Raw genomic sequence first — 57,671 nt, forward strand, 5'->3', positions numbered from 1 at the left:
ACAGCAAGGTTAGATGTTGATATGGTTAATATCAATGACGACCGTGAAACAATTTTGAAAGAGATTTTTGAAAATCCTCATTCACGATTAGTCGTGACTGATAATGCGTCGATTGATGAACCTTTAGGCATTATTCAAGTTAACGACCTGTTAAAAGATGTTTTGCAAAATAAAGAGCCAATCGATATTAACGCTTTAATTAAGCAACCGCTAATCTTTCCCGAAACGGTATCGTTACTTGTTGCGTTAGAACAATTTAAAAAAGCCAAAACCCATTTTGCTTTTGTAGTTGATGAATTTGGTTCCATGCAAGGCGTGGTTTCAGTCACCGACATCATCGAAACTATCGCTGGCGATTTTCCGACCGAAGAGGAAGAAATTGACGCCAAACATGATATTCAATGTCTGGATGATAATACGTGGATTGCCAATGGCTATATCCCGGTTGAAGAGTTGGTTCGATTTGTCCCAATCCCAATTGATGATAAACGTGAATACCATACTCTTGCAGGATTATTGATGGAAAAAGCACAGCATTTACTTGAAGTCGGTGAGACCATGCAAATAGGTGATTACCTATTTGAAATAGCTGAAATTGAAAGCCATCGTATTTTAAAAGTTAAAATTACTCTGAACAAACTTGATTCAATTTAATGAACCAAGGGCATACTCAATCGTAACTCATTATTAATGAGTTACGATATCTTAAAAACCATTCAATATTCTTTATCCTCATTAAAAATCCAACATTAGATGTTGAACAATTGGTTTTAAGGATTATTTTCGTCTTCTAACAAAACAATAACAAGTGATTAGATTTGTCTCCATTACACTATAAACAGATGAGTTAGCCCAAAACAGGTAAACACCTATCCTACTATCTATTTAAAGATGCTATAAAATACGCAGATAAATTATGATTAATTTAATCAGGATTTACTATTTCATCATCGCAACTTAATGACTATATGAAATTTACTATTAAAGTCAGTTTTTAATACAGGTATTTATCAATAAAGACTGAGCAGAATAATGCTTGACCTGTTAAAAGAAGCGGTAATAATAATGCAGTGAATTTTGTACTGTATAAGCAAGCCAATCACCACAATTGTCATGCTTGACTAATGATAAGCAAAAATGTGGTTATGGCATTATACAAATATTCATTATTATTAACCTAAACTAGGCCTTAACTTATGAATTCAATATTCGAAAAAATATTTCAATTGAAAGCAAAAAAAACCACCATTGGTACTGAAGTGATTGCAGGATGTACGACATTTCTTACAATGGTCTATATCATCTTTGTTAATCCTTCCATTTTGTCGGCAACAGGCATGGACACCTCAGCAGTATTTGTATTAACCTGTTTAGTAACAGCCTTTGCATCGATTTTAATGGGTATGTTTGCTAATTTACCGATAGCGTTGGCGCCGGCTATGGGACTCAATGTATTTTTTGCCTATGGCATGTGTGGCGCAATGGGCTATTCTTGGCAAGTGGGAATGGGCGCTATATTTTGGGGATCGTTAATCTTTTTTGCACTATCTCTTTTTAAAGTTCGCCATTGGCTAATAGAACATATTCCACAATGTTTACGTGTTGGTATCAGTGCGGGTATTGGACTGTTTATTGCATTTATGGGCTTTCAAAATATGGGGATTGTGGTTAGTTCTCCATCAACATTATTAACCTTAGGCAATATTCTATCTCTTAAAGTCTTATTAGGTTCTCTGGGTTTTTTCATTATTATTATTTTAGCTGCGCGCAACTTCCATGCAGCGGTTTTAATCTCTATTCTCGTGGTCACATTGCTTGCTCTGTGGCTGGATCCTAATATTCATTATGAAGGCGTCGCCTCTATTCCACCAAGTGTTTCAAGCGTAGTCGGTCATGTTGATTTAGCCGGTTCGCTTAATATCGGTATAATGGGCGTGATATTTTCCGTCATGATCGTCAGCTTATTTGATTCATCAGGTACGATTTTAGCCTTGACCGACAAAGCTGGCATTTCAGACGAAAAAGGACGCTTTCCTAAAATGCGTCAAGCATTATTAATTGATAGTTTCAGCTCTTCACTTGGTGGGCTTTTTGGGACTTCATCAGTTCTCACTTACATTGAAAGTTCAGCGGGTATTTCCGTAGGTGGTCGCACAGGTTTAACTGCTGTTGTCGTTGGGATTTTATTTTTAATGATGACATTCTTATCACCTTTAGCGCATTTAGTCCCGACTTATGCAACATCTGGCGCACTAATATTTGTGGGAATATTAATGGTATCAAGTTTAGTGAAAGTTAACTGGTCTGATTTAACTGACGCAACACCTGCCTTTATTACTGCCTTAATGATGCCTTTTGCTTTCGCCATTACTGAAGGGGTTGCACTTGGTTTTATCTCTTATGTGGTATTAAAAACCTTTACCGGTAAATTTAAAGAACTCAATCTTTGTGTCATCATTTTTGCTGTACTATTTGCACTTAAATTTATCTTTATTGATCATCATTAATCGTCATTCCTCATCAATGCTATTGATGAGGACCCCCCTCAATCTTTAACTAATATATCCCCCTTTCAGTTGGCGTACACTTAAAAAGTGAAACTTTTTATTACTCATTTATTGGGCATTTTCTTACCAATGAATAAAGTCTATGTTCGATAGTTAAATGCGAGCAAAAACTTGACATTATCCTTGTTGAGGTCTAGAATCTTGCGACCCAAAACTTATATATTTAGGTTTTGGTCTACAGTTATTAATTACGTATCTAAAATGCAATTTTAAATTTATTTTAATTAATCAGGAGCTTATTAATGGCAACAATTAATCAGCTGGTACGCAAACCGAGAGCACTTAAGGAAGTTAAAAGTAACGTTCCTGCACTTGAAGCATGCCCGCAAAAACGCGGTGTTTGTACTCGTGTTTACACGACTACACCGAAAAAACCTAACTCAGCATTACGTAAAGTATGCCGTGTACGTTTAACCAACGGTTTTGAAGTTACTTCTTACATCGGTGGTGAAGGTCATAACTTGCAAGAACATAGCGTGATTTTAATCCGCGGTGGTCGTGTTAAAGATTTACCTGGTGTTCGTTATCACACTGTTCGTGGTGCATTAGACTGCGCAGGTGTTAAAGATCGCAAACAAAGCCGTTCTAAATACGGTGTAAAACGACCTAAAGCTTAATGGAACTCCGTTAAGTAAGGCCAAACTATATAATTCCATTTAACTCATTTGAGTTTTGGGTAAACCTGAAAATTTATAACATATAAACGGAGTATTCCAATGCCACGTCGTCATGTTGTCGGTCAAAGAAAAATTCTACCTGATCCGAAATTCGGTTCAGATTTGCTGGCGAAATTTGTAAATATTTTAATGATAGATGGTAAAAAATCTATCGCAGAATCAATCGTATATTCAGCTCTTGATAAATTAGCTGAGCGTAGTGGAAAAGACCACTTAGCAGCTTTCGAAGTTGCACTAGATAACGTAAGACCAACTGTAGAAGTTAAGTCTCGTCGCGTTGGTGGTTCTACATACCAAGTTCCTGTTGAAGTGCGCCCTGTTCGTCGTAATGCACTTGCAATGCGTTGGATTGTAGAAGCTGCTCGTAAACGTGGCGATAAATCAATGGCTCTACGCCTTGCGAATGAACTTATGGATGCTTTTGAAAATAAAGGCACTGCTGTGAAAAAACGCGAAGATGTTCATCGTATGGCTGAGGCTAATAGAGCGTTTGCACACTATCGTTGGTAATCTTTCCACTTGTATTAAGTGGCTTGAAATTAGACTGACAGCACATATCTACTGTCAGTCAACCTAAATGATATTTTATTAAGCAAACGATTCTAAATAGAGGATTAATATGGCTCGTACAACCCCTATAGCACGCTACCGTAATATCGGTATCAGTGCACATATTGACGCAGGTAAAACGACAACTACTGAACGTATTTTGTTTTACACTGGCGTAAGTCACAAAATTGGTGAGGTTCATGATGGCGCAGCTACCATGGACTGGATGGAACAAGAACAAGAACGTGGTATTACTATCACGTCTGCGGCTACAACTGCATTCTGGTCTGGTATGGGACAACAATTTGAACCACACCGTATCAATATCATCGACACCCCGGGACACGTTGACTTCACCATCGAAGTAGAACGTTCTATGCGTGTTCTTGATGGTGCAGTTATGGTTTACTGTGCGGTTGGTGGTGTTCAACCTCAATCAGAAACAGTATGGCGCCAAGCTAACAAATATAAAGTTCCGCGTATCGCATTTGTAAACAAAATGGACCGTATGGGCGCTAACTTCTTACGTGTGGTTGAGCAAATCAAAACACGTTTAGCGGCAGTGCCTGTTCCATTAGTATTACCAATCGGTGCAGAAGAAGGCTTTACTGGTGTTGTTGATTTACTTAAACGTAAAGCAATTAACTGGAATGATGCAGACCAAGGTACAACCTTTACTTATGAAGATGTACCAGCTGACATGGTTGAGCAAGTCGAAGAATGGCGTGCAAACTTAATCGAAGCTGCAGCAGAAGCTAACGAAGAGTTAATGGAAAAATACCTAGGTGGTGATGAGTTAACTGAAGAAGAAGTTAAAAAAGCACTACGTGAACGCGTACTTGCTAACGAAATCATCTTGGTAACATGTGGTAGTGCATTTAAAAATAAAGGCGTTCAGTTCATGCTTGACGCAGTTATTGAGTATTTACCTGCACCAACCGATGTTCCTGCGATTAAAGGTGAATTACAAAATGGTGAACCAGCAGAACGTCATTCAAGTGATGATGAACCATTTGCTGCACTTGCATTTAAAATTGCAACTGACCCATTTGTTGGTAACTTAACCTTCTTCCGCGTTTACTCTGGTGTAGTTAACTCTGGTGACTCAGTGCTTAACTCAGTTAAAGATCGTAAAGAACGCTTTGGTCGTATCGTACAGATGCATGCGAACAAACGTGAAGAAATCAAAGAAGTTCGTGCAGGTGACATTGCAGCAGCAATCGGTCTTAAAGATGTCACAACTGGTGATACGCTTTGTGCTGAAAATTCACCAATTATTCTTGAAAGAATGGAATTCCCTGAGCCGGTTATCTCGGTTGCAGTTGAACCAAAAACTAAAGCTGACCAAGAAAAAATGGGTATTGCTTTAGGTCGTTTGGCAAAAGAAGATCCATCATTCCGTGTCTGGACTGATGAAGAATCAAACCAAACTATCATTGCTGGTATGGGTGAATTGCATCTTGAAATCATCGTAGACCGTATGAAACGTGAATTTAACGTTGAAGCGAATGTCGGTAAACCTCAAGTTGCTTACCGTGAAACAATTCGTACAACAGTTAAAGACATCGAAGGAAAACATGCAAAACAATCTGGTGGTCGTGGTCAATACGGTCATGTTGTTATCGACATGTATCCATTAGAAGCGGGTGGTGCTGGTTACGAATTTGTTAACGAAATCAAAGGTGGGGTAATTCCGGGTGAATTTATTCCTGCAGTAGATAAAGGTATCCAAGAGCAATTGAAATCAGGGCCTTTAGCTGGTTATCCAGTTGTGGATCTCGGTGTGCGTTTACATTTTGGTTCTTACCATGATGTCGACTCATCTGAAATTGCCTTTAAACTTGCCGCATCAATGGCATTTAAAGAAGGCTTCATGAAAGCTAAACCTGTGCTTTTAGAACCAATTATGAAAGTAGAAGTTGAAACCCCTGAAGATTATATGGGTGACGTTATCGGTGACTTAAACCGTCGTCGTGGTATGATCGAAGGCATGGATGATACTGCAACAGGTAAAACTGTTCGTGCGCAAGTACCTCTTTCAGAAATGTTTGGCTATGCGACAGACCTTCGTTCACAAACACAAGGTCGTGCTTCTTACTCTATGGAGTTCTTGAAGTATAACGAAGCACCTTCAAACATCGTAACAGCAATTATTGAAGCTCGTAAAGCGAAATAATTATTTATATAAATAAAGTAACACTTCCCTACAAAATGAGGGAAGTGATTTAATAAAGGAACATTAAGATGTCTAAAGAAAAATTTGAACGTACAAAACCCCACGTTAACGTTGGTACAATCGGCCACGTTGACCATGGTAAAACAACTTTAACTGCTGCAATTACTTCTGTACTTGCTAAAAAATACGGCGGACAAGCTCGTGCATTCGATCAAATCGATAACGCACCAGAAGAAAAAGCACGTGGTATTACCATCAATACTTCACACGTTGAATACGATACACCAACTCGTCACTACGCACACGTAGACTGCCCAGGCCATGCTGACTATGTTAAAAACATGATCACCGGTGCAGCGCAAATGGACGGTGCTATTTTAGTAGTAGCAGCAACTGATGGTCCAATGCCACAAACTCGTGAGCACATCCTTTTAGGTCGTCAAGTAGGTGTTCCTTACATCATCGTATTCTTAAACAAATGTGATATGGTTGATGATGAAGAGTTATTAGAATTAGTTGAAATGGAAGTACGTGAACTTCTATCTCAATACGACTTCCCAGGTGATGATACACCAGTTATTCGTGGTTCAGCGTTAAAAGCGTTAGAAGGCGATGCAGCATGGGAAGACAAAATTGTTGAATTAGCGGAAGCATTAGACACTTATATCCCAGAGCCACAACGTGACATCGACAAACCATTCCTATTACCAATTGAAGACGTGTTCTCAATTTCAGGTCGTGGTACAGTGGTAACAGGTCGTGTAGAAAGCGGTATTATCAAAGTTGGTGAAGATGTTGAAATCGTTGGTATCAAACCAACAGCAAAAACAACTTGTACTGGTGTTGAAATGTTCCGTAAATTACTAGACGAAGGTCGTGCTGGTGAAAACGTAGGTGTATTACTTCGTGGTACTAAACGTGAAGAAATCGAACGTGGTCAAGTATTAGCAAAACCAGGTTCAATCACCCCACATACTGATTTCGAATCAGAAGTGTATATCTTAAGTAAAGATGAAGGTGGTCGTCACACTCCATTCTTCAAAGGTTACCGTCCACAGTTCTACTTCCGTACAACTGACGTGACTGGTACAATCGAATTACCGGAAGGCGTAGAAATGGTAATGCCAGGCGATAACATCAAAATGTCAGTATCATTAATTCACCCAATCGCGATGGCAGAAGGTTTACGTTTTGCGATTCGTGAAGGTGGTCGTACTGTTGGTGCGGGTGTTGTTGCTAAGGTTATTAAATAATTTAAAACCTTCTATTGCATCACCGATGCAAACAAGTAAGAAAGGCGTACATTGTACGCCTTTTTTATTTAAAAATATTAATACCACAATACTAAACCACACTAGCCAAAACTAACATGGTTTTATCAAAATTATACTTTAAACGTAATCCACGGTTTAAATTTAACCACTGTTTGAATCAAACCGGCGTTTTGCTGTGCTTCAATTACAGGTGTGATAGGTTTATAGGCCGTGGGAGCCTCTTCACGTAGCCGCTCTTCTTTTAAAGTAATACATTGCCAAGGTAAGTTAACCTTATCATATTCGACTTTTTTGCTACGCATAGCTTGTCGTCTTTCTGCTCGACCAGTACCGTGTAAACAAGACCATAACCAATCAGCATGACCTTTATCCACTGCTACATAAGAGTGATCACCCATTGAGCCAAGGATTAAAGCTATCTGACCAGCATAAGCAGGCGTTGCCCCTTTACGATGAATATTCATCTCATGTTCAGGCAAAATGATATTGTGCGAAATGTCGACCACGAGTTGACTATTATCTTGATGAAAAATAGTTGCAAGTGATTTACGTATCAATTCGGTAATCACAATTCGATTAATCCAAGCATAAAGCGCAGCAACGCCCATAGCTTGTAAATAGGCTTGTTCGTGACTATCTGTTAAACCAAACAATCCTGATTTTGGTTGTTTTTCATTAGTCGACCATAAAACTTTTGCTTTATCTTGCAAACTCAAACTAAATTAAGACAAATATTTTTTAAGCTATAGGCATCATTACCGCGTTGTTTTCTGTTCTCGAAACAAAAAAATGTATATTCATTATGTCATGTTCTATGTCTGAAAAGAAAAGCCCTTTTTTCTAATATATATCGTTCTATTCAATTGATAAGTGTAATTAATTAAAAAATTTTATATTACTATTAGTTTGTTATTTAATTATCAACAGTATTGCATTTTTATTTTATCAGTAGTCTTTATTTTATATTGAGCCATGTATAATAAAAGTTAAAATTGAACTTATTTTTAATATCTACATTTGAGAGGATGAAAAATAAAATATGAAAGATTTTGAATATTATTTCATGATGTGTAAAGAAGATCAGGCTTTTCCAATGATTGATCTCTTAGATCAAAGAAAAGAAATAATCAAGGCTCAATTGGGAGATCCTTTACCTCGTCATCCTGTATTAGCCGATTACTTAACAGGCTCTAAAGATTTTGTTACTAAAAAAATTGCCAACATAATGTTAGCTATGAATATGGAAGGGGTGCGTATTGTACCGATAGAGCTTTCAGACCGGAAAGGTGGCTACATTGATGATTATTACTGTATTTACGTTGATGATAATACGTTTGAAGCATTGGACAAAGAAAAATCAGATTATAAATACGACGAAAAATGTGATATGTACTTTATTAACAAATATGTCTTAGACAGAGAAGTTTTAAAAAAAATTCCATTAAACAAACGTTTGGGATGGAGATTATTAGAAGAGCCCGGAATTTATTTATATCATAAATCAGTAATTGATGAAATCAAAAAACTAAATCCAACCGGTGTTGAATTTATAAATATTGAAGAATATGAGGGAATGTATAATTAAAGTTTAATAAATCTATGATAATTTATGAATTAGGTATAGATGGAAATAACCCAACCTAATTAGGATTTCCTTTACTTGTAGCCATTAATGCACCTAGATGGTTGCACGGGCGCACATGGGATGCATCTTCCAATAATCTTAAAGTTGAAGAACGCATACCTAACGATGTGATTCATTCCCTCAAATTACGTGGACATGATGTGCAAATTGTTGATGATTACACCGATACCATGGGTCATACCGTGCCATTCTTATCGATGCAAATCATCATCTACTAATGGGCGCAAACGACCCTAGAGAGGATGGTTTAGCGACTGGATATTAATATTATTTGGGTAGTGAGTTTATATTTATAATATGATATGACTGCCGAATACCACAAACAAGGTAGTACTTAAGATATGATGATAAAAACAAAGGCTATATGATTTAACATAGCAAAGTGATTAATGAAATAGGTTTTTTGTGTTTTGAATAATAAAGAACTACATTACAATAATTTAAAGTTGAACTATTAATTTAAATGAAATTTCAATCTGTTAAGAAGGAAGCTGTTCCTCAGTTGGATCTGACTTTATTAAGAGGAACTTTCCTTTCTATAATAGTTGTAAATTACTACTAAAGATAAAACTAGAGTTAATAAAACAAACTTCTAGTTTTGTCGTTTTAGTAATTATAGTTTTGTGAAAATTTTAAATTTATGGCATTTGATTTATTTTCGGTGATTTTAGTATGCAAACTAAATCAACTATCCACCAAATAAAAAGCCCAATTAATATAAAAATACCAATTATTATAGGGAGAGTAATAAAGCCAATTATTGTTAAAACAAGCATTAAAATACCAGTTCCGACTTTACCTAAATACATCCTATAAACACCAAATGTACCGAGGAAAAACCACAATAAAAGAGTTACAACGACAGAACGGTTATTCCCAACAAACTCAGATTTAGTTTCCATGAAAACTCCTTTTTTTAATTAGATGATTAAAAAATTTAAATAAAATAAATCCTTATTACAAATAAAAGAATAAAAATTTATTGATTGTATAGCGTAAAAATAACTACGCAACAATTTTATTTTTAATGCTGTAAACAGTTAATATTATGAAAAATATTCGATTTTATTGTAATTTTAAACTCTATTTCATTATTTTCCTGTAATAGTATATTCAGGAAAGCGGGGATATTGTATAGAACGGAGGTTTTATTGTAAAGTATCAACATATTATTTTACTTTTAGTTAAAAATTAAGTTAATGGCAATATAAATAAAATTTGTTTTTGTCATATCTTCACAATCCTAAAAAGAGCTGTTAGAGCGTTTTTGAGATCGCTATAAGATTATTTATGATAGTGATTGGTCAATAAATATCAATTAACGTGTTATTCATTTTTCTAACAATACCATCTTTTTACTCAACTATGAGATAGTTTTTCTTTATCTCCTGAAATGTCGTTTCAACCTAGGAAAAATGACGCATGATAAGATCTGCTATTGAGTAAGTATTGAGTTTAAAACTAAATGGTATCAATATATTCACTATTGGTTAATTTGCTCTACATACAGAGATTTACATAAAATAGGGAGTCGTAGCAGAAATATTTGCTATATATAGATATTATTCTGCTAATTTTGGTCGAAGAATAGCATAGGTGACTATAATAAAAATTGAATTAAATAAAATTAAATTAAGTCGTTAATCTCTTACCAAACAAAAAATGTTCAAGAGCTAGTAATTATTGATGATGAACACTCGATTAAACAACCAAATTTACAGTATCGGTCTACGCTGTTGGTGTGATAAAAAATAGTTATCATTTTTCTTTATAAAAAGCATTTTGTGTTAAAATTTAATACGTTGATAAAATAAGAAATTATTGCACAAAATGCTATTTCGAATGTTACACCTTAAACGTAACCCACGGTTTAAGTTTGACCACTGTTTGAATCAAACCGGCGTTTTGTTGTGCTTTAATCACTGGTGTGATAGGTTTATAGGCTGTAGGGGCCTCTTCACGTAGGCGTTCTTCTTTTAAAGTAATACATTGCCATGGCAAATTAACCTTATCATATTCGACTTTTTTGCTACGCATAGCCTGTCGTCTTTCTGCTCGACCAGCACCGTGTGAACAAGACCATAACCAATCAGCATGGCCTTTACCCACTGCTACATAAGAGTGATCACCCATTGAACCTGGGATTAAAGCTATCTGACCAGCATAAGCAGGCGTCGCCCCTTTACGATGAATATTCATCTCATGTTCAGGCAAAATGATATTGTGCGAAATATCGACCACGAGTTGACTATCATCTTGATGAAAAATAGTTGAAAGCGATTTACGTATCAATTCGGTAATCACAATTCGATTAATCCAAGCATAACGCGCAGCAACGCCCATAGCTTGAATAGGCTTGTTCGTGACTATCTGTTAAACCAAACAATCCTGATTTTGGTTGTTTTTCATTAGTCGGCCATAAAGCTTTTGCTTTAACTTGCAAACTCAAACTAAATTATGACAATTACTTTTTAAGCGACAGGTATTATTTCTGCTTTGTTTTTTTTAAATATTCGATTGAAAAAATTATCAATATTGTTGCATATATTTTTATGTGTTGAAATTTAAATCTATTGTATAATTATACAGTGTTTTATGTGTAAACGATAACTTGTTATAAGAAGGTTTGGATTATGGGATTTTTAACAACAACAATATTATCTGGAGCTATTTACGATATATTCAAAGGTGGTTTGTCAATAACTAAAAATGCATTAGCTAGTCGATTAAAAAATTGGTTAATTGATGATACAACGCTAGAGAATTTAGCAGACAAACTACAAAAATTAAATTTAAATGATGAGATGAGTGAAAAAGCGATAGAAAATAAAATAAATTCTTCGAATGAATTGAAGAATTTGTTAGGCAATATTTCTGCGCGTAATGTTAATATTCAAATTCACTCAGGAACTGGCGATAATATCATTGGCAATAAAATTACTAACGGGAATAATAATGAATAAAAATGAATCGTCTATTCCACATCAAATTCATAAAGGTTCTGGTGATAATGTTTATGGTAATAAATATGTAAATAATATAAGTACTAATAATTTATTTATATATGCTGACATTGTTCCAGAAAATCTTCGAAAGATTGTTTTAGATATTCTTAATGACTTACGAGATTATAAAGCAGATGAGGCAAAAATAAAACTTACTGTTTTAAAGTCCTTTAATAATATAGATGAAGAAAGTTCAGCAATAATTGAAACACTTTCAATACATAGTAATTTAATTGAAAAAGAAAATTTAGAAAATGCCTTATTTGTTATCAATACTTATTTGACCAAATATGAAAATTCATTAATTAAGGATCTATGTTTATCTGCTTTGATTGAATTACTTCATAAGCAAAATAAACATCACGAAGCATTGGAACGTTACAAACATGAAAGCAAACCTGGAGAATTTGCTAAAAAATCTTATTTCTATTTTTTAGCCGATTCAGAAGAGTTAGAAACAATCTTTAATTTTGAAAAATTTTCTCTAACAGAACATGAATTAGAAGGAATTGTTTGTGGGGCTTTGCGTCATAATAAAGGAGATATCGCGTACGCGGTCGCTGATTTTTTAAATCTTAATTTTAACTCTTATAATAGCAAGTTTTTACTTTTATTCGCCAGAGCTGTCAAATTAAATCCAATCATAAGCGTAGTCCATTATTGGCTTTGTACTTCAGAACAACGAAATGAAATATTGGATATTTCTAATCAGATAATACACTTATTTGAAGAATCTGGATGTAAAGATTATCGTATTTTTAATATTGCAACACCTATTATTCATTATATACGCGGTGATCATGATGGCTTATTATCATTATGTAGAAAATATAAAAATGAAGTAGAAAAAGTAGATGAATTTGTAGCTCAATGTATCGATAAAAATGTTGTTACTAGGAGTTCTGATACGTCAGAAATAGATTTTAATAAAGTATTTGATGATGATAATTATCAAAAAGAAGTATTAGACAATGTATTAAGGAAAAACCAGATTTCGCCAAAAGAAGTTTTTCTTTTAAGTCGCGTAGCTTCTCCACAACAAATAAGAAATTGGCTTAAAGAGTATGGACAGTTTGCCACAGAGGATAAAATAGAATCCGACTTCAATTCATTTTATTTAGAAATATTATCTGTGCTTAATAATAAAGATTTCAAACAAATTCGTAAAATTCAAAGCGTTTTTTATACTTTTATAAATAAATATTCTGAAATAATAAATGAATTAAACCCTGAATATATTCTAGAGATGGCTGAAAGATTACTTAATATAGATTTAGCTTATGAAGCAAGCAAATTGCTTAAGTTTTTAATTATATCTCATGATGATTTTTGGAATTCATGGTTGATTTATATATACATTAATAGTTTATATAAAGGACAACAATATTTACAGCTATCTCAATTTTTAGATAAAGTTCAAAAAGAAACATGGAATAGCGATATTTATATTATAAAATCGGCAATTACCTCATTTGTTGGGAATTTTATTGAAGCTGAAAAAATAATTAAAGAAGGACTTAATTTTAACAGATTAAGCCTAACTTCTTGGGAATGCTTAGTTCATTTAAATATAAAATTAAAAAAAAATAAAATTGAATGTGTTTTGAATGATATTCCAGAAGAACTCTTTAATGAACCAAGTCGAGTAGGAACTCGCTTATTAATATTGATGGCTAACAATAATCTTTTTAATAAAGCTGAAAAGATTATTGTTTCATGGTTTATCCAATCCCCAAATAGAACAACAGCTACTTATCTTACCGATTTTAGTTTTAGTATCAATGATGTGGAATTTGGTTCAAAAGTTAATACCGAAATATTAGTTTCTGACAAAATCATTAATTGCTTGGGTGGTATAACTTATAAATCAGATGATAAAGTCATCACTAAATTAATTGTAGAAAATCCAAAAGTTAATCATGAAATGATTTTAAATGCTTCTTCACCAATAGCAAAATTCTTAAATGAGCTTTCTATTGGCGAAAGAAGAAGTTATTCAATGAACGTCATTGAAATTCTTGAGCGAACAAGCCCATATACAACTGCTGTAAATTTAGCTATTAAGCTAAGAGAAAGATTAAATGATGGAAATGATTGTTTTTATTCTTTTAAACTTCCCGAAGATCCCGATCAGATAATACAATTTTTCGAGGAAAAGTGTGCTTTTGATAAAGATTTTCAAAAAAATAAAAATTTTAAAAATCCATCATTCCCAATGATTTACAAAACCTATCTTATGGGCAAAGTACATGATCCAATTAATGCTGCTTTAGAACAATTTACAAAAAATATATATGTTAAACACGATTTAGTTGAGCAGGGGGATGAGTTAACAAAAAATGTTATCTTAGATATATATACTATTTGCTATTTAGCTTTAACACAATTATCAAAAAATTTAGAACAAACTGGATTAAATATAAAAATAACATTAGAAACCAAGTCATATTTAGAAAATTGGATAGCAAAAATTGAGTTTAGTGAAGATTTCAGAATTGGTCTTGATGATAATGGAATATTAATAAAAAACACGTCAGACGATATAAAAAGAAATTTTGGTGATATGATTAATGAAATAAAACATATAATTAAAATAGCAGATATTGTTTATCTTGAACTTATTGATGTCCCTTTTGAATTGTTAAATTTTCAAGAATTCATTGATACTGCCACATATACAACAATATTGGCAGCTATTAGCCTTGATCTGCATTTATTATGTATTGATCAAATATTTTGCAAATTTCTACCAGTCTTGGGCATAAAAATTTATAACCCAAAAAATTTATTTTCTGAATTGACGGATTCATTAGATTTTCAAACAAAAAAATTTGGTCTGTATCTACATGCGTCAAATTGTATTCCTTATGTTTTAAATTATAATGACTTTTTTTTATTAGCAAAATCACAAGATGTTTTTGCAGATCAATGGCTTGTAAAAATGCTTAATAAGTATCCCCAAGTAATAGATAATTTTGAAGGATATAAACAATTTCTTATTACAATTCTATCTAGATTTATTGTTAATTGTTATTTTCAAAAAAAATTTTTACAAAGAAATCCAATACAAGAGTTTAAAGTTAATAATCCTTTTAGTTGTGGTGTTGATGATGTATTCTATGCGTGTTGCAATAATATATTAAAATATCCTTGTAATTTAGCTAGCGAAGAAAAGTTAGCTATTTTTCTATATAATCTCATAGATCGTTATAAAAGCTTAGAACCACTTCTTAAATGGCTGAGAATCGCCGCAAACTCTTTTATTTCTGGGCATTTTATGAGTTTTGATGAAATTAATAGGCAAATATCTAACCATAGTAAATTAAAGAAATAATGTTTAATATTAATAAAATCAGATTCTGCCAAATTATTGTAAATTTAAAGGGGGGAATAATAAAAAATTATCCCTCTTTCCCCAAAACCCTCTCCACCGCCTTCACCGTTATCCCCAGAATTTTAGCAATATCCTCAACCGAAACACCTTTTTCCAACAAAGCAGTAATCAATATTTTCTTTTCAGTCTCAGCTTTTACTTTTATTTCTTTCGCTTTCTGTTGAGCTGTTTTTGTTTTATCCCTTTCAACCGCCAACTTCTCTTTAGCAATTAACTTTTCTTCTTTACGAATACGTTCAACCACTTGATAAGTTGGTACGTATTTTAGGCTTTGTTCTAACTCGTCCATAAGCTTAGTACTGCGGAAGCTAATATAGGATTTAGGGGTGATAATTAGGTGGTCGATTAGGTCGATATTCAAAATACGGCCGACTTGAATGAGGCGATCGGTGATATCTTTATCGGCATCCGACGGCGTCAGCGATCCTGACGGGTGATTATGAACTAATATCACGCGTGAGGCGTTTTTCATTACCGCAACACGAAATACATTCATCGGTTCAACATCGACCGATTTATAACTGCCAAGCGCAATCAGTTCGAGATACAGGATATAACCAGCTTGATTCATCCCAATCATCCAAAGATGCTCTTTTTCTTGGTCGATTTGGTTATCACGCAATAACACACGTTGCATAATGCTGTAGACATCATCCGTGCCTTCAATATAGCGTTTGTCATGCTTGGTTAGTTTTATATCCATTTTATCACCTTGTAAAATCAGTTAAAAAATAATATAGCATATTTTTCTTAGACTTAGCAGTAGTTAATTAATCTTGGTCATACCTATGATAACTATTTTATGTTTGCCTGATAGGTTCATCGAATACTGCAATAAAAATCATTTAGCATTTTAGTTTGGATTCTAATTTTACTAATTTTTATTATAAAACGCCTAAAATAACAGCAGATAATTCAATATCAACAATCCAATCTAATAAGTTCAACAGTTTAAAATAGTTGGGCGACTTTTTGACTAGTTCGGACAAATGATTATTGCTTCAAAGCAAGCTTACTTGATATTTTTTGTATCCCACCAATAGAATAATGACAGCATAATAATATTGCCGGATATATTATAAAATTGAGGGTTATCATTGATGTGATACCTAACATCCCCATAATAAAATCTAGATTAAAAGCAAATTTATTAGTATCTTCCATTACTAACATTGGGACAATAGGCGGCATTGCGGGAATTATAATACCAATTGGCACTCCGCAAATCACTAAACCTATCGGTCCTTTTATTTTATTTAGAAGATAGATTGAAATCAGAATAAAACAGAAATAACATAAACCATAACATATCAAATAATATAATTCTGGTGTGCGATGTTTTGCGATAATCATTCGATAACACCATTGGTAACTTAGATAGGCACCGATAAAATTAAATAAAACGATAATGACTAAATTACTTATTTTCACTAGCTTGTCCTTTTTTATCTTCAATCTTTTTTACCGCTTCTTCCAAAGAGTCAGGTAATAAATAAAGTTCTTGTAGACCATATTCATCTAAAACAGATGAAATGGCATACGCACAATATGGGAAATAAAAAGGAGCAATTGCATAATTACCATTAATAATTCTTTTTTCAATATTCAGCGCTTGATCTCGTGTTAAAGTGATTTCACGTTGAGAAACATAATCACCATTTTCCGCATGGTATTTATAAATTGTTCTATTGAAAAAGGGATGTCTCCATCATCATAAAAAGCTTCTGCTTGTCCTCGATATTGTCGCATGTAATCGCCATTGGGATCAAAAAGTTAGGTATTTTGCCTTTAATAAGAATGTATAGTGCAGAATGAGTTCCATATCCTAAAATGTCATTTCTTACAGTAAATTAGCTTCTACATTTTGCTGACTATTTTTTCCACTTTATTGCTTAAATTCTTATACCTGTAATTTTTTTCACCAATAAAATGGCACTTTTTATTTTTATAATTTTATTATAACCAATTGGTGAAGATTTACATGCAGATGTTTTAAAATTATTAGCCTTTTAAAAAGATAAAATTGACTATCACTAGCAAAACAACGTTCGTAATAAATAACTAAATATTGATGTTGAACTTAACGAACGATGCGATAACTAAAACTTAGTCGTTAATATTTCGCATGTGATAAATTTAACTGCTATTTACTACTATTATGTTTTTTTATTTTTTTATATAAAAGATAAGTTTTTAGTGCTAGGTTAAATGCTGAGTGTCGAATGATAAAAATAAATTTATCAACAAAAAAAATTAATTAACGAATCACCATCTTAAATAGTCTACCGAAGAAATGCTTAGAAAATAAAAAAATAGCTATAAAATTATACAAAATTTGAGATAATAAAAAAGGATAAAGGATATAACTTCAATGGAGATAGTGCTTAATGATAATAATTAAAGAGCAATCAAATTTTGGTTTTCTAGTTGAACACGATCCACTGTTTGTCGAATTAGCGTGTACAGCTGAGCGAGCATTTAGCAGTGATCCTAATACCACATTAATAAAATTACGGCAATTAGCTGAAGCAATGGCACAACATATTGCTGCCAAGGCTGGTATTGAATTTAATGAACGCACTTCGCAGTCTGATTTGTTGTATAAGATTAGTAATGAACTCAAATTAGACCCCATTATCCGTAATCTTTTTCATACATTACGTATTGAAGGGAATAAAGCTACTCATCAATTTAAAACCAAGCACAAAGAAGCAAAAGATGGACTTTTAGTTGCTTACAAATTAGCGATATGGTTTCACCAATCTTTTAGTCAAGCTGGTGTGCAATTTAAACCAGAACCTTTTAAACCACTTGTTGACCCCAGCGAGCATTTGCGCAGTTTACAGTCAGAAATCAGTAAACTTAAAATAGAACTAGAACAAGCCAATATTGAACTCAATTCAAGTCAACAATTTAATGAATTACTCGCTAAAGAAAAGACTGAATTTGAAACCTTAGCTTTAAAAATGGATGAAGAGGCGCGATCCCTATCTCAACAGGCCCAAGAAAATGAGGCAATGTTACTCAAACAACAGAAAGAATATGAAATAAAGATTAAGGATTTACAACAAGCACTTGCTCTACAAGATTTAAAAGCTCAAAAAGTATCTCGTAATACAATAAGTAATAAAGCTAAGAAAGCAAGTCAACAAATAGAATTAAGCGAAGAACTCACACGAATTTTAATTGATATGCAGCTTATTGAAGCGGGTTGGCAAGCTGACACCGAACAGTTAAATTATAAAAAGGGTACTCGCCCAGAAAAAAATAAATATTTAGCCATTGCCGAATGGCCGACAGAACATAAAGGCGAAAAAGGATGGGCTGATTATGTTTTATTTGCGGGATTAACACCAATTGCAGTTGTTGAAGCTAAGAAAAAGAATAAAAATGTTTCCGGAAAAATCGGTCAAGCTGAACGTTATAGTAAAGGCTTCCAAGTATTACCACCATTGATTGGTGCATGGGAACTTGAAAAAAGAACGATTGCTTGGCCTGATGAATCAGATTGCCACTACAAAATTCCTTTTGTTTATTCTTGTAATGGTCGTCCATACATTAAGCAATTAGCTGAACAGTCAGGAACATGGTTTCGTGATGTTCGTGATGGCGCCAATTTAAAGCGTCCTTTATTCTCCTTTCATTCACCACAAGGACTCTTAGATCTACTTAATCGTAGTCGAGAAAACGCTGAACAACAACTAAAACAAGAACCATTTGCCTATTTGCAATTAAGGGATTATCAAGAGAAAGCAATTGTTGCCACAGAAAACACCCTTTCCAAGGGGATACGAACCGCTTTAATTGCGATGGCAACAGGAACAGGTAAAACTCGCACAATTATAGGCCTGATGTACCGCTTTTTAAAAACTGAACGATTTAAACGAATTCTATTTTTAGTCGATCGTACCGCTTTAGGAGAACAGGCAATAGATTCTTTTAATGAAGCCACGTTAGAACAGAATCTCACTTTATCTAAAATCTATAACTTAGCCGAGCTTGGTTCTATGGTGACTGAAGCTGAAACACGAATACAAGTGGCAACCGTGCAAGCAATGGTCAACCGCATTTTTATGAGCGATAATCCACCTTTAATCGATCAGTTTGATTGTATTATAATTGACGAGGCGCACCGTGGTTATACTTTAGATCAAGAAATGACAGAAGGTGAGATGGCAATACGTGACGCCACGCAATATTTATCAAGTTACCGTCGAGTATTAGATTATTTTGATGCGGTAAAAATTGCGCTAACGGCAACACCCGCAAAACATACTAGCGATATTTTTGGTAAGCCTGTTTATATTTATTCATATCGAGAAGCTGTTGCCGATGACTGGTTAATTGATCATGAACCGCCAATACGTTATCAAACTTTATTAACACAAAATGGTATTACGTTTACTAAAGGTGAAAAAGTCAGTGCCATCAATACGCAAACCGGTGAAGTTAAAACCGCTGAATTAGAAGATGAGCTTAATTTTGAAGTCGACGCGTTTAATCGTCGGGTTATAAATGAAAACTTTAACCGAGTAATTTGCGAACAATTGGTGAATGAACTCGATCCGTTTGGTGAAGAAAAAACATTAATCTTCTGTGCTACCGATCTGCATGCAGATATGGTTAAACGCTTATTAGATGATGCATTTAAGAATCTCTATAATGGTGAATATAATCAAGCTGCTGTCGCTAAAATTACCGGGCAGAGTGATAAAGTTAATCAATTAATCAAACAATTTAAAAATGAACGCTATCCAAATATAGCTATCACTGTTGATTTATTAACAACGGGTATTGATGTGCTTAAGATTTGTAATTTAGTCTTTATGCGCCGAGTCAAATCCCGTATCTTATATGAACAAATGATTGGTCGTGCAACAAGACGATGTGATAGCATAGGTAAAACGGTATTTCGAATATATGATCCGGTTGATATTTATGCCGCATTAAAAGACGTCAATACTATGCAACCGTTAGTTAAAGATCCTAATATCCCCCTTGAACAATTAATTGAGGAACTAAGTGATCCTAAATTATTGGCTAAAGCATTACAAACACCAGGCGATATGGCGGGTGAAACTTATGCTGATGTAATTTTGAATCAATTAAATCAAAAATTAATGCGAATCTTGCGTAAGGCCGAGCAAAAAGCAGAAAATAAACCTGAATTAAGACAAAAGTTAGATGAATTACAAACCTTATGGGATGTTGAACCGAAAAAACTACATAATTATTTACATGAAATTGGTCCTGAATCTGCTGCGAATTTTATCAAACAACATCATGGGTTAATTAATCAATTAAATGAAGTCAATCGATTGCTAGGTAGTGAACGTTTACCACTCATTTCTCAACATGAAGATCATCTTCGAGAACGCTCGCAAAGTTATGGCTCTCACCAAAGACCCGAGGATTATTTAGACAGTTTTAATCATTTCATTCATAATCAATTAAATGAAAGTGCTGCGTTGTCTGTGGTTGTTAATCGCCCACGTGATTTAACCCGTGCGCAATTGAAAGAAGTTAAACTGTTATTGGATGGTGCAGGTTATTCGGAAGCTAATTTACGCACTGCCGTACGCAATCAAACTAATCAAGATATTGCAGCGAGTATTATTGGTTATATTCGTCGTGCTGCCTTGGGCGAACCATTAATTCCTTTTGAACAACGTGTTAAACAAGCCATGCAACAAATCTACCAAAGCCATAGTTGGACACCGGCTCAACGCAATTGGTTAGATCGTTTAGCCAAACAAATTATCTTTGAGATCGTTATTGATAAAGAATTTATTAATCATCGCTTTACTGATAGTGGTGGCGCTAAGCAGCTTGATAAAATATTGGGCAATCAACTTGATAGGGTATTAGATGAATTAAGAGAGGCTATTTGGCCAGCACTTACCGCATAATATAGCAAAGTCACTTGAAGTTACTAAAATATACATTTACTCTAATTCATAATGGCGATGAAAATACTAGTCTTGCCTATTAAGTATACGAGTATAAACTTGGGATAAAAAATGACTAATAACAATATTGTACAAAAACTGTGGAATTTATGTGATGTATTGCGTGATGATGGTATTAACTATTCAGATTATGTAACTGAATTAGTACTTTTATTATTTATTAAAATGGTACATGAAAATACCGAAGCAGGGATTTTGCAAAAACATCCTTTACCTGTTGGGTGTCGTTGGACTAATCTCAATGATAAATCAGGTATTACCCTATTAAATGATTATAAAGCCATCTTATTAGCCTTATCAACAGGTAAGCGTCAAGAAATCGATCCTGAAAATCCAGAACAATACATTGAAGTGACAGTACATAATGACCCATTAATAAGCGCCATTTATGACGATGCACAAACTCGATTACGAGAACCACGGCATTTAGAGCAATTGATTAAAACATTAGATCAAATTGATTGGTTTAGTATTCAAAAGGATGGGCTGGGTGATCTTTATGAAGGATTATTAGAAAAAAATGCCAATGAAACAAAATCCGGTGCTGGTCAGTATTTTACGCCAAGACCACTGATTAATTGTATGGTGCGGTGTATTAAACCACAAATAAAACATATCATCCAAGATCCTGCTGCCGGAACGGCAGGATTTCTTGTCGCAGCAGATCAGTATTTACGGCAACAAACCAACGATTATTATGATCTTGATGCTAAAGATGCTGATTTTCAAAAAAACGAAGCGTTTATTGGTGTTGAATTAGTACCAAATACTCGTCGACTTGCCTTAATGAATTGTTTATTACACGGTATAGAAGGCGGTAATGATGGTGCAATTTTATTAGGCAATTCACTTGGTCAAGTTGGGCAAGACCTAAAACCTGCGGATATTATTCTCGCTAATCCACCATTTGGTACCAGTAAAGGTGGCGATGCCAGTATTACTCGTAAAGATTTAACTTATGAAACCACCAACAAGCAATTAGCTTTTTTACAACATATTTACCGTAATTTAAAACCCGGTGGTCGCGCTGCCGTGGTATTGCCTGATAATGTATTGTTTGAAGCGGGTAAAGGGACTGATATTCGTCGCGATTTAATGAATAAATGTAATTTACATACAATACTACGCTTACCGACCGGGATTTTTTATGCCCAAGGTGTAAAAACCAATGTGCTATTTTTCACTAAGGGCTCAGTAACAGACAAACTACAACAAGAAAACTGTACGCAAAATGTTTGGGTTTATGATTTGCGTACCAATATGCCAAACTTTGGTAAACGTACACCATTTACTGAGCAATATTTACAACCATTTGAAACCGTTTATGGTATCAATCCCGACGGCACCAGCCCAAGACAGGAAGGTGAATGGTCATTCAGTTCAGATGATATCGAAGCAGACTCGTCAGCCAGTCAAGAAAACTTAGACGTTAATGATCAACTAGCACAATCAAGATGGCGCTGTTTTAGCCGCGATTGGATTGCTTACACAAAACAGGATTCACTCGATATCAGTTGGTTAAAAGATAAAAATAGTGTGGATGCAACCAAACTCCCAGAACCAGCCATACTCGCCAAGCAAGCTAAAGATGAGTTAATAGTTGCTTTGGATAAGTTGCAGAGTTTGTTGAGTGCTTTGGGAGAAACTGAATAATGAGCGATATTCTTCTTGTACCTGAAGGTTGGATTGTTACTAAATTTACTGATGTCTTGGATATACAAGGTGGTACTCAACCACCAAAATCTAATTTTGTAGATCAAGTAAAAGAAGGCTATATACGCCTTCTTCAAATTCGAGATTTTGGCGACAAACCTGTCCCAACATTTATACCAATAACATCTAAATTAAAATTATGTGATAAAGATGATGTATTAATAGGACGTTACGGGGCATCTTTAGGGCGTATCTGTACTGGAATGAAAGGTGCTTATAATGTTGCTTTAGCTAAAGTATTATTTGGTAAATATTTAGATAGAAGATTTTTGAAAGCATACTTAGAATCAGAATTATTTCAAGCATCCTTAAGATTATTATCTCGTTCAGCTCAAAATGGATTTAATAAAGATGATCTTAATTCGTTTGTATTTTTACTACCACCTTTCAATGAACAAAAAATCATAGCTGAAAAACTTAATTTATTACTAGCCCAAGTACAAGAAACAAAATCACGCCTTGAACAAATTCCTGAACTTCTAAAACAGTTTCGGCAGTCAGTGTTATCGGATGCCGTGAGTGGTAAATTAACGGAAGATTGGAGAAAAAATGATAAATGTTGGATTTCAGCGATATTAGGCAATTTAATTTTAGATTCAACAAATGGTTTATCCAAAAGAAAAGGGACTAATGGTAAAGAGATTACTGTTTTAAGGTTAGCAGATTTTAAAAATGCATGTCGAGTATTTGGGAATGAACGGAAAATTGTTTTAACAGATAAAGAAATAGAGAAATTTACATTAAAAAATGGTGATATTTTGGTTATTCGAGTTAACGGCAGTGTCGATTTAGCTGGAAGATTTATCGAGTATTCATTACAAAAAAAAATTGAAGGATTTTGTGATCATTTTATAAGATTACGATTAAATGAAAAAAAAATCCTTTCTAAATATTTATTATTTGTGGCCAATAATGGGGAGGGACGTTTATATTTACAGAATAGTTTGTCAACAAGTGCAGGACAAAATACGATTAACCAGGCTTCAATTAGAGCCTTAAATATACCGTTACCTTCACTAGAAGAACAAATCGAAATCGTCCGTCGTGTAGAACAATTATTTGCCTATGCTGATAAAATTGAACAACAGGTTAATACAGCTTTAGAAAAAGTGAATCATTTACCTCAATCAATTTTAGCCAAAGCGTTTCGTGGTGAATTAACCGCACAATGGCGCGCTGAAAATGTTGATTTAATTACGGGTGAAAATTCAGCGGCATCCTTACTTGAAAAAATTCAGGTTGAGCGCGCGCAAAACAATAAAAACAAAAAGAAAAAATAAATGCGTCAAGAACAAATTGATTTGCTGGAAATAATCACCAATAAGCAATATAATAACCCTGAAATCAACACCTTGTTTAAAGGGTTATTATATTCACCTTGGCAATGCTCGAATAAATTAATCGATAAATATGTTAGTAAATCATTAGCAAAAATAGTAAAACGATATAAACAGTCTGTGTTACATTTTGTTTTTAATACAACTAAATTTAATTACTACCAAACTTATATTTGTGGAATTTATTTAGAGCTTAATGATAGCAACACAGGTGAAGAAGCAAATTTCTTAGCGCAATTAAATTTGTACAAAGAAATAATTTCGGAAGATCTCGAAAAAGCTAACCTTAACTTTGATGAATTATCATCACAAGGGCAAGATACATTAGTCGGTTTGTATATTTATGCGACCATCGCAGTATATGAGGTGGCGGGAATTATACAACCTATCGATAATTCAAAACATTTTCATCTCAAAATTAAAGAATGTTATTTAGATGCTTATTTAATAAAACAGTTTAGAACTTTTTGCAACCAACTTAGTCGTATATCAGATTATTCAACTCTCTATCATTTAACCACGAATTTCGGACTACCTCAATTACAGAAAAATAGTGAACCACTGAAAAATATTACTAACCATTTAATCGATAAAACCTTATCCATTAATATCAAATATCTTGATACGTCGCTTTCTTATTCATTCCAACAACTTTTTAATCGAGCCCAACTGTTAACTTTTTTATATTGCTATTTAGTTCATCATTGTTCAACACCAAATAAAATCGAATTAAAACCAGTCAAAATTCATAATGCGGATATTCTCAAAGCTAGGTTTAATCAAAATGAAATTGACAACTTAGTTGCCGATATTGACAATAGAACTGGATTCTATAATACAGTATTAGAAAGAACGGAGGTGAATGATTGGCTTAACTTAAAAAATTTCAATCTTTACTACATGTTCAATATTCACGCCAAATCATTGTTAGATAAATCGTTAAGAGCACATCAAAAATGGTTTGAAATTAACTATTTAATTCCTTATTTGCGCAAAGAGCTTGATCAAGAAAGATTTATTATTGGTCAAGGTTTTAAACGAACTAACAAATATCAAAATAGGATCGCTAATTATGATGTCGATGTTGTTATATATGATAAAAAAACAGATCTTATTTATTTTTGTCAATTAAAACACACGGTAAATTTTCTAACAACTAACTTTAGAAATGAACTAAACACATTTAGTAGTGAAATCCTTGAAAAAGGTGTTAATCAGTTAATAGCTCTGAGGGAAATTATCAATGATGATTTAATCAAGCAGCAACTTATCACCGCATTTCAAAATACTCCATTAACAAAATCTTATATAAGAAAAAATGATTTCTCTAAAAATAGTCGTTTTATATTAATTCATAATATGCAAGATTTCGATTTTTGTATAAAAAATAGCATAACCTTGTATGAATGGAACACCTTGCGTAACCTACTGAAAGGGAGTAGCGTATATACAAAAATAGATAAAGATCACTATTATCGTGGTGAAAAAATAAAAGAATTGCCGATTGATTTAGCCGATCTGAATGCGGTAAAAGAACATAGTCATATGAATAATAATATTAATTCGAGTTTCAAAATTAGTAAAGAATACCTAGAGTTATCAATATATAGCCATTCACAAACCGTCATTTTCAACAAAATAATTAAAAATAATATAAAATTAGATTGTATAGCCCCTTATTTTAATTAGTTATCAATAAATTTATGACTAGATATTTTATATTTCAAGCAGGTATCTAAAAAGTCCTTCCTTGCTGAAGGAAAATCAACGTCAAAACAGCAAAATTAAACCACACCGACCTAAGTCGGTGTAATTTTGACTTTATGGCTATACTTTAAACGTAACCCACGGTTTAAGTTTAACCACTGTTTGAATCAAACCGGCGTTTTGTTGTGCTTCAATTACAGGTGTGATAGGTTTATAGGCTGTAGGAGACTCTTCACGTAGGCGTTCTTCTTTTAAGGTAATACATTGCCATTGCAAATTAACCTTATCATATTCGACTTTTTTGCTACGCATAGCTTGTCGTCTTTCTGCTCGACCAGCACCGTGTGAACAAGACCATAACCAATCAGCATGGCCTTTACCCACTGCTACATAAGAGTGATCACCCATTGAACCTGGAATTAAAGCTATCTGACCAGCATAAGCAGGCGTCGCCCCTTTACGATGAATATTCATCTCATGTTCAGGCAAAATGATATTGTGCGAAATGTCGACCACGAGTTGACTATTATCTTGATGAAAAATAGTTGAAAGCGATTTACGTATCAATTCGGTAATCACAATTCGATTAATCCAAGCATAACGGGCAGCAACGCCCATAGCTTGTAAATAGGCCTGTGCGTGACTATCTGTTAAACCAAACAATCCTGATTTTGGTTGCTTTTCATTAGTCGGCCATAAAGCTTTTGCTTTATCTTGCCAACGCTGACCAATGTAAAAACCAACATCACGCGATCCGGTATGAATCATGACGACGACACTATTTTTTTCAAGACCTAATTGATAAGCTAAATGTCGATCGATAATATCATCAACAATTTGTAACTCGACAAAATGATTACCAGATCCGACAGTACCTAAACTCGCTGGGCGGATAATATCGCGCTTTTCAAAAAAGGCTTCAGGTGCATACTGACTATCTGCCTTAATTAAATGATTACCCGATATTTTATCAAGCTCTGCTTGTAACCGTTCATAATTAACTGAATTCCACAAACCTTGCTGTGGTAACTCCGATAACCATGCTGCAAGACCTTGATCAAATAATGCTTGAAAAGATTGCGGTGTAACAGGTACATCGCGTTCATCTTGCAATAACACACGTTTTAATTGTGCAATAATTGTCGATTTTTGTTCACACACCTGATCAAAGCTTAAACCGGTGGTAAAAAGCCGCATACCGCAATTAATATCAGTACCAATTGCTGCAGGAATAATTAAATCCTGCGTAGTTGCAACAATACTACCAACAGGCGCAACCGCACCTGGATGAAAATCGGGTGTAGCACGAGCCATGCAAACTTTCCCTACACTATTAGGGACGTTCACTGATGCAAAGTTCAGAAGCTGTTCTACCGCTTTTTGCTCTAATGGCAATGGACTTGGTAACAAAATCTGAGCAGATGTATTTTCTTTATTTAAAGTATAAATATCATTATTAAAATGACTTTCAATCCCAAGACGGGACAAACGTTTTTGTAAACGAGAAAATGTAGACATAATAGCCACCTAGAAAACAATAAAAAAGCGTCTCCTCAAATTGAGAAGATAATTACTGTTTTCCTGCAGCAGCACTATTCAGGAAAGCGGGCGAATTCTATACCAAGTTTATGGGGTTGTAAAGTGACTCAGTATAATTTTTAAAGCCCAAAAGGGCATTTTCGGAAATTTAAAAAGATAAGTTATTTTTATTAAGATTGATTTATTCTTCCCAAATCAAACTACCCATGTTGGGTGCCAAAAAGATTGCCAACGTGATTGATGAAATCACAATGGCATACAAAGATATTGATGCAGTGATGACCGCATGAAAATTTTTATGATTATATTTTGAACGGTTGTTAATTGTTGTTTAATTACATTAAGGTTATTATGAACGCAAATTTAAGTAATGAAGATAATTCTAATGAAAATAAACGTCACAGGGTTTGCATCTCATTTTTATAAAAATGTTACAGTTAATGATGTTTTAAAAGAAGCCATAATGAATTCCATACAGGCAAATGCAACTAATATCAATATTAATCTCCAATTTGAGTATGAAAAAGCGTTAGATGGTGATACATCAAGTCGTGGTAATTTGCGTGAAATAATTATAGAAGATAATGGTGAAGGTTTAACCCAGAAAAATATTGATGCCTTTCTTGAGATAGCAACAGATCATAAGAAAAATATTGGAGGAAAAGGAATTGGGAGAATTTCATTTTTAAAAATAGCTTCAACTATTAACGTTGAAAGCATCTCAAATGAAAAAAAATATGTTGAATTTGATTTTACAGATAAGTTTGATGAGAAGAATATTAAAATAAGTGATTGTGATGCTCAAAATGCATACACAAAAATATATTTAAATAACTTAAATTTGAAACATCGTAAAACACAAGTTGCTTCTTGTGTTAATTTTGTGAAAGAAAAATTTAATTTAATGTTATTTTTAAAACAGCAAGAAACCAAAAAACATATTTCTATTAATTTCATGGTCAATAATAAGTTATATGATGAAATAAAAAGCAATGATATTCATTGTTTAAAGGAAACAGACCATGTAAATAATGGTTGCAAATTTACTGTATATGCATTTCAAAATAAAGAGAAACAGGGGATTAGAATATATTATTGTGCTAATAATATTCAAGTTAAACCAATAGTAATATCTGATAATTTTCGTACTCAATATATCTTTGCGATTACATCAGATTTCTTTGATGAACATGCCAACCCAGAGAGAACACAGTTTAACTTTCAATCTAATGATTATTTTACTCAAGCAGATATGTTATCTAATATCCCGAATAATAATTTTGAACAAGAATTAAAGCAAACATGCTTAAATATCGTTCATGAAAATGAGCCTAATCTAGAGGAGGAGAATAAAGCTAGACTAAAAAAATTAAAAGAAAGATATGGCTATATTAATTTGGATGGTATTGATGTTAATAATCTAAGTTTTAATGAAAAAGACATAATTGATGCATATAGAAATAAAATAAATCAAAAAGAAGATAGATTAGCAATGTTACTTGATCAGCCTAATATTTCGGCTGATGAATTAGTGATTGAAGTGGCTGAGCAAAATAAACATGAGCTTGCAAAATATATCTTTCATAGGGATTTAGTTGCTAAAAAAGGGCTGTCTTTGACTAATTCACAAGAAAATGAGGATGTTTTGCATAACTTATTTTTCCCACAGAAAACTAGCGTTGTAGTTGATGATAAAACTGAAAATAATAAAGATCACTTGTATCAAAATTGCGTATGGCTTTTGGATGATAAATTTATGTCTTATGCATACACAGCATCCGATATCACAATCAAAAAAATCAATGCAGAAATAGGTAATGATTCTAATTGTACATCAGAAAAAAGGCCTGACCTATTTATTTTGTACAATAGCCCTGAAGATAGTGAGTTGCTTAAAGATGTTGTGTTGATTGAATTTAAGAAAGGTAATATTGATTATAAAGAAAAAACCTCTGCAATCGATCAGATTGATGAATATAAAGAAACACTCAAAAAAATTGTTAGTAATATAAATAACTTTTATTGTTATATTATCTGTGATTTTAAAGCTGATGATGTAGATATTGAAAGAGTTATGAAAAATAGAGCATTTACTAAAGTTTTTAGTAATAACGGATGTATGTATTATGGTTATTTACCAGGTTCAATGACTCATGTAACCTTTGTCTCATCAAATAGCATTTTTGCTGATGCTGTTGCAAGGAATAAAACTTTTTTAAATATTTTAATAAATAATTCTATTAATTAAATCAATTTATTAGATCTAATTTCTTATAAAAAGGAATACAATATGTCTATTTTAGATAATGCTGTAGCATCTATTCAAATTGGAATTGAAGATTATGAGTGTATTGTAGATGATTCCCGCAGGATTCAATCATCAATTAGAAATATTTATGCAGGAGTTCTTCTTTTATTTAAATATAAATTACAGCAAATGAGCCCTGATGGTTCAGATGAAATACTTATTAAAACAAAAATTATCCCTCAGATAAATATTGAAACAGATGTTGTTTCATGGAAAGGTGTAGGTAAAAAAACGGTTGATGTGCAAGAAATAAAAGATCGATTTAAAGCACTAAATATTTCAATTAATCAAGATTATTTAAATTCATTGCAGAAAATTCGCAATGATATTGAGCATTATTATATACAAAAAAGTGAATCTCAAATAAAAGAAGCGATTACTAAGGCCTTTCATCTGATCATTAAATTTTGCCCTTATATTGAAACAGAACCGGTTGAGTTATTAGGTCAAGAATGCTGGAAAGTTATGCTAAATATTTCAAATATTTATGCTCAAGAAAGAAAGGAATGTTTAGATAATCTAAAAGCTGCTTTTTGGCGATATAGCCAAGTAAAAAGTGCTATTGATAAGTTGAGATGTCCAAAATGTGATTCAGAATTAATTAAAGTTGTTGATGATAACACAGTAGAAGATCCTGATTTTTTATGTAGGGGTTGCGGTGAAGAATCTTCATATCTGGAGGTTATAGGTTCATCAATTACTGATGCTTTATATGGTAACAGCCATTATAATATTGCTCAAGGTGGAGAACCAGAAACAGGCATTTGTCCTGAGTGTGGTAATGGTTCATTTTCTTTTGATGAGGGATTATGCTTGGCCTGTCATTATGAATTGGAATATATAACATGTATATATTGTGAGGAAGAATTATCCTTAGATGAACAAGAACTGGACGGATTATGCAGTTATTGTTCATATAAAAAAGATAAATGGGATAGAGAATAAAAAGTTATTTTGGTTTTCCCAAAATCCTCTTAACTTTTTTCGGAGTAACTTCCATTAATTTTGCAATAGTTTCAATATCAACACCTTTATTAAATAACGCATTTGCTAATGCCTTGGCTTGTGCAAGCGCTGCTTCTTTTTGTTCCTTTTCCGCTTTTGCTTTTTGTTGAGCTGTTTTCGTCTTATCCTTTTCAACCGCCAACTTCTCTTTAGCAATCAACTTTTCTTCCTTACGGATGCGTTCAACTACTTGATAAGTAGGGACATACTTTAGGCTTTGTTCTAACTCGTCCATAAGTTTAGTACTTCGGAAGCTGATATAGGATTTTGGGGTGATGATTAGGTGGTCGATTAGGCCGATATTTAGAATACGGCCAACTTGAATTAGGCGATCGGTGATATCTTTATCTGCTTCGGATGGCGTCAGCGTTCCTGACGGGTGATTATGAACTAATATCACGCGTGAGGCGTTTTTCATTACCGCAACACGAAATACATTCATCGGTTCAACATCGACCGATTTATAACTGCCAAGCGCAATCAGTTCGATATACAGGATATAACCAGCTTGATTCATGCCAATCATCCAAAGATGTTCTTTTTCTTGGTCGATTTGGTTATCACGCAATAACACACGTTGCATAATGCTGTAGACATCGTCTGTGCTTTCAATATAGCGTTTGTCATGCTTGGTTAATTTAATATCCATTTTATCACCTTGTAAAATCACTTAAAAAATAATATAGCATATTTTTCTTAGACTTAGCAGTAGTTAATTAATTTTGGTCATACCTATGATAACTATTTTATGTTTGCCTGATAGGTTCATCGTAAACTACAATAAAAATTATTTAGCATTTTAGTTTGGATTCTAATTTTACTAATTTTTATTATAATAACGCCTAAAATAACAGCGGATAATTCAATATCAACAATCCAATCTAATAAGTTCAACAGTTTAAAATAGTTGGGCGATTTCTTGACTAGTTCGGACAAATGATTATTGCTTTAAAGCAAGCTTACTTGATATTTTTTGTATCCCACCAATAGAATAATGACAGCATAATAAAATTGCCGGATAAATTATAAAATTAAGGGTGAAAAGTGATGTCACACACAAAACACCCATGATAAACTCAATATTAAACAATGATTTATCATAACCGCCACTCATAATTAATATATAGAGAACCGCTAATATAAAGTTAATCAGCACTCCAATAAGTACGCCATAAATTACTAATCCTGTAGGACGTTTTGTTTTTTTTAAAAGCACGATTGAAATAATAAAAAAACAAAAATAACACAAACCATAAAATATTAAATAATGTGATTCTGGTGGAAAACGATGATGTTTTCTTATAATTAAGGAATAACACCATTGGTAACTTATAAATGCTCCAATAACATTAAATATCAATATAATCATAATATTAATTGTTTTCACTAGTTTGTCCTTTTTTATCTTCAATTTCTTTTACTGCTTCTTCCAAAGAGCCTGGTAACAAATAAAGTTCTTGTAGACCATATTCATCTAAAACAGATGAAACGGCACGCGCACAATAAAAACCAATAAAAGTCGCATAATTACCATTAATAATTCTTTTTTCAATATTCAGCGCTTGCTCTCGTGTTAAAGTGATTTCACGTTGAGAAACATAATCACCATCTTCCACATGGTATTTGATAAATTGTTCTATTGAAAAAGGGATGTCTCCATCATCATAAAAAGCTTCTGCTTGTCCTCGATATTGTCGCATGTAATCGCCATTGGGATCAAAAATTAAAGGAGTTTCACCTTTGATATGAATATAAAGTGCAGAATGTGTACCGAATTGTGTGAAATTGTCCCATCTTGTAGTAAATAAATAAGCCTCTACATCTTGCTGACTATTTTTTTCTACTTCATTGCTTAAATTATTATATAGGTCATTTTTTACAAAGGTATTTGTCATTGTAGCAAAATGACTACTTGGATTTTTTACACCAACAAATATAGTACTTTTTGTTGCTATAATCTTATTATAACCGACTGGAGAGCATTTACATGCAATCATACAACCATCATAAGCAGCAGGTTTACCCGCTACGATAAAATTATCAGCACCCTCTATAATTTTTCCAGTACTTTTACATTTAGGACAGTAGGCATAATCCCCAAGACAAGCTACACCTTCAATTGCACAAAAACTTTGATCCGATGCTGAAATGATTTTGCCACCAGTCGTAGTAGTATCACCTAGAACGGCTATCCGTTTACTCATAATGATTTATCTGTTGAATATTTAAACATATAATTGATTATATTGCATTAATTAACCGAATGGCAACACTATTTTATTGGGTTAATAGAGGATAAGAATAGGCGGTGTTAACAAACTATAGCTAAGTAGAGCGATGCAAACGTTACCATCTAATATGGCTGACAGCTAAAAAAATAGCTAATTTTTAATTTTAAATCGCATGAAGGTTTAATTTTCCAAAAAGTAGACTATAACGGTATAGTCTCCTAATTATTTTTAAAATACCGTTTATATACCAATATAACCTGTCCTAGACATCATCAAACAACAAAATATCCGAGAGCAAGCGATTATTGATGCTCAAAAGTGGATTAAAATAGCCGAATTTGAAGTATCGGGTGACATAGTTGGCGTTGTAGAGTAAAGCTAGATAATATTATTTTTGATGACCATATCCAACAAAAAAATCGAGGAGTAATCCTACGTTTTCTATCCAATATTTACTAATATCGATTTTAAATTGCCAAATTTTAAAGCACCATGATTCTAAATAAGATCGTGTTAGATGAATATTATTCTATAAAACAAAGATAAGTAGTCATGTTGATAATTATCTATCCAAATATTCACAAATCGTTTCTATATGATGTTTCATTGAAATTTTTTTAATAACGCCTAATCCAGGATAATGTCTATCTCTATATAATAATTTTAATGACTGTATTCCCTTAGATTTAATAAATGGGTTTTTAGGCGAACTTGATAATTGAATAACTTTTTCTAAAGCTTGTATAAATTTTCCTCCTGGATTTGTTGGTGTTTTATCATCTTCAGAAGAAAAATGCATAACATACATGGAATCATGCTCTTCATCAATATAGGAAAGGTGTATTGTAACTACATAAGCGGGACCACCATTTTTTGAATAATTATCGCCAACAATCGTATAATCACCAAAACCAATTACATTTGAATGAGATTTTTTAAATGAAATGTGTAAATCTGAAAAAAACGATTTATTACCATAATCAGCATTCTTATTTCTTTTTTGAAATGGATCGTCCATTAGGACTATATTAATATTTTTTAATTGTTCCTTTATCGCGATTGGCGTATATCTATTTATAATTACATAATTAATTTGTGTTAAAAGATTAATCTTATCTCGATCTATATCATCATAAATATAAACAGCTTTTTCTGAGAATTTTTGAAAATCAATCGAATCGATTATATTTTTATAATTTTCAGCTGAGCTATTTATTTTAACACATGGGATAAAATTTATGTCTAATTCTAGTGAATTGCTTACTAACATATTAATCAGGTTTATGTCTTTATTCTCAAAATCACCCATACAAGGATTAATTATTACAAGTGGGACGATGTTATATTTGTTCAGGTCTTGAATTGTTTTTAAAAGCTGAATAAGATTACTTCGTACAGGTTCTATGATAGGTTTAAAATTTTGATGATAAACATAAGGCGCTAATTCTTTAAGTGCAATTAATTCGTTTTGTTTACCTCGCATGACTGGAAAGTACATAAATATTCCTCATCTACATATTTATTTAAAATATCTAATAAGCTGTTTTGCTCATTTTTTGTTATATTATAGCAAATAGCAGATGAAATTAAAGAGTTAGGTAATTGTTTAATAAAATTAAAGTCGTTTGCTCGGTATTTTTTTAAAGTTTCTCTGAATAATACCTTTAATTTATCAGCTGGTATTTCATAAAATTTATCTAAACAATAATCAAATATTTCTGTATTTTTCATTTTTGGAAAAAAACCAAAAAAAATTTCAACAATATTTTTATATTCTTGAACTCTAAGTGATTGCAACATTATTTTAGGATCAATGGGCGTACTAAGTATGTTAGCTTTAATTATTTCTTTAATTCTTCCTCTTTCGGTTAACTCTAAAAGACCAACATTTTGAGGTAATAAAGCACAAATTTTATCAAGATGTTTATTAGCAGAAATAACAACTACTTTATCAAAAATTTTTGTATAAGAAGATAATTGTTCAGGTAATCTGTTTAAAGTGTCAAATTCGCTTTTTATTTCATAACAAGTTGATACTCCATTTAAAATGACACAATCAGCTTTATTCGCACCAACTCTAAATTCAGCTAACATTGTAGCTTTTTCACCATGACGATTTAAAAATAATTTTTGAGCTATAATATTTTTATAAAAGTACTCACCTTTATAATCTTTCGATGTTTGATAAAGAGTCAAATCAAATAGCTCTGAAATTTTAAGTGGAAACTTTGGTGATATAAGATATTCGTGAATTGTCCTATTAAGAAGAGAATAATCATTCTTAGCCAATAAGGAAATAGCCTGACTTGTAAACAATTTCATAGCATCTCTACTTGTTAACATAATTTTCTCTTCCATTATTAAATAATAATGAGCACAATAATGATTAATTATGTGCTCTCTAGCATAAGGTTACTATAAATAAAATCAAAAGTTAATTTTTCCATTTTTAAAAAGGTTAACTCAATATTAAAACTTTTACAACTATCCCGTTTATTAACAACCCTATACATTGCTTTCACTGCAATTACCAAAATTTTAGTAATATTCTCAACCGAAACACTTTTTTCTAACAAAGCATTAATCAATATTTTATTTTAAATTTCTTCTTTTTCTCGACGTTCCTTTTCAACCGCCAACTTCTCTTTGGCAATCAATTTTTCTTCTTTACGGATGCTTTCAATGATTTGATAAGTCGGGACATATTTTAGACTTTGTTCTACTTCGTCCATAAATTTAGTACTGCGGAAGCTAATATAGGATTTAGTGGTAATAATTAGGTGTCGATATTTAAAATACGGTCGACTTGAATTAGGCGATCGGTAATATTTTTATATAATTCGAACGATGTCAATGATCCTAACGGATGATTATGAACTAATATCACGTGTGAAGCGTTTTTCATTACTGCAATACGAAATACATTCATCGGTTCAACGTCGACCGATTTATAGTTCAATCAGTTCTATGTACAGAATATAACCAGCTTGATTCATCCCAATCATCTAGTTGGTATAATTGACATTCTGATTACCAGTTTTTTATAACAGGAAAGCTAGATTTACACATATTACCAATTATTTAACGTGATTTAGAATGTCTATTGATTAACTAACATAACGGAATTGATGACCAATATGAACTATCCACAACTTTCGATGAACAACTTATTATGGCGTTTCAGTCAAGAAGCCAACACAAGTGTTGGCATTTTCTTACTACCTAATTCGCTCAACGATTTTTTAATTCAATAAAACAAAATTATTTAGCGTATATCTTAGTAACCTGATACAACCGATTCACTATTTAGATGCAACCAATACATTGCCTCATAAGGTTGTAACACCATTTCTGGCTTTAATACAGTTTGGTTTTCATAATTAGCTAGCAATCTTTGCCAATGACGATTTTCTAACGCTTTAGGTAATTGCCATTTAATCGTATTTTCGGTCAGATTGGCTATTACAAGTAACGTTTGATTATTCCAATGTCTGACATAGCACCAGCAATTAGCAACATCAGGCGTTAGATCTTTATAGTCTCCGAAAATAAAGATCGGATAGGTTTTGCGTAATCTAATTAAAGTTTGATAGCAATAAAAAATGGAATTGGGATCGTCAAGCGCTGACTTAACATTGATTTTTGGATAATTGTTTGCCACCTCGATCCAAGGTTTACCTTGGCTAAATCCGGCATTGGCGGTGTTATCCCACTGCATTGGCGTTCGGCTATTGTCGCGTGACTTACTGGCAAGAATCGCTAACATGTCAGACTCTGACATACCTTCGGCAATTTTTTCTTGATAGATGTTAAGACTTTCCACATCTTTATATTGCGAAATATGGGTAAAATGGGGATTGGTCATCCCGATCTCTTCACCTTGATAAAGATACGGCGTGCCTTGTAGTCCATAAAGAATCATCGCCAGCATTTTGGCCGATTCGTTGTGGTATTGGTCTTCATTACCTAAACGTGACACAATGCGAGGTTGATCGTGATTACACCAGAAAATCGCATTCCACGCCTTTCCGTGCATACCCTTTTGCCAATAGCCAAGTATTTTTTTGAGTTCAAGTAAATCGGGCTTAGCCAGCGTCCATTTTTCCCCATTTGGATAATCAATTTTTAAATGATGAAAATTAAACGTCATGGTCAACTCTTTGCCATCCAATGCGGCATATTTTTGACAGTTTTCTAATGTAGTTGATGACATTTCGCCCACTGTTTTTAAACCATTAGGTTGAAAAACATCTCGGCTTAACTCTTGTAAAAATTCGTGTATTTTGGGGCCGTCTGTATAATATTTTCGTCCATCCCCTTGGATATCATCTGGAAAATCTTGCTGTTTAGAGACCAAATTAATCACATCCAGCCTTAATGCATCGACGCCTTTATCCGCCCAAAATTGACAGACGTTTTTAATCTCTTGGCGAACGGTTGGATTCTCCCAATTAAGATCAGCTTGCTGTTTTGCGAACAGGTGTAAATAGTATTGTCCTGATTGCTCATGCCACTGCCAAGCGTTACCGCCAAATTTTGACCGCCAATTGTTGGGTTCTGATCCGTCAGCGTTGGCATCTTTCCAAATATAAAACGATCGAAAAGGACTGGTTTTATCTAAGGCGGATTTAAACCATGGATGCTCTGTTGACGTGTGGTTAAATACCATATCCATCATAATACGAATATCACGTTCATGCGCTTGCTTAACCAATAATTCAAAGTCTTCCATCGTGCCATAAGCCGGATCAATATTATAGTAATCCGATACATCATAACCATTATCAACTTGCGGAGAGGGATAAATTGGCGTTAACCAAATCGCACTAATGCCCAGATTTTTAAGATAATCCAATCGGCTGATAATGCCTAATAAATCCCCCGTTGAACCAGTACCACTGGCTTGAAAACTTTTGGGATAGATTTGATAAATAGTTCCATTTTGCCACCAAGGGATTTCTTTCGTATTCATTGTTTGCTCTTAATTATTCATCTGTTATAAATTAACCGTTCCATAATAGAACGGTTAACGGTTATTAAATCGTGTTTAGCGAATATCTAACGTACCTTTTTTCAATTTTATTTTATAAACAACTGATGTTAAAACAATAGGTACGACAATTGCCACAACCATGGCTAATGCATAAATTCCCCAATAAATCGGTTTTATGGATAAAATGCCAGGTAATCCACCCACACCTATACCATTAGATAATACCCCAAACAAACCACAAATTAAGCCAGCAAAGGCCGCACCAATCATGGCACATAGCATAGGGAATTTATAACGTAAATTGATACCGTACATCGCCGGTTCAGTCACGCCCAGATAAGCTGATATGGCAGCAGGAACAGACACTTCACGTTCGTTATGTTTTTTACTGACTAAAATAATCCCCACCACCGCCGAGGCTTGAGCAATGTTTGATAACGCAATAATTGGCCAAATAGGTGTTCCCCCCATATTTTGGGTCATCTGCATATCTATGGCTAATGTCGTATGGTGAATACCGGTAATTACCAATGGTGAATATAAGAAACCAAAAATAGCCGAACCAATGAAGGCATAATCTCCAGTCATCAAATATCTAACCCCATAGGCAATACCATTACCTAACATTCGCCCTAAAGGGCCTAATAAAAAATGTGCCAGAAAAACAGCAAGCAGTAGCGATACGATCGGAACAATCACCAACGTAAGATAATCAGGTATAATTTTACGTAATCGAGTTTCGATCCACCCTAACGCTAAACCAGCAAAAATCGATGGAATCACTTGTGCTTGATACCCTACTTTTTGGATGGTGAACAACCCAAAATCCCACACTTCAGGTATTTTACTGCCCAGATCGTAAGCATTCATCAATTGTGGTGAAACTAAAGTAATGCCTAATACGATACCTAAAACAGGCGAACCACCCATTTTTTTGACTGTAGACCAACATATAGCTACCGGCAGAAAATTGAAAATCGCTTCACAAGGTAGCCAAAGTATATTGTATATAGGCGCTAGCCAATGATAAGTTGCAATTAATGGCCTATCATTAATAGTGGGCATATCTCCAATAATGTTGCGTAACCCCAATAACAAACCGCCTGCAATTAAAGCAGGCAGCAAGGGTACAAAAATTTCTGCTAAGTTCGAAATTAGTCTTTCAAAAAAAGACATATTTTGTTTCGCAGCAGCTTTAGTTTGCTCTTTAGTTGATTCATCAAGATTTAAATGCTGAGTTAAAGCTTTATAATAACTATCCACATTGGTACCAATAATGACTTGAAATTGCCCAGCATTATTAAAACAACCTTTTACAAAAGGTAATTCCTCTATGGCTTTTATATCGGCTAATTTGGGATCAGACAGTGCAAATCTTAATCGTGTTAAACAGTGGGTAACACTCGCAATATTTTCTTTTCCACCCACACAATCAATCAATGCAGTTATCGATTCTGAGGCGATATTAGGATCTTTAGCCATCTCCAAGTCTCCCTATCATAAATATTTAGCCGAATTAGCTATTAATACATTGGCTATGTTTAAATTAGGATTCAGCATAGATTGAAAAAGACAAACAATAAATGGGAACGTTCCCTATTTGTGATAGATCTCACATAATTACTAAAAAATATAATACTGTTAGATTGTTATTGCTATTTATTAACAGCCAGTTGGCAAGGGATCGTCACCGTTTTAAGTTCCACCCCATTGGTTAACATTCGGAGTAATTCATGAGCGGTATAAGTTCCAGCTTTATCAAAACCTAACTCCACAGATAACGTTTGTGGAAAAAGAAAACGGAGCAATTCACTCTGCCCGATACTCGCAACAATGATATTTTTATATTGCTTTTCATGAAGATATTTATGTAAGCCTAAAGCAAGCGTTTCAGTCGCACAAACAATGGCAGAAGGTGATGATTTAATGACTGTTTGAGCAAGATGATAGCCTGATAAGTAACTTAATTTTCCTAAACAAGCTTTAGGCGTTATTTGATGAAGCTGACAAAAATCCAGATAAGCTTGATAACGTAGTGCACCGGTAGTTTGGTCTTGCTGTTCAATACCAATATAAGCAATATTACGCTGTTTTTGCTGATAATATAAATGCTCAAGTAAGCGGGTTACTGCGCCGATATCATCGTAACAAACACACATATGATTAGGGAATGAACGAGCAATAACCACACTCTTATTTTGCCAGAAAGACAATACTCCCTTATCTAATCCTGTAAAGGCAAAAACCACGACACCGTCAGCCTGCTTATCTTTCAACATGGCTAAATGTTCTTCAACCTTTTCAACATTAAATTGGCTTTCCATAATAATCGGGTCATAGCCATGTTGATAAAATATTGGCAGCATGCTACTGACAGCTTGATTTTCAGACATCGAGTCGAGACGAGTGACAATAATACCAATCACTTTATTACCATAACCTCGCATTGCTCTTGCAGATTTAGACGGCGTAAATTGATATTGTTCAATAATAGCATTGACTTTATTACGTGTTTCTTCTTTCACCATTGGGTCATGGTTAATTACTCTTGAAACCGTTGATTTGCTTACTCCACTAAGTTTGGCAATATCCTTAATGGTTAAGTGGCTCGATGACTTGCTCATAATAATTTTGCTGAATAAAGATCAATAAAATTATAGTAATATAGTTTCAACAAAATTGCGATATGGTAGCTGCTTGGATGCTATTAAAAACCATGAAATATTGATATACCTGATTTGATGTCTAATGGTAGAATCAGATTAAAATTTAACAGGTCATTAGTAGTACTGTTTAACTCAATATCTCACTTTACGACAAGCTATTAAACATGAAAAAATTATATTTACTGTTAGGTTATATCTTATTTTTTGTCAGTTTATCCGGACACGCATCAAGTGATGTCACAAAAATAGCTACCGTTACAGAACAATTTAAAACTGCTCTATTATGTCAATCAAAGCCTTTTGCCATCGAAGATAAAAAAATCATTGCTGAACTTGGAAAACAAAAAATTACCATAAAAAACAAACAACAAGATAATATCACTGAAATCGAATACCATTTTGAGCGACCTATCAAAATCAAGAATGTATGGGTTAATATGATTCGTTATGAAAGCGATAATTTCGTCACATCTTTTTATGCTAAAGCCAAAGGTGATATGCACAAGTTCGCTAAATTGATTGGTGCTAACGCTATATTGCGTAGCTGTGAAGAACCCATTCCATTGAATGATACAGACATATACCGAAAAGATATTACCCCTATTACGGACAATAAACTTTACCTTGATACAATAATTATTGGTCAGGATAAAGACTCAAAGCCGAATGATTTTTATTTTATTTGTTCTAAATTTGAGGCTAATGAACCATAATTCTTTGCTTAATCAATATTATCCTATTAATTTATTTATCTTATGTATGCTCTTGTCTTAAACACTGAGCAACATTGGTAATGTATGAATTCCATATTAGGTGGTGCTTGGTTATAAACTTTTCGATTGAATGCATCAATGCATTCTAATGGTGTCGAATCTTGATGTAGATTGCTTATGTACTTTGAGCTAATAAAGACAGTAAACAATCCTTAATTTTCATGTTTTCTTGTCTCAAATCAATAGTAGAAAAATTTAATTGATGTCCTTGAATTAGGGTATGTTCATTTATTGATTCATCCACTGTTGGATAAAGTAACATACCTGATGCTGAAAACGATAAAGGGTCGTCAATTTTTTCTTGGCTTCTTACATAAGCATAGAGCTGATATAAATGATCTGTTATAAATGAATGGCTTGATTTTTTAAAAATAGATGTACATTTAGTATCCACAATTAAGCGAGAATTTGTTTTGTTATTTTCTATAATTAAATCGGTAATCATTTCTGGCATAAACTGTCCAATGTTGTCCGTCGATTGGGTACATTGCCATTTAAACCTTTTACCAGACTCGATTTGCCATTCATTTGGATTGAGATTAACCCGATAAAAACCAATTACCGCTTTCTCAAATAATGCTCTTAACCACTGATCAGTTTTCTCCAACGTATTAAGTGTTTCTTTACCGAATAATTCTGTTGGAATAGACAAACTATGAACCAATTTAGCCACCGAAACTAATAGATTATCATGAGGATTTGATCGATTGAACTGATCGATAACAGGGTTGTAATAGTTAGATTTACCGATTTTTAACTCTTTAAAACGATTGGTTATTTGTTTGCATTGCTTAATCAATTCATCATTATTTAATTGCCTTAATAAAACATGAGCAGCACCATGAATATATTGATTTTTTGGTGTATTATTTGTTAATCCATCATATCGACAATGGATTTTACCTTTTTCAAGTAATAATTTACGTGTGGTAGTTAAATAATCAATTTTTCCTCTAACACGTGTTAAAACCTGCTTTTCAGGTTGATAACTGTTAGATAATGAATAACGCAATCCTTTGTGCACTGCCTTGCAATAAATTTCAGCAGTCAGCTCAACAATTTTTTCAGGATTTTCTTCAAAATTTATTCGCTGGTGTTCATCAAGCTCTTTATAAGAATCTGATGCATACAATAAAAGTAACCATATGTTTCTAATAGGTATTTTATTTAATGTGATATTTTGTTTTATTGTCGATTTAGTATTCATTGAGATTGTTTATATGCAATCGTAATAAGTTTCATTGCTTTGTTAAGTTTATCTTTTTCATCAAACCAATACTCTTCCAATAATGGTTTAACTTCTGTATCAATAATATTTTGATACCACACTAAACCTTCACTTTTCGGTATAGCTCTATGATGAGTTAAATAACTATGACCAATAGCAAAAGCGCTTCCTAACATTCTATCTTGAGCAATGAATTCATTTAATTCATTCATTCTTTCTTTTATTTCTTCTAAAAGCTTACTATTGAGCCCTGTTTTTTTAATCATATAGCTTAACCATTTTTCTGAAAAATTAGGATCTAAAGTAAAAAACGCAAAACGTCGACGTAGTGCAAAATCGACTAATGCTAAAGAACGATCCGCTATATTCATCGTACCAATGACATATAAGTTATCGGGAATATATATTCCATTTTCTTGTTCACGGCGATAGGTCAATTCTAATGCTTCACTCGGTGTTCGCTTATCAGCTTCAAGCAGTGTTAGCATTTCACCAAAAATCTGTGCGGGATTACCTCGATTAATCTCTTCAATAACCATAACATATTTAGATTGAGGATCATTTCTGGCTTGATGAATTATCTCCAAAAAAGGACCATCGATCAGCGCTAACTTACCATCACTAGCGGGACGAAAACCACGAATAAAATCTTCATAAGATAGATTAGGATGAAATTGAATTGCTCGAATATTATTTGAATCTTTATAGCCAATTACAATATTAGCCAATCTTTTAGCTAACCAAGTTTTACCCGTACCAGGGGGACCTTGTAAAATAATATTTTTCTTTTTTGTTATACTGGATATCATTTGTTGCAATTGCTGTTTATCGATAAAACAATCTTCTTGAATTAAATCTTTTAATGTATAAGGATGCTTAACAAATAATGGATCATCAGTTAATGGTGCATCAATATCTGGTTCATTTTCCATGATTTCTCCTCTTTTTCCATCAATATTATGATTAAGTAACCGATATTTACCATTCCCCAAAAACTGAAAAAATTTTTTATCTTTCATTCGTTGTAAAGTGTAAGTTAACAAGTTACTTGTAACTCTATTATTTGGAAATTCCTCCTCAAGTTGTTGTCCGTATTTATCCAGCAACTCTTTACAATTAAAAACATTACTTCCGTTATCTTGGCAAAGTTCTTGGATGAATTGTAATAATATAATTTGCCATTGATTATTAGATGCTAAATTTTCATTAATTAATGTGCGATTTTCATATTTACGTAATGCAGTGAAATAAAGCTCAGGAAAAGAGTGAATAGGAAAGTAATCTTCGTTAAATCTCGTTGCTAAATCATCAAGTAATTTTAGGTAAACATTACCATTAAAATGCTCTTTAGATAATCGATCATCTTTTATCAACGCCAATTCATCAGTAAGATAAGTTTTTGAAGCTTTATCCAATACGACATAGGCATGAGGACGAATCCAAAATAAACCACTAGTTAATTGCCATGGAAAATATGATTGCGACATGACTAAGTCAAATTTTTGTTCAAACTCATCTTGATAGTTTTCATCAACATTAGAAAATTTCAGTGCAATATCATAAAATTCCCACAAATTATCAATCTCTTGTTGTTGATTTTCGGAGTTGGTAAAAAACCAAGATAGTTGATTATTAAGTAATGGTATGCCCTCAAAAGAGTTAGGGACAGATTCTTCAATATTAAGAAATTCAGCCCACTTTTTAGCTATTTCTATTCTTGTCGTTTCTTTAATATGACGATTAAATGTTCCTAATACAGTAAATGGACAAATATCCTGTAAACCTTTATCGAGTAAATAAGACAGCTTAAACTCGGTGGCCAGCTGATTTACAAATTCCATTAATATTGAACGTTTGCTTTTGTCTAGATAAATTAATAAATTATCTGCAATAGCTTCATAAAAACGTACCCAACTGAACAATTGGGTACGATTGGCAACATCACCATAACGAGATCGCCAATAAGGCGCATTCCGAAAATAGTCAATATCCTGTGGTTCATTATAGAAAGTAAAATTGATTAATTGTTTTGATAACCATTCATCATCTTTAACACTCCAAATAGTAGCCATATTGGTATAAAAAAACCATTTTTTATTCAAATTCTTTTTTTGCCAATTAACTTCTAATAACTTTCCATCACCATAATTTTTTGTCACAATACCGGTCGCTTTAATCTCCATGACCGAAACAGCTTGACCTTTATTATCAAAGGGTAAATTCTTTTTTAAATTATAAGTGGATTTGATCGCAACTCGATCACCAACTGAAATGGTTCGTACGGTATTTAAGTATTTATTATCGTAACCATTTTCCCAAATACCTAATTTAACAAAACGTTCTGTTTGGTCTTCACTACCATTAAATTTAGCGCTTAAAAACCAATATGTTTTTATTGCTTCCAATGTTTTTCCTTTCAAAAGTAGATAATCTATTGTAAAGATAAATTTTTGAAACGAAGTTTAACTTAAAACAAGATAAAAAAGTGAACAAATCTAATTAAATGTGTGATATAGGTCAAATTTTCAAAAAAATTCTTAAATAATTATTAACAAAAAGATCATTGAATATAATTGGCAAAAAATAGCTTTTTATTCATGTTAAAAACCTATTTCTTAACACATTGCCTTAATTTATAAGCACTTCCCCACGCTAACATAGCATCATGAACCTGTTTTAAACTTTGTCCGACTTCGGTCAAGGTATATTCAACTTTAGGTGGTACTTGGGCATAGACTTTGCGATGAATTAATCCATTTTTTTCCATTGCACGTAGGTGCTGGGTTAAGACTTTTTGTGATATTCCGTCTAAGGATTTTTTTAATTCGCCAAAGCGTTTAGTGCCCGTTAATAAATCACGAACAATTAATACTTTCCATTTATCGCCCATTAGCATAAGCGTAGTTTCGACAGGACAAGGGGGTAAATTTTCATTGAGAGACATAGTAAAAAATCCTTTAAAATCAATTATAGTATTATTTTGGTAACTATATTACTGTTTAGTACCTACTTTACAATAGATACTTTGAATATTAATCTAAAAATATTCATTACTTAACGATTTTTGTTTACAGAACCTAAAACCAGAATCCAACAATATTATTAAATTGAAAAGAATAAAGGAGTAAAAAGATGAAAATAGCTGTTATTGGTGCAAGTGGTAAATCTGGCAGTCTGATAGTTAAAGAAGCAATTGCACGTGGGCATGATGTGACGGCAATTGTCCGTAATCCAAATTCTCATGTTGACCCTAATGCAAAAATCTTAGTTAAAGATCTATTTGATCTGACTTATGAAGATTTGAAACCTTTTGATGTGATTGTTGATGCATTTGCAACATGGAGCCTTGAATCACTGCCTCAACATCAAACAAGTTTAAAACATTTAACTGATATTTTAAGCGGTAAACCTAACCGTTTATTAGTTGTTGGTGGTGCAGGTAGTTTATATGTCAATCCTGAACATACTATTCGTTTAGTTGATACACCCGAGTTTCCAGAAGAATTCAAACCACTAGCTAATAATATGGCTAAAGCACTTGATGAATTAAAAAAATGTCAGGATGTGAACTGGACTTACTTAAGCCCAGCTATTGAGTTTATTGCCGATGGCGCAAGAACAGGTCACTACAAAGCAGGCGGTGAACAGGTCTTATTCAATACTCAAGGAAAAAGCCAAATTAGCTATGCTGATTATGCCATTGCCATGGTTGATGAAGCAGAAAATGCCAAACACATTAAACAACGTTTTACAGTAGTGACAGAATAAGATAACAACCTATTTTATATAGTGAACGGCTAATGCCTGTTCACTATATGATAGCGCTTTTTATTACTGAATTTTCAATTTAAGCGTGATTAATCAAATTACTGGTACTATTCTACACCAATTTGACAAGTCATTTTAATTTCTCGATTATCCGTGATTTCTAAGTTTGACAATACCACTAGCTGTGGAAAATGGGGTCTTAAAAATTGTGATAGCATCGGCCTTAATGTGTGGTTAACCAAGAGTACAGGCGGTGCACCAATGGCATCTTGCTGATTTAAAGCTTGCTTAACTTGTTGAATAATATGATCCGCCAGTCCCGGTTCAACATTACTGGTATTTTGGAGTGCTTGTAACAACAATCGTTCCAAATTCACATTTAAACCAATGACATTAATTGCCCCATTCCCCGGAAACCATTGTTGTGTTATCACTCTTCCTAAAGCTATTCGCACTAGGCTAAGCAATTGATAAGCATCGTTTTGATTCGGTGCATGTTCGCTTATGGTTTCGATAATTGTGCGCATATCACGTATTGACACTTTTTCGGCGATTAAATTTTGGAGTATTTTATGAAACGTCGTTAACGTAATGACGCTTGGTATGAAGTCCTCCACCAATTTTGGAATATCTTGTTTAACATGATCCAATAACTCTTGTGTTTCCACTCGTCCTAATAAATCACTGGCGAACTGTTGTAACAAATGATTAAAATGCGTCGCAATCATGGTGCTGGTATCAACAACGGTATAACCTAAAATTTGAGCATTTTCTTTATTACTTGCGTCTATCCATACCGCAGGTAAACCAAACGCAGGCTCGGTAGTGGGTATTCCGTCAATGGTTTCTGTCACATTCCCCGGATTAATCGCTAACCATTTGTTATTTACGATTTCACCTTTTCCTATTTCCCCGCCTTTAATAAATAATTTATATTGATAAGGCGCGAGCGATAAATTATCTCGGATATGAACTTGAGGCGGCAAAAAACCAAACGTTTGAGCAAACTTTTTCCGTAAACTGCGTATCCGACCCAATAATTCACCATTCTGAGTCTGATCTACCATAGGGATTAACCCATACCCCACTTCCATTGCTAAAATATCTTCAATACTGACGTCCGACCAAGATGCTTCAATATTACTAGGTGTCGTTGCTTGCGTATCAACTTGCTTAGTGCTGGCAGTCGTATCATTTTTCTTCTGCTTATTAAGCCACCAAGACAACACAACTAATATCGCAGTAAACAGTAAAAACACTAGATTTGGCATACCCGGAATCAAACCCAATAATCCAATGACTACCGCAGTCAAGATTAATACTTGTGGATTTTTAAACAACTGGTTTAGCATCTGTTCACTGATGTTTTCTTGTGATGTCACTCTTGTCACAATCACGCCAGCAGCCGTTGAAATAATTAAAGAAGGGATTTGAGCAACCAGACCATCACCAATAGTTAATAATACATACGTCTGACTCGCATCCGCTAGTGCCATACCATGTTGTACAACCCCTACTAACAGCCCACCGATAATTGTAATTGCCATTATCAATAAGCCAGCAATCGCATCACCCCGAACAAATTTACTTGCTCCGTCCATTGAACCATAAAAATCGGCTTCTTGGGTAACTTCGGCTCGGCGTGCTTTGGCTTCGTCTTCACCAATTAATCCAGCATTTAGATCCGCATCAATTGCCATTTGCTTACCGGGCATTCCATCTAATGCAAAACGAGCCCCGACTTCGGCTATTCGCCCTGCCCCTTTCGTGATAACCATAAAATTAATAATCACCAAAATGATAAAAACCACAATACCTATCGCAAAATTGCCACCTACCAGAAAATGACCAAAAGCTTCAATCACCCGACCTGCGGCATGACTGCCAGTATGACCTTTTAACAGAACAACCCGCGTCGAGGCAACATTTAATGACAAGCGTAATAAAGTCGCAAACAATAACACGGTTGGGAAAGCAGCAAAATCAAGTACACGCTTAGTAAACAATGCCACAATCAAAATAATAATTGATAACGCAATATTGAAGGTAAAAAACAGGTCTAAAATAAACGCAGGTAACGGTAATACCATCATTGAAAGAATCAATAAAATTAGCAGTGGACCTGCTAAAATTTGATAATGCCCTTTTTTAAGCCCATTGGTTGATAAAAACGAAACTATTTTATTTTTAATCATGTAATTAATTACCGCCTTGGTTGATTTTCTGCTAATGACTCAGGTACCGGCAAATTGTTAGGTGTAATCGGTTTATCACCGCCAAATTTATGCCACCGTTTTAATTGATAAACCCAAGCAAGAATTTGCGCAACAGCTGTATATAATTCGGTTGGAATGGTCTCGCCAATTTCACCATAACGATATAAAGCCCTAGCCAGTGGTGGCGCTTCTAATTGTGGAATATGATGTTGATTGCCGATCTCCCTGATTCGTAAAGCGATTTGATCGGTTCCTTTTGCCAATACTTTAGGGGCTATCATGGTTTTTTCATCATAATGTAAAGCAACCGCATAATGAGTCGGGTTGGTTACAATGACATTTGCTTTAGCGACATCTTTCATCATGCGACGCCTTGCCATGGCTTGCTGCATCTGCCGAATACGGCCTTTTATTTGAGGATTCCCCTCTTGCTCTTTAAACTCATCTTTAATTTCCTGTTTTGACATCATCAATTTTTTTAAATTACTCCAAATCTGATAAAAGATATCAAAACCGACCATCGGAATAAGTGATAACACCATGAATAATCCACAAATCAAAATAAGATCTATCGCTTTTGTTAATGCGCTATTTAAATACATTTTTGTAAGAGAAAGCAGATTTGGAAACAAGTCGAATAATAACAATGAAGCAGCTAAGGTAATTAATATGACTTTTAGCATACTTTTAAATAATTCCGCTAAAATTCGGCGACTAAACATCCGCCCAAAACCAGAAATCGGATTCAACTTTTTAAAATTGGGTTTAATTGATTGCCAACTAAATAACAAGCCACCCACACAAAGCGGCGCCACAATAGCAAAGATAGCCAAGGCAAAAAACAGAGGAACAATAGCCCAAAAGCCAGCGGTCATTAACTCAATCAAATTGGTCAGAATACGAGATTCATCATTTACACGAAAAGAGACCTGCATCGCAGTTTTTATTATGATGATTAACTTCTGGACTAATGCAGAACCCATTAACCAAAAAAGCATAATGCCCACCAACAAAATAATGACGGAAGTCAATTCTCGTGAACGGGGTATCTGTCCCTTCTCTTTAGCTTTTTTTAGTTTGCTATCGGTGGGGCGTTCGCTTTTATCTACATCACTTTCATTCGCCATGATAGGGGTTAATAGTATCTAACTGTCTAAATAGAAATAAAATAGTCACAGTATGTACTTAACACACTAAAGTTATTGGCTTGATTAAACGACAAATTAAGGTGTATTTAACGCGTTTACACTGAACACACCGCAATTATCATTAAACTTTTGCTCGTTTTGATGAGATTGTTTCGGTTTGTTGATAACCATTATTGGTATAAACAACCGGATTATGAATACTTTTTAAATGATCGATAGTTTGCTGAGTACGATGCATACGATTTTGAATAATCAAACCATTATCACGATTGATATTCGCTAATAACCGCGTAGTGGTTGTAATGGATTGCCATTGCTCTGCCAGTTCTGGATTTTCACTATAAGGGGAAGATAGATTGAGTTGTTTACTGGTATTAATTCGTTTTTCATCTAATAATTTTAATTCAATAAGTAATTGACTCTTTTTATTGATGATTTCATTGAGTTGATTGATAGAACTGTTTTCAATAAGCACTTGTTGCTCTGTCTGCAAAATGTCTGAAAGTGTTTGTAACATGACGGTTATTTTATTTAAGATGTCATTTAATTCTAACATTTTTATTTCCTTTCAAACTTTACTAACTATTCAATATTTTCAATCATCTGTTTGATAAGTTCATCAGCTATTTTTGTGGTGTTTATCACTAATTTACCTTCAGTAATAGCCTGTTTTATGTTATCAACTTTTTCCATATCAATGTCATTATGCGTAGACTGTAAAAGCGATAAGGTATTTTGACTTAATGTCACATTAGCACTGCTGGTCAGGCTATTTTCTGTCTGCTGAGATGATCGTGGGCTTTTTTGTTGCTCATTGATAACATCACGATTAAGTAATCCTGCTATTGTCGTTACCGATTTAGTCGCTTCTATACTCATAAAATACCTTTGATCAAAAATTTAATGATTTGTTTAGTCTAATTATCGGCAAAAATAAAAAAATCATTAATTTTATTTATCGAAAATTGTCACACCTTCTTGCGTAACAATACCTTCAACAATATTGCCAGAATTAAGCTTTACACTAATATGATCATCTAAGGCGCCATTATTAAGAGATTTACCTTTTGTTGCAATCACATACCCCTCTCCATTAATCAAGACTTTCACCATTTGACCAGCCTTGATGTGCCAATTTTGTTGCAGCATTGAAGTTCGAATTGGCTCATCAAGCTCAATGTTACGTAATGCAATATGATTAATAATGTGCTGCTTATTTAAAATTACCGAATTGGCTAGAAGATCAAGTCGTCCCAATTTTGACCGTATCAGTGCATCAGTAATGATCGTTCCTGCACTTATAGGTTTATCAGCGACAAAATAACGTCCCTCAGCACTGACTTTTATTTGCAAATACTGAGGTTTATTACCGCATTTAACGCCAATGGTCATCGTACCCCACTGTTTTTTATTATTCAGTAGCGTAATTTTGGGCTCATCACACATTAACTGCGGTTTAGGCGATATATAAGATATCGAAATATTATCGACAGGAACCGTTATATGTTTTGAAACTAAATCATTCACCGCTCTTTCAAATGAATCAGCCATCGCCATATTGGTCACCAATAACAGTGAAATAAGCTGTATTAATCTAATAACCTTAATCATATTTGCTTGTTTTAAAATTATTTGTAAGCCGATTTTACTGTATGAACAATTTTATTGAATGTTGAAATAAGGACAATTTTTGTTGTTATTTATACGATGAATTTTTTTTGATTCACATAAAATTTTAAATATCAAACAAAGTGAGACGATTTTATGCTGAATAAATTAGACACCTTTATTAATTTTCATCAACAAGCATTAAATGTACGTGAAAAAAGACAAACTATCTTAGCATCAAATATTGCTAATAGTGATACACCGAATTATCAAGCGCGTGATATTGATTTTAATGCCGAATTGAAAAAAGCACTAACTCATCAGAATAGTCGCCATCACCTACAACTTAACGTAACGTCGAATCAACATATACAGATCAATGCACCTGCTATAACAAATGTAAATATGCTTTATCGTATTCCTTATCAAGCATCAGCGGACGGTAATACGGTCGAAATGGATCAAGAACGCACAGCATTTATGGATAACAGTATCCACTATCAAAGCAATTTAACTTTTTTAGGTGAACAATTTAAAAATGTAATGTCTGTATTACAGCAAGGATAATCAATATGAGTTTTTCAATTTTTGCAATTTCTGGCTCGGCCTTAATGGCACAAACTCAGCGAATGAATGTCAGCGCCAGTAATTTAGCGAATGCTGACAGCATCACCAGCACATCAGGAAAAGCATACCAAGCAAAACAAGTTATTTTTCAGGTGGATAATAACGGTGAGCAAAATAGTATTGCTGGCGTTAAAGTCGCCCAAGTGATCGAAGACCCGTCACCCATGAACTTAGTTTATGAGCCACATCATCCATTAGCCGATGAGAAAGGTTACATCCAAAAACCCAATGTCGATGTTGTTGCCGAAATGGTCAACACCATATCAGCATCACGCAGCTATCAAGCCAATGTCGAAGTCATTAATACCGCCAAAAGCCTAATGTTAAAAACATTGACATTAGGTCAATAGCAAGGAGTGATAGATGGGTGTAACAAATGTGTCTGTATCCGAATCGGTAGGCGTAAATGGTGTTCAAACCAAACAAAAAAGTACAACTGATGGCAATTCCAGTAAAGAATTACAAGATAACTTTTTAACGTTACTGATTGCCCAGATGAAGAATCAAGATCCAACCAATCCAATGGATAATAGCCAATTAACCTCGCAACTTGCTCAAATTAACACATTAGCGGGGATTGAAAGATTAAATACCACGCTAGGCATGGTGTCTGGGCAAATTGACGATAGTTTATCGGTCAATGCCAGCAACATGATTGGTAAAGGGGTAATGGTACCTGGCAATAAAATTTTAGTGGCGACCTCTGAGCTTGAAGGTACTGATAACGAAACCGAAACCATTACCACACCATTTGGTTTTGAGCTAATGCGTGATGCTGATTCAGTCATCATTACGATTTTAGATGAAAATGGTAATGTCGTACGTGAAGTCGATTTAGGTTCGATTCCTGCTGGGGTTAGCTCCTTCACTTGGGACGGTCAGCTGAACGATGGCACCACCGCACCAGATGGTAGTTATACCTTTTCGGTCAATGCCAGTTACGATGGACAAAAAGTATCCTCAACGTCACTTGGCTATTCGGTAGTCTATGGTGTGATAAACAGTAAAGTTAATAATAAAGTATTACTCGATTTAGGAATACTTGGTTCAATTAGTATTGACGAAGTACGTCAAATTCTTTAAGGGAGATGAAATTCAAATGGGATTTTCTCAAGCAATTAGCGGCATGAATGCTGCATCAAAACAATTAGACGTCATTGGTAATAATATTGCCAATTCTGCAACCGTTGGCTTTAAAAGTGCGAGTATCTCATTTGCCGACATGTATGCCGGATCAAAAGTTGGTATGGGTGTGAAAGTTGCAGCCGTCATGCAAAATTTTGGTGACGGAACAACAACCGCCACTAACAATAGTTTAGATGTTGCTATTTCTGGCAATGGTTTTTTTCGCTTAGTGGATAGTAGTGGACAAATTTATTATAGCCGTAATGGTCAATTTCAATTAGATGCCGAGCGCAACATCATTTCGGCGGATGGTTTGCAACTCACTGGCTACTTAGCCACCGGCACACCGCCACAAATTGCACAAGGTGCAGCACCGGGGCCTCTTAAAATTTCGCAAGAAATGTTAAATGCTGCCGCAACAACAAAAGCATCATTACAAACTAACTTAAACTCAAATAGTACGGTACCTGAAAAACAGCCTATTAATGCACTTGATGCCGATACGTTCAACTACTCAACAACGCTGACAACTTACGATTCGCTCGGTAATCAACGTAATGTACAACTGTTTTATGTCAAAACAGCCGATAATCAATGGGATGTGCATTATCTTGACAGCAGCGACCCGAATGCAACATTACAAAAAATGGGGCAAATGGAATTTGATTCATCCGGTAAATTAATCAGTGATCCAGAAATGACCGTAAATATTAACGGTATTAATGGCTCGGCTGACAACACCTTTACACTATCACTGGCTAATAGTTCTCAGCAAAATATGGGCAAAGAAGTGGGCAGTATCAAAACCCCTGTCGTTGATGGTTATGCACCGGGTGACTTAGTCGGGTACAACATCAATAATGATGGATCGATTTACGGTATCTATTCTAACCAACAAACCATGTTGTTAGGTCAAATTGCGATGGCGGATTTTGCCAATGTTAACGGACTAGAGTCAGCAGGCAATAACAATTGGCGTTCAACACTTCAATCCGGCGCTGAAGTATTAGGTATCGCAAACTCAGGCACGATGGGCGCATTGACCAGCGGTGCAGTAGAATCATCCAATGTGGATATGAGTCAAGAATTAGTCAACATGATTGTTGCCCAGCGCAATTATCAATCTAATTCACAAACCATAAAAACGCAGGATCAGATACTTAACACATTGGTTAACTTGCGTTAATTAAGGAATAAATTATGGATCGCGTTATTTATACAGCCATGTCGGCAGCAAGTCAGACTCTTCATCGGCAAGCAATAACCAGTAATAACCTAGCCAATGTTTCAACATCAGGCTTTCGTGCCCAATTAGCCGCAATGAAAGCGATACCTATTGTTGGCAGCACTATGCCAACCCGAACAATGGTCACGGCAACCACCCCCACATTTGATGCCAGTATGGGGGCATTTAATTATACTGGTCGAGAATTAGATGTTGCTTTAGCCGAAGATAACTGGTTAGCGGTACAACTTGCCGATGGTAGTGAGGCTTATACCCGTAATGGTGCGATCCAAATTGATGAAGAAGGTACATTGCGTGTTCAAGGATACCCTTTAATGGGTGATGGCGGTGTACTAACTGTTCCGCAACAATCAAAAGTCAGTATCAGTTCAGACGGGACTTTATCAGCTTTAGGCGCAGGTGATAAACCGACCACCATAGCCCAAGTGGGTAAAATTAAAAAAGTCCAACTTAAACCCAACGAAATAACTCGCGGTGATAATGGCTTGTTTCAATTGACTGAACAAACACGCAATGCCCGTGGCGCCGTATTACCCGATAATCCCAATGCCAAATTGATGTCGGGCGTATTGGAAGGCAGTAATGTTAATCCCGTTGTCGCAATGGTTGATTTAATCAGCCATTCTCGCCATTTTGAAATGCAAATGAAAGGGATCACAACCGCTGACGAAAATGCCCAAAAAGCGAATCAAATATTATCATTGACTTAATTAGGAGTATCACCAATGATTAAATCACTCTGGATTGCCAAAACCGGTTTAACCGCACAACAAATGAATATGGATATTATTTCCAACAATCTAGCCAATGTCAGTACCAGTGGTTTTAAACGGCAAAGAGCGGTATTTGAAGATCTGCTATATCAAACTGTTCGCCAACCGGGCGCACAATCTTCAGAACAAACTACCTTACCGTCAGGCTTACAAATTGGCACAGGGGTAAGACCGGTTGCCACCGAACGAATTCACAGCCAAGGTAATTTAGAATTAACCGACAACAGTAGTGATATTGCTATTAATGGACAAGGCTTTTTCCAAGTGCTATTACCAGACGGAACCCAAGCTTATACCCGTAGTGGCGCATTTCAAGTTAACCAAAATGGACAACTCGTCACTGCCAACGGTTATGAAATTCAACCAACCATTAATATTCCCGCAAATGCAATTAAAATGACGGTCGCGCGTGATGGTATTGTCAATGTCACCCTTGCCAATCAATCCTCGCAAGTGCAAGTAGGTCAACTGACATTACACACCTTTATTAATGATGCAGGACTTGAAAGCATGGGGGAAAATCTTTACTTAGAAACCGAAAGTTCTGGTGTGCCGACTGAAAACACCCCGGGGCTAAATGGTGCAGGATTGCTATACCAAGGTTATACCGAAACATCGAATGTCAATGTTGCCGAAGAGCTGGTAAATATGATTCAAGTACAACGTGCTTATGAAATTAACAGTAAAGCAATTTCGGCATCCGATCAGATGCTACAACGATTAAATCAGTTATAAATTAATACCATGATAAACGTGATGAAATCCCTGTATATCGTGATCGCTGCGCTGTGCTTAGTGAATTGCGCACAGTTACCGAAAAAGCCATTAGTCAAAGGTGAAACGAGTATCGTTCCGCAAATGCCAGAAATTGTTAACACTAGCGGCTCTATCTATCAAGCAGCACAACCAAGTAATTTTGGTTATCAACCCATGTTTGAAGATCGCCGTCCACGCAATATTGGCGATGTGCTAACCATAGTATTACAAGAAAACGTTAGTGCCAGCAAAAGCTCATCAATCAATGCTGGACGTAATAGTTCACTGAATTTAGGGCTAAAAGCTGTGCCCACTTTTTTAGATGGACTGGTTGGACGTGGAAAAGTCGAAACAGACATGTCTGGCGGTAATGATTTTAAAGGATCTGGAGGAGCAAACGCTAAAAATACCTTTAGCGGTACTATTACTGTCACCGTACAAGATGTAATGATAAACGGCAATTTAAAAGTCATTGGTGAAAAACAAATTGCGATAAATCAAGGAACGGAATTTATACGATTTTCAGGTGTAGTTAACCCTCGAACAATTAGCGGCAATAATACCGTTATCTCAACACAAGTAGCCGATGCCCGTATTGAATATGTCGGAAATGGTTACATCGATGAAGCACAAACTATGGGTTGGCTACAGCGTTTATTTCTCAATCTTTCACCGTTTTAACGAGTCTTAGCATGATAAAAAAATTACCTACTCTTATCTGTTTTATCTTAATGATGATTTTAGCGATACCTTATAGTTACGCTGAGCGCATCCGTGATCTAGTCACCATACAAGGGGTACGTGATAATGCGTTAGTAGGTTATGGCATTGTGGTGGGACTTGATGGAACAGGCGACCAAACCTCGCAAACACCGTTTACGATTCAAAGTATCACCAATATGTTATCTCAATTAGGCATTACTGTTCCAACAGGCAGCAATATGCAACTTAAAAATGTTGCCGCCGTTATGGTCACAGCAAAATTACCCGCTTATTCACGAGTAGGACAACAAATAGATGTCGTGGTATCCTCACTGGGTAATGCCAAAAGTTTACGAGGAGGCACATTAATTATGACGCCGTTAAAAGGCGCAGATAACCAAGTATATGCGATTGCTCAAGGTAATCTTTTTCTGGGTGGCATGGGCGCAAGTAGTGGCGGAAGTAGTGTAAGTATCAATCAATTAGCTGGTGCGACAATCCCGAATGGTGCAACGATTGAACGTGAATTAGACATGCGATTAGATGAACAAGACATTATTCACCTACATCTGAATCAATTCGATTTTACTCGTGCCTTAAAAATCTCCGAAGCAATTAATAAATTACAAAAAAACACCGCAGTGGCACAAGACGGTACGACGGTGACAGTCAAAATGCCTGTTACCAGCCAAGAACGGGTTAAATTATTATCACGAATACAAAATCTTGAAATTGGTGCAACGCCGATCTCAGCCAAAGTCGTCATTAATACTCGTACTGGGGTTGTGGTCATGAATCAAAAAGTCCAGTTGGATAACTGCGCTGTCGCGCATGGTAACTTATCGGTTGTCGTCAATAATAGACTCAAAGTTAACCAACCCAATACACCTTTAGCGGGTGGGGAAACAGCGGTCACACCTGAAACACAAATTGCAGTTGAAGAGCA

At 34.2% G+C, this 57,671-nt stretch carries 50 protein-coding genes and 1 pseudogene (2 of these 51 running past the window's edge); 26 read left to right on the forward strand and 25 right to left on the reverse strand.

Translation table 11 applies throughout. From position 1 onward, the window contains the following. The 6 genes from GYM75_RS11505 to tuf form a co-directional block, all read left to right on the forward strand. Window positions 1-654 carry the end of a TerC family protein gene (locus GYM75_RS11505; RefSeq protein ID WP_370632126.1) on the forward strand. It extends 915 nt beyond the left edge of the window, so only the last 654 of its 1,569 coding nucleotides appear in the window; its start codon lies off the left edge, out of view; its stop codon occupies window positions 652-654. Between the two features lie 542 nt (window positions 655-1,196). After that, window positions 1,197-2,507, forward strand: a complete 1,311-nt coding sequence (locus GYM75_RS11510) for an NCS2 family permease (RefSeq protein ID WP_220216065.1) — start codon at window positions 1,197-1,199, stop codon at window positions 2,505-2,507. Between the two features lie 302 nt (window positions 2,508-2,809). Beyond that, window positions 2,810-3,184 carry a 30S ribosomal protein S12 gene (rpsL, locus tag GYM75_RS11515; RefSeq protein WP_025316630.1) on the forward strand — a complete coding sequence of 125 codons (375 nt, stop codon included), beginning with the start codon at window positions 2,810-2,812 and terminating at the stop codon, window positions 3,182-3,184. A 99-nt stretch (window positions 3,185-3,283) separates the two neighbouring features. Then, window positions 3,284-3,754, forward strand: a complete 471-nt coding sequence (rpsG, locus tag GYM75_RS11520; protein WP_065559623.1) for a 30S ribosomal protein S7 — start codon at window positions 3,284-3,286, stop codon at window positions 3,752-3,754. Window positions 3,755-3,863: 109 nt separating this feature from the next. Further along, on the forward strand, window positions 3,864-5,969 hold the full coding sequence (gene fusA, locus GYM75_RS11525) for an elongation factor G (protein ID WP_065559622.1): 2,106 nt from the start codon (window positions 3,864-3,866) through the stop codon (window positions 5,967-5,969). A gap of 68 nt (window positions 5,970-6,037) precedes the next feature. Next, a complete protein-coding gene (gene tuf / locus GYM75_RS11530) occupies window positions 6,038-7,222 on the forward strand; it encodes an elongation factor Tu (protein ID WP_065558713.1) in 1,185 nt (394 codons plus the stop codon). A gap of 131 nt (window positions 7,223-7,353) precedes the next feature. On the opposite strand, the gene GYM75_RS11535 is transcribed toward tuf, so the two are convergent. Next, complete coding sequence (locus GYM75_RS11535; protein ID WP_220216066.1) at window positions 7,354-7,953, reverse strand: RtcB family protein; 600 nt, start codon at window positions 7,951-7,953, stop codon at window positions 7,354-7,356. 329 nt (window positions 7,954-8,282) lie between these two features. On the opposite strand from GYM75_RS11535, the gene GYM75_RS11540 reads away from it, so the two are divergent. Beyond that, window positions 8,283-8,828, forward strand: a complete 546-nt coding sequence (locus tag GYM75_RS11540; RefSeq protein WP_220216067.1) for an imm11 family protein — start codon at window positions 8,283-8,285, stop codon at window positions 8,826-8,828. A 101-nt stretch (window positions 8,829-8,929) separates the two neighbouring features. Continuing rightward, window positions 8,930-9,106 (forward strand): hypothetical protein, encoded by a 177-nt coding sequence (locus GYM75_RS11545; protein WP_220216068.1) that lies wholly within the window; start codon window positions 8,930-8,932, stop codon window positions 9,104-9,106. 420 nt (window positions 9,107-9,526) lie between these two features. On the opposite strand, the gene GYM75_RS11550 is transcribed toward GYM75_RS11545, so the two are convergent. Next, complete coding sequence (locus GYM75_RS11550; protein ID WP_220216069.1) at window positions 9,527-9,790, reverse strand: TM2 domain-containing protein; 264 nt, start codon at window positions 9,788-9,790, stop codon at window positions 9,527-9,529. A 943-nt stretch (window positions 9,791-10,733) separates the two neighbouring features. Then, window positions 10,734-11,322 (reverse strand): annotated as a pseudogene (locus GYM75_RS11555) (RtcB family protein); the annotation flags it as partial. Between the two features lie 199 nt (window positions 11,323-11,521). Here GYM75_RS11555 and GYM75_RS11560 point away from each other — a divergent pair. Together GYM75_RS11560 and GYM75_RS11565 are read left to right on the forward strand one after the other, a co-directional pair. Next, window positions 11,522-11,851, forward strand: coding sequence for a hypothetical protein (locus GYM75_RS11560; RefSeq protein WP_220216071.1), 330 nt, complete (start codon window positions 11,522-11,524; stop codon window positions 11,849-11,851). After that, on the forward strand, window positions 11,844-15,227 hold the full coding sequence (locus GYM75_RS11565; RefSeq protein ID WP_220216072.1) for a hypothetical protein: 3,384 nt from the start codon (window positions 11,844-11,846) through the stop codon (window positions 15,225-15,227). The genes GYM75_RS11560 and GYM75_RS11565 overlap by 8 nt, the downstream gene beginning before the upstream one ends. Before the next feature lie 67 nt (window positions 15,228-15,294). Here GYM75_RS11565 and GYM75_RS11570 read toward each other — a convergent pair whose 3' ends face one another. The 3 genes from GYM75_RS11570 to GYM75_RS12330 form a co-directional block, all read right to left on the reverse strand. Continuing rightward, window positions 15,295-15,990 (reverse strand): JAB domain-containing protein, encoded by a 696-nt coding sequence (locus GYM75_RS11570; protein WP_220216073.1) that lies wholly within the window; start codon window positions 15,988-15,990, stop codon window positions 15,295-15,297. Window positions 15,991-16,280: 290 nt separating this feature from the next. Further along, window positions 16,281-16,718 (reverse strand): hypothetical protein, encoded by a 438-nt coding sequence (locus tag GYM75_RS11575; RefSeq protein ID WP_220216074.1) that lies wholly within the window; start codon window positions 16,716-16,718, stop codon window positions 16,281-16,283. Window positions 16,719-16,910: 192 nt separating this feature from the next. Continuing rightward, on the reverse strand, window positions 16,911-17,036 hold the full coding sequence (locus GYM75_RS12330; RefSeq protein ID WP_255556773.1) for a hypothetical protein: 126 nt from the start codon (window positions 17,034-17,036) through the stop codon (window positions 16,911-16,913). A gap of 638 nt (window positions 17,037-17,674) precedes the next feature. Between GYM75_RS12330 and hsdR the strand changes: the two genes are divergently transcribed. The 4 genes from hsdR (at window position 17,675) to GYM75_RS11595 (ending at window position 25,995) form a co-directional block, all read left to right on the forward strand. Then, window positions 17,675-21,196, forward strand: a complete 3,522-nt coding sequence (gene hsdR / locus GYM75_RS11580; RefSeq protein WP_220216075.1) for a type I restriction-modification system endonuclease — start codon at window positions 17,675-17,677, stop codon at window positions 21,194-21,196. A gap of 111 nt (window positions 21,197-21,307) precedes the next feature. Then, entirely contained in the window at window positions 21,308-22,909 is a 1,602-nt protein-coding gene (locus tag GYM75_RS11585) for an N-6 DNA methylase (RefSeq protein ID WP_220216076.1), read from the forward strand. Next, complete coding sequence (locus GYM75_RS11590; RefSeq protein WP_220216077.1) at window positions 22,909-24,249, forward strand: restriction endonuclease subunit S; 1,341 nt, start codon at window positions 22,909-22,911, stop codon at window positions 24,247-24,249. Before GYM75_RS11585 ends, GYM75_RS11590 begins: the two co-directional genes overlap by 1 nt. Next, window positions 24,250-25,995: a hypothetical protein gene (locus GYM75_RS11595; protein ID WP_220216078.1), complete on the forward strand. Its 1,746-nt coding sequence runs from the start codon at window positions 24,250-24,252 to the stop codon at window positions 25,993-25,995. 138 nt (window positions 25,996-26,133) lie between these two features. Here the strand turns inward: GYM75_RS11595 and GYM75_RS11600 are convergent, their stop codons facing one another. Then, window positions 26,134-27,531 (reverse strand): RtcB family protein, encoded by a 1,398-nt coding sequence (locus tag GYM75_RS11600; protein ID WP_220216079.1) that lies wholly within the window; start codon window positions 27,529-27,531, stop codon window positions 26,134-26,136. Window positions 27,532-27,937: 406 nt separating this feature from the next. Between GYM75_RS11600 and GYM75_RS11605 the strand changes: the two genes are divergently transcribed. Together GYM75_RS11605 and GYM75_RS11610 are read left to right on the forward strand one after the other, a co-directional pair. After that, window positions 27,938-29,800: an ATP-binding protein gene (locus GYM75_RS11605; protein ID WP_220216080.1), complete on the forward strand. Its 1,863-nt coding sequence runs from the start codon at window positions 27,938-27,940 to the stop codon at window positions 29,798-29,800. Window positions 29,801-29,842: 42 nt separating this feature from the next. Then, window positions 29,843-30,805 carry a hypothetical protein gene (locus GYM75_RS11610; RefSeq protein WP_220216081.1) on the forward strand — a complete coding sequence of 321 codons (963 nt, stop codon included), beginning with the start codon at window positions 29,843-29,845 and terminating at the stop codon, window positions 30,803-30,805. A gap of 4 nt (window positions 30,806-30,809) precedes the next feature. Here GYM75_RS11610 and GYM75_RS11615 read toward each other — a convergent pair whose 3' ends face one another. From GYM75_RS11615 to treR, 10 genes are all read right to left on the reverse strand, one after another. Then, window positions 30,810-31,514, reverse strand: coding sequence for a JAB domain-containing protein (locus GYM75_RS11615; protein WP_220216082.1), 705 nt, complete (start codon window positions 31,512-31,514; stop codon window positions 30,810-30,812). A 291-nt stretch (window positions 31,515-31,805) separates the two neighbouring features. Continuing rightward, complete coding sequence (locus GYM75_RS11620; RefSeq protein WP_220216083.1) at window positions 31,806-32,252, reverse strand: hypothetical protein; 447 nt, start codon at window positions 32,250-32,252, stop codon at window positions 31,806-31,808. Continuing rightward, on the reverse strand, window positions 32,239-33,069 hold the full coding sequence (locus GYM75_RS11625; RefSeq protein WP_220216084.1) for a PAAR domain-containing protein: 831 nt from the start codon (window positions 33,067-33,069) through the stop codon (window positions 32,239-32,241). The genes GYM75_RS11620 and GYM75_RS11625 overlap by 14 nt, the downstream gene beginning before the upstream one ends. Before the next feature lie 589 nt (window positions 33,070-33,658). After that, entirely contained in the window at window positions 33,659-34,594 is a 936-nt protein-coding gene (locus GYM75_RS11630) for a sce7725 family protein (protein ID WP_220216085.1), read from the reverse strand. Beyond that, window positions 34,555-35,439 (reverse strand): sce7726 family protein, encoded by an 885-nt coding sequence (locus tag GYM75_RS11635; protein ID WP_220216086.1) that lies wholly within the window; start codon window positions 35,437-35,439, stop codon window positions 34,555-34,557. The genes GYM75_RS11630 and GYM75_RS11635 overlap by 40 nt, the downstream gene beginning before the upstream one ends. A gap of 254 nt (window positions 35,440-35,693) precedes the next feature. Beyond that, window positions 35,694-35,828 (reverse strand): hypothetical protein, encoded by a 135-nt coding sequence (locus GYM75_RS12335; RefSeq protein WP_255556774.1) that lies wholly within the window; start codon window positions 35,826-35,828, stop codon window positions 35,694-35,696. A gap of 44 nt (window positions 35,829-35,872) precedes the next feature. After that, window positions 35,873-36,055 carry a JAB domain-containing protein gene (locus GYM75_RS11640; RefSeq protein WP_220216087.1) on the reverse strand — a complete coding sequence of 61 codons (183 nt, stop codon included), beginning with the start codon at window positions 36,053-36,055 and terminating at the stop codon, window positions 35,873-35,875. Between the two features lie 318 nt (window positions 36,056-36,373). Further along, window positions 36,374-38,068: an alpha,alpha-phosphotrehalase gene (gene treC / locus GYM75_RS11645; RefSeq protein ID WP_220216088.1), complete on the reverse strand. Its 1,695-nt coding sequence runs from the start codon at window positions 38,066-38,068 to the stop codon at window positions 36,374-36,376. Window positions 38,069-38,143: 75 nt separating this feature from the next. Further along, window positions 38,144-39,571 (reverse strand): PTS trehalose transporter subunit IIBC, encoded by a 1,428-nt coding sequence (gene treB, locus GYM75_RS11650; protein WP_220216089.1) that lies wholly within the window; start codon window positions 39,569-39,571, stop codon window positions 38,144-38,146. A gap of 173 nt (window positions 39,572-39,744) precedes the next feature. Continuing rightward, window positions 39,745-40,713 (reverse strand): trehalose operon repressor TreR, encoded by a 969-nt coding sequence (gene treR, locus GYM75_RS11655; RefSeq protein WP_220216090.1) that lies wholly within the window; start codon window positions 40,711-40,713, stop codon window positions 39,745-39,747. A gap of 206 nt (window positions 40,714-40,919) precedes the next feature. Here treR and GYM75_RS11660 point away from each other — a divergent pair, with 206 nt between their 5' ends. Further along, window positions 40,920-41,468, forward strand: coding sequence for a hypothetical protein (locus tag GYM75_RS11660; RefSeq protein WP_220216091.1), 549 nt, complete (start codon window positions 40,920-40,922; stop codon window positions 41,466-41,468). Between the two features lie 175 nt (window positions 41,469-41,643). Here the strand turns inward: GYM75_RS11660 and GYM75_RS11665 are convergent, their stop codons facing one another. From GYM75_RS11665 to GYM75_RS11675, 3 genes are all read right to left on the reverse strand, one after another. Next, window positions 41,644-42,735, reverse strand: coding sequence for a 5-methylcytosine-specific restriction endonuclease system specificity protein McrC (locus tag GYM75_RS11665; protein WP_220216092.1), 1,092 nt, complete (start codon window positions 42,733-42,735; stop codon window positions 41,644-41,646). Continuing rightward, entirely contained in the window at window positions 42,732-45,161 is a 2,430-nt protein-coding gene (locus GYM75_RS11670; protein ID WP_220216093.1) for an McrB family protein, read from the reverse strand. The genes GYM75_RS11665 and GYM75_RS11670 overlap by 4 nt, the downstream gene beginning before the upstream one ends. A 203-nt stretch (window positions 45,162-45,364) precedes the next feature. Continuing rightward, window positions 45,365-45,700, reverse strand: coding sequence for a helix-turn-helix domain-containing protein (locus tag GYM75_RS11675; protein WP_220216094.1), 336 nt, complete (start codon window positions 45,698-45,700; stop codon window positions 45,365-45,367). Window positions 45,701-45,888: 188 nt separating this feature from the next. Between GYM75_RS11675 and GYM75_RS11680 the strand changes: the two genes are divergently transcribed. Next, window positions 45,889-46,524, forward strand: coding sequence for an NAD(P)-dependent oxidoreductase (locus GYM75_RS11680; RefSeq protein WP_220216095.1), 636 nt, complete (start codon window positions 45,889-45,891; stop codon window positions 46,522-46,524). A gap of 107 nt (window positions 46,525-46,631) precedes the next feature. Here GYM75_RS11680 and flhA read toward each other — a convergent pair whose 3' ends face one another. The 5 genes from flhA to flgA form a co-directional block, all read right to left on the reverse strand. Further along, window positions 46,632-48,719 (reverse strand): flagellar biosynthesis protein FlhA, encoded by a 2,088-nt coding sequence (gene flhA, locus GYM75_RS11685; RefSeq protein ID WP_220216096.1) that lies wholly within the window; start codon window positions 48,717-48,719, stop codon window positions 46,632-46,634. 8 nt (window positions 48,720-48,727) lie between these two features. Continuing rightward, window positions 48,728-49,867, reverse strand: a complete 1,140-nt coding sequence (gene flhB / locus GYM75_RS11690) for a flagellar biosynthesis protein FlhB (RefSeq protein WP_220216097.1) — start codon at window positions 49,865-49,867, stop codon at window positions 48,728-48,730. Window positions 49,868-50,009: 142 nt separating this feature from the next. Then, window positions 50,010-50,444: a flagella synthesis protein FlgN gene (locus GYM75_RS11695; RefSeq protein WP_065558033.1), complete on the reverse strand. Its 435-nt coding sequence runs from the start codon at window positions 50,442-50,444 to the stop codon at window positions 50,010-50,012. A gap of 26 nt (window positions 50,445-50,470) precedes the next feature. Further along, window positions 50,471-50,767, reverse strand: coding sequence for a flagellar biosynthesis anti-sigma factor FlgM (gene flgM / locus GYM75_RS11700; RefSeq protein ID WP_220216098.1), 297 nt, complete (start codon window positions 50,765-50,767; stop codon window positions 50,471-50,473). A gap of 72 nt (window positions 50,768-50,839) precedes the next feature. Then, window positions 50,840-51,499 carry a flagellar basal body P-ring formation chaperone FlgA gene (gene flgA, locus GYM75_RS11705; RefSeq protein WP_220216099.1) on the reverse strand — a complete coding sequence of 220 codons (660 nt, stop codon included), beginning with the start codon at window positions 51,497-51,499 and terminating at the stop codon, window positions 50,840-50,842. A 153-nt stretch (window positions 51,500-51,652) separates the two neighbouring features. Here flgA and flgB point away from each other — a divergent pair, with 153 nt between their 5' ends. The 8 genes in view from flgB to GYM75_RS11745 are tightly spaced (at most 21 nt apart) and all read left to right on the forward strand, a layout consistent with a single transcriptional unit that may run on beyond the window. Beyond that, window positions 51,653-52,063, forward strand: a complete 411-nt coding sequence (flgB, locus tag GYM75_RS11710; RefSeq protein WP_220216100.1) for a flagellar basal body rod protein FlgB — start codon at window positions 51,653-51,655, stop codon at window positions 52,061-52,063. Window positions 52,064-52,068: 5 nt separating this feature from the next. Continuing rightward, entirely contained in the window at window positions 52,069-52,473 is a 405-nt protein-coding gene (flgC, locus tag GYM75_RS11715; RefSeq protein WP_220216101.1) for a flagellar basal body rod protein FlgC, read from the forward strand. A 13-nt stretch (window positions 52,474-52,486) separates the two neighbouring features. After that, complete coding sequence (locus tag GYM75_RS11720) at window positions 52,487-53,206, forward strand: flagellar hook assembly protein FlgD (protein ID WP_220216102.1); 720 nt, start codon at window positions 52,487-52,489, stop codon at window positions 53,204-53,206. A gap of 16 nt (window positions 53,207-53,222) precedes the next feature. Continuing rightward, window positions 53,223-54,434, forward strand: coding sequence for a flagellar hook protein FlgE (flgE, locus tag GYM75_RS11725; RefSeq protein ID WP_065558039.1), 1,212 nt, complete (start codon window positions 53,223-53,225; stop codon window positions 54,432-54,434). 14 nt (window positions 54,435-54,448) lie between these two features. Next, window positions 54,449-55,204 (forward strand): flagellar basal body rod protein FlgF, encoded by a 756-nt coding sequence (locus GYM75_RS11730; RefSeq protein ID WP_220216103.1) that lies wholly within the window; start codon window positions 54,449-54,451, stop codon window positions 55,202-55,204. 15 nt (window positions 55,205-55,219) lie between these two features. Further along, entirely contained in the window at window positions 55,220-56,002 is a 783-nt protein-coding gene (gene flgG / locus GYM75_RS11735; protein ID WP_220216104.1) for a flagellar basal-body rod protein FlgG, read from the forward strand. A 21-nt stretch (window positions 56,003-56,023) separates the two neighbouring features. Continuing rightward, window positions 56,024-56,704: a flagellar basal body L-ring protein FlgH gene (locus tag GYM75_RS11740; protein WP_255556776.1), complete on the forward strand. Its 681-nt coding sequence runs from the start codon at window positions 56,024-56,026 to the stop codon at window positions 56,702-56,704. A gap of 11 nt (window positions 56,705-56,715) precedes the next feature. Further along, on the forward strand, window positions 56,716-57,671 hold the 5' portion of the coding sequence (locus GYM75_RS11745; RefSeq protein ID WP_220216106.1) for a flagellar basal body P-ring protein FlgI. 154 nt of this gene lie beyond the right edge of the window; 956 of the gene's 1,110 nt are visible here — the first part of the coding sequence; it begins with the start codon at window positions 56,716-56,718; its stop codon lies beyond the right edge, outside the window.

Source organism: Gilliamella sp. ESL0441, assembly GCF_019469185.1.
Lineage (GTDB): Bacteria > Pseudomonadota > Gammaproteobacteria > Enterobacterales > Orbaceae > Gilliamella.

Excerpts from the sequence above, each read along its gene's own strand:
- GYM75_RS11510 (WP_220216065.1), top strand. The coding sequence starts at position 1,197 with ATGAATTCAATATTCGAAAAAATATTTCAATTGAAAGCAAAAAAAACC.
- rpsL (WP_025316630.1), top strand. The coding sequence starts at position 2,810 with ATGGCAACAATTAATCAGCTGGTACGCAAACCGAGAGCACTTAAGGAA.
- rpsG (WP_065559623.1), top strand. The coding sequence starts at position 3,284 with ATGCCACGTCGTCATGTTGTCGGTCAAAGAAAAATTCTACCTGATCCG.
- fusA (WP_065559622.1), top strand. The coding sequence starts at position 3,864 with ATGGCTCGTACAACCCCTATAGCACGCTACCGTAATATCGGTATCAGT.
- tuf (WP_065558713.1), top strand. The coding sequence starts at position 6,038 with ATGTCTAAAGAAAAATTTGAACGTACAAAACCCCACGTTAACGTTGGT.
- GYM75_RS11540 (WP_220216067.1), top strand. The coding sequence starts at position 8,283 with ATGAAAGATTTTGAATATTATTTCATGATGTGTAAAGAAGATCAGGCT.
- GYM75_RS11550 (WP_220216069.1), bottom strand. The coding sequence starts at position 9,790 with ATGGAAACTAAATCTGAGTTTGTTGGGAATAACCGTTCTGTCGTTGTA.
- GYM75_RS11560 (WP_220216071.1), top strand. The coding sequence starts at position 11,522 with ATGGGATTTTTAACAACAACAATATTATCTGGAGCTATTTACGATATA.
- GYM75_RS11565 (WP_220216072.1), top strand. The coding sequence starts at position 11,844 with ATGAATAAAAATGAATCGTCTATTCCACATCAAATTCATAAAGGTTCT.
- GYM75_RS11570 (WP_220216073.1), bottom strand. The coding sequence starts at position 15,990 with ATGGATATAAAACTAACCAAGCATGACAAACGCTATATTGAAGGCACG.
- GYM75_RS12330 (WP_255556773.1), bottom strand. The coding sequence starts at position 17,036 with ATGCGACAATATCGAGGACAAGCAGAAGCTTTTTATGATGATGGAGAC.
- hsdR (WP_220216075.1), top strand. The coding sequence starts at position 17,675 with ATGATAATAATTAAAGAGCAATCAAATTTTGGTTTTCTAGTTGAACAC.
- GYM75_RS11585 (WP_220216076.1), top strand. The coding sequence starts at position 21,308 with ATGACTAATAACAATATTGTACAAAAACTGTGGAATTTATGTGATGTA.
- GYM75_RS11590 (WP_220216077.1), top strand. The coding sequence starts at position 22,909 with ATGAGCGATATTCTTCTTGTACCTGAAGGTTGGATTGTTACTAAATTT.
- GYM75_RS11595 (WP_220216078.1), top strand. The coding sequence starts at position 24,250 with ATGCGTCAAGAACAAATTGATTTGCTGGAAATAATCACCAATAAGCAA.
- GYM75_RS11600 (WP_220216079.1), bottom strand. The coding sequence starts at position 27,531 with ATGTCTACATTTTCTCGTTTACAAAAACGTTTGTCCCGTCTTGGGATT.
- GYM75_RS11605 (WP_220216080.1), top strand. The coding sequence starts at position 27,938 with ATGAAAATAAACGTCACAGGGTTTGCATCTCATTTTTATAAAAATGTT.
- GYM75_RS11610 (WP_220216081.1), top strand. The coding sequence starts at position 29,843 with ATGTCTATTTTAGATAATGCTGTAGCATCTATTCAAATTGGAATTGAA.
- GYM75_RS11615 (WP_220216082.1), bottom strand. The coding sequence starts at position 31,514 with ATGGATATTAAATTAACCAAGCATGACAAACGCTATATTGAAAGCACA.
- GYM75_RS11625 (WP_220216084.1), bottom strand. The coding sequence starts at position 33,069 with ATGAGTAAACGGATAGCCGTTCTAGGTGATACTACTACGACTGGTGGC.
- GYM75_RS11630 (WP_220216085.1), bottom strand. The coding sequence starts at position 34,594 with ATGTACTTTCCAGTCATGCGAGGTAAACAAAACGAATTAATTGCACTT.
- GYM75_RS11635 (WP_220216086.1), bottom strand. The coding sequence starts at position 35,439 with ATGTTAACAAGTAGAGATGCTATGAAATTGTTTACAAGTCAGGCTATT.
- GYM75_RS12335 (WP_255556774.1), bottom strand. The coding sequence starts at position 35,828 with ATGGACGAAGTAGAACAAAGTCTAAAATATGTCCCGACTTATCAAATC.
- treC (WP_220216088.1), bottom strand. The coding sequence starts at position 38,068 with ATGAATACGAAAGAAATCCCTTGGTGGCAAAATGGAACTATTTATCAA.
- treB (WP_220216089.1), bottom strand. The coding sequence starts at position 39,571 with ATGGCTAAAGATCCTAATATCGCCTCAGAATCGATAACTGCATTGATT.
- treR (WP_220216090.1), bottom strand. The coding sequence starts at position 40,713 with ATGAGCAAGTCATCGAGCCACTTAACCATTAAGGATATTGCCAAACTT.
- GYM75_RS11660 (WP_220216091.1), top strand. The coding sequence starts at position 40,920 with ATGAAAAAATTATATTTACTGTTAGGTTATATCTTATTTTTTGTCAGT.
- GYM75_RS11665 (WP_220216092.1), bottom strand. The coding sequence starts at position 42,735 with ATGAATACTAAATCGACAATAAAACAAAATATCACATTAAATAAAATA.
- GYM75_RS11675 (WP_220216094.1), bottom strand. The coding sequence starts at position 45,700 with ATGTCTCTCAATGAAAATTTACCCCCTTGTCCTGTCGAAACTACGCTT.
- GYM75_RS11680 (WP_220216095.1), top strand. The coding sequence starts at position 45,889 with ATGAAAATAGCTGTTATTGGTGCAAGTGGTAAATCTGGCAGTCTGATA.
- flhA (WP_220216096.1), bottom strand. The coding sequence starts at position 48,719 with ATGATTAAAAATAAAATAGTTTCGTTTTTATCAACCAATGGGCTTAAA.
- flhB (WP_220216097.1), bottom strand. The coding sequence starts at position 49,867 with ATGGCGAATGAAAGTGATGTAGATAAAAGCGAACGCCCCACCGATAGC.
- GYM75_RS11695 (WP_065558033.1), bottom strand. The coding sequence starts at position 50,444 with ATGTTAGAATTAAATGACATCTTAAATAAAATAACCGTCATGTTACAA.
- flgM (WP_220216098.1), bottom strand. The coding sequence starts at position 50,767 with ATGAGTATAGAAGCGACTAAATCGGTAACGACAATAGCAGGATTACTT.
- flgA (WP_220216099.1), bottom strand. The coding sequence starts at position 51,499 with ATGATTAAGGTTATTAGATTAATACAGCTTATTTCACTGTTATTGGTG.
- flgB (WP_220216100.1), top strand. The coding sequence starts at position 51,653 with ATGCTGAATAAATTAGACACCTTTATTAATTTTCATCAACAAGCATTA.
- flgC (WP_220216101.1), top strand. The coding sequence starts at position 52,069 with ATGAGTTTTTCAATTTTTGCAATTTCTGGCTCGGCCTTAATGGCACAA.
- GYM75_RS11720 (WP_220216102.1), top strand. The coding sequence starts at position 52,487 with ATGGGTGTAACAAATGTGTCTGTATCCGAATCGGTAGGCGTAAATGGT.
- flgE (WP_065558039.1), top strand. The coding sequence starts at position 53,223 with ATGGGATTTTCTCAAGCAATTAGCGGCATGAATGCTGCATCAAAACAA.
- GYM75_RS11730 (WP_220216103.1), top strand. The coding sequence starts at position 54,449 with ATGGATCGCGTTATTTATACAGCCATGTCGGCAGCAAGTCAGACTCTT.
- flgG (WP_220216104.1), top strand. The coding sequence starts at position 55,220 with ATGATTAAATCACTCTGGATTGCCAAAACCGGTTTAACCGCACAACAA.
- GYM75_RS11740 (WP_255556776.1), top strand. The coding sequence starts at position 56,024 with ATGAAATCCCTGTATATCGTGATCGCTGCGCTGTGCTTAGTGAATTGC.